53 protein-coding genes and 2 tRNA genes (1 of these 55 running past the window's edge) are annotated in these 57,671 nt (G+C 30.0%); 25 read left to right on the forward strand and 30 right to left on the reverse strand.

The features are described from left to right. Both HKP59_RS02815 and truA read right to left on the reverse strand, forming a co-directional pair. Positions 1-1,622: ABC transporter ATP-binding protein (locus HKP59_RS02815; RefSeq protein ID WP_291803250.1), on the reverse strand; the 1,622-nt coding region annotated here is incomplete at its 3' end. Further along, entirely contained in the window at positions 1,615-2,367 is a 753-nt protein-coding gene (gene truA, locus HKP59_RS02820; protein ID WP_291803341.1) for a tRNA pseudouridine(38-40) synthase TruA, read from the reverse strand. The genes truA and HKP59_RS02815, both read right to left, overlap by 8 nt. Positions 2,368-2,433: 66 nt before the next feature. On the opposite strand from truA, the gene HKP59_RS02825 reads away from it, so the two are divergent. Further along, positions 2,434-2,931, forward strand: a complete 498-nt coding sequence (locus HKP59_RS02825; RefSeq protein ID WP_291803251.1) for a metallophosphoesterase family protein — start codon at positions 2,434-2,436, stop codon at positions 2,929-2,931. A 36-nt stretch (positions 2,932-2,967) separates the two neighbouring features. On the opposite strand, the gene HKP59_RS02830 is transcribed toward HKP59_RS02825, so the two are convergent. The 5 genes from HKP59_RS02830 to HKP59_RS02850 form a co-directional block, all read right to left on the reverse strand. Next, a complete protein-coding gene (locus tag HKP59_RS02830; protein ID WP_291803252.1) occupies positions 2,968-4,968 on the reverse strand; it encodes a DUF349 domain-containing protein in 2,001 nt (666 codons plus the stop codon). A 130-nt stretch (positions 4,969-5,098) separates the two neighbouring features. Further along, positions 5,099-5,845, reverse strand: coding sequence for a shikimate dehydrogenase (locus HKP59_RS02835; protein ID WP_291803254.1), 747 nt, complete (start codon positions 5,843-5,845; stop codon positions 5,099-5,101). After that, entirely contained in the window at positions 5,838-6,863 is a 1,026-nt protein-coding gene (locus HKP59_RS02840; protein WP_291803255.1) for a DUF368 domain-containing protein, read from the reverse strand. Before HKP59_RS02840 ends, HKP59_RS02835 begins: the two co-directional genes overlap by 8 nt. A 2-nt stretch (positions 6,864-6,865) precedes the next feature. After that, positions 6,866-7,798 (reverse strand): DUF368 domain-containing protein, encoded by a 933-nt coding sequence (locus tag HKP59_RS02845; RefSeq protein WP_291803257.1) that lies wholly within the window; start codon positions 7,796-7,798, stop codon positions 6,866-6,868. A 39-nt stretch (positions 7,799-7,837) separates the two neighbouring features. Then, on the reverse strand, positions 7,838-9,232 hold the full coding sequence (locus HKP59_RS02850; protein WP_291803259.1) for a tetratricopeptide repeat protein: 1,395 nt from the start codon (positions 9,230-9,232) through the stop codon (positions 7,838-7,840). A gap of 136 nt (positions 9,233-9,368) precedes the next feature. Between HKP59_RS02850 and pyrR the strand changes: the two genes are divergently transcribed. The 10 genes from pyrR (at position 9,369) to HKP59_RS02900 (ending at position 16,695) form a co-directional block, all read left to right on the forward strand. After that, positions 9,369-9,908 (forward strand): bifunctional pyr operon transcriptional regulator/uracil phosphoribosyltransferase PyrR, encoded by a 540-nt coding sequence (gene pyrR / locus HKP59_RS02855; protein ID WP_291803260.1) that lies wholly within the window; start codon positions 9,369-9,371, stop codon positions 9,906-9,908. Positions 9,909-9,912: 4 nt separating this feature from the next. Further along, on the forward strand, positions 9,913-10,842 hold the full coding sequence (locus HKP59_RS02860; RefSeq protein ID WP_291803261.1) for an aspartate carbamoyltransferase catalytic subunit: 930 nt from the start codon (positions 9,913-9,915) through the stop codon (positions 10,840-10,842). A 5-nt stretch (positions 10,843-10,847) separates the two neighbouring features. Next, positions 10,848-11,180, forward strand: coding sequence for a hypothetical protein (locus HKP59_RS02865; RefSeq protein ID WP_291803262.1), 333 nt, complete (start codon positions 10,848-10,850; stop codon positions 11,178-11,180). Between the two features lie 17 nt (positions 11,181-11,197). Next, complete coding sequence (locus HKP59_RS02870; RefSeq protein WP_291803264.1) at positions 11,198-11,557, forward strand: T9SS type A sorting domain-containing protein; 360 nt, start codon at positions 11,198-11,200, stop codon at positions 11,555-11,557. After that, positions 11,554-12,471 (forward strand): ribonuclease Z, encoded by a 918-nt coding sequence (locus tag HKP59_RS02875; protein ID WP_291803266.1) that lies wholly within the window; start codon positions 11,554-11,556, stop codon positions 12,469-12,471. The genes HKP59_RS02870 and HKP59_RS02875 overlap by 4 nt, the downstream gene beginning before the upstream one ends. Before the next feature lie 164 nt (positions 12,472-12,635). Then, on the forward strand, positions 12,636-13,550 hold the full coding sequence (locus HKP59_RS02880) for a hypothetical protein (protein WP_291803267.1): 915 nt from the start codon (positions 12,636-12,638) through the stop codon (positions 13,548-13,550). Further along, positions 13,537-14,157, forward strand: a complete 621-nt coding sequence (locus HKP59_RS02885; protein ID WP_291803268.1) for a class I SAM-dependent methyltransferase — start codon at positions 13,537-13,539, stop codon at positions 14,155-14,157. Before HKP59_RS02880 ends, HKP59_RS02885 begins: the two co-directional genes overlap by 14 nt. Before the next feature lie 13 nt (positions 14,158-14,170). Then, a complete protein-coding gene (locus tag HKP59_RS02890; RefSeq protein ID WP_291803269.1) occupies positions 14,171-15,127 on the forward strand; it encodes a tRNA-dihydrouridine synthase family protein in 957 nt (318 codons plus the stop codon). Positions 15,128-15,155: 28 nt separating this feature from the next. Continuing rightward, positions 15,156-15,746 carry a GNAT family acetyltransferase gene (locus tag HKP59_RS02895; RefSeq protein WP_291803271.1) on the forward strand — a complete coding sequence of 197 codons (591 nt, stop codon included), beginning with the start codon at positions 15,156-15,158 and terminating at the stop codon, positions 15,744-15,746. Positions 15,747-15,765: 19 nt separating this feature from the next. Continuing rightward, positions 15,766-16,695 carry a glyoxylate/hydroxypyruvate reductase A gene (locus HKP59_RS02900; RefSeq protein WP_291803272.1) on the forward strand — a complete coding sequence of 310 codons (930 nt, stop codon included), beginning with the start codon at positions 15,766-15,768 and terminating at the stop codon, positions 16,693-16,695. Between the two features lie 8 nt (positions 16,696-16,703). On the opposite strand, the gene HKP59_RS02905 is transcribed toward HKP59_RS02900, so the two are convergent. After that, entirely contained in the window at positions 16,704-18,440 is a 1,737-nt protein-coding gene (locus tag HKP59_RS02905) for an ABC transporter ATP-binding protein (protein ID WP_291803273.1), read from the reverse strand. 202 nt (positions 18,441-18,642) lie between these two features. Between HKP59_RS02905 and HKP59_RS02910 the strand changes: the two genes are divergently transcribed. Together HKP59_RS02910 and HKP59_RS02915 are read left to right on the forward strand one after the other, a co-directional pair. After that, positions 18,643-19,533, forward strand: coding sequence for a J domain-containing protein (locus tag HKP59_RS02910; protein ID WP_291803274.1), 891 nt, complete (start codon positions 18,643-18,645; stop codon positions 19,531-19,533). Further along, on the forward strand, positions 19,533-19,817 hold the full coding sequence (locus HKP59_RS02915) for a chaperone modulator CbpM (protein WP_291803275.1): 285 nt from the start codon (positions 19,533-19,535) through the stop codon (positions 19,815-19,817). The genes HKP59_RS02910 and HKP59_RS02915 overlap by 1 nt, the downstream gene beginning before the upstream one ends. Positions 19,818-19,841: 24 nt before the next feature. Here HKP59_RS02915 and HKP59_RS02920 read toward each other — a convergent pair whose 3' ends face one another. The 3 genes from HKP59_RS02920 to HKP59_RS02930 form a co-directional block, all read right to left on the reverse strand. After that, positions 19,842-20,207, reverse strand: coding sequence for a CoA-binding protein (locus tag HKP59_RS02920; RefSeq protein WP_291803276.1), 366 nt, complete (start codon positions 20,205-20,207; stop codon positions 19,842-19,844). Positions 20,208-20,629: 422 nt separating this feature from the next. After that, positions 20,630-21,439 (reverse strand): class I SAM-dependent methyltransferase, encoded by an 810-nt coding sequence (locus tag HKP59_RS02925; protein ID WP_291803277.1) that lies wholly within the window; start codon positions 21,437-21,439, stop codon positions 20,630-20,632. 5 nt (positions 21,440-21,444) lie between these two features. Continuing rightward, positions 21,445-22,059 (reverse strand): hypothetical protein, encoded by a 615-nt coding sequence (locus HKP59_RS02930; RefSeq protein ID WP_291803280.1) that lies wholly within the window; start codon positions 22,057-22,059, stop codon positions 21,445-21,447. A gap of 370 nt (positions 22,060-22,429) precedes the next feature. Between HKP59_RS02930 and gcvP the strand changes: the two genes are divergently transcribed. The 4 genes from gcvP to HKP59_RS02950 all read left to right on the forward strand — a co-directional run bounded on the left by gcvP (position 22,430) and on the right by HKP59_RS02950 (position 28,433). After that, positions 22,430-25,279: an aminomethyl-transferring glycine dehydrogenase gene (gene gcvP / locus HKP59_RS02935; protein ID WP_291803282.1), complete on the forward strand. Its 2,850-nt coding sequence runs from the start codon at positions 22,430-22,432 to the stop codon at positions 25,277-25,279. A gap of 487 nt (positions 25,280-25,766) precedes the next feature. Next, a complete protein-coding gene (gene pdhA / locus HKP59_RS02940; protein ID WP_291803284.1) occupies positions 25,767-26,759 on the forward strand; it encodes a pyruvate dehydrogenase (acetyl-transferring) E1 component subunit alpha in 993 nt (330 codons plus the stop codon). Further along, positions 26,760-28,019: a pyruvate dehydrogenase complex dihydrolipoamide acetyltransferase gene (locus HKP59_RS02945; protein ID WP_291803286.1), complete on the forward strand. Its 1,260-nt coding sequence runs from the start codon at positions 26,760-26,762 to the stop codon at positions 28,017-28,019. It begins immediately after the preceding gene. Between the two features lie 180 nt (positions 28,020-28,199). Beyond that, positions 28,200-28,433, forward strand: coding sequence for a hypothetical protein (locus tag HKP59_RS02950; RefSeq protein ID WP_291803287.1), 234 nt, complete (start codon positions 28,200-28,202; stop codon positions 28,431-28,433). A gap of 49 nt (positions 28,434-28,482) precedes the next feature. On the opposite strand, the gene HKP59_RS02955 is transcribed toward HKP59_RS02950, so the two are convergent. After that, positions 28,483-28,734 carry a type B 50S ribosomal protein L31 gene (locus HKP59_RS02955; protein ID WP_068210885.1) on the reverse strand — a complete coding sequence of 84 codons (252 nt, stop codon included), beginning with the start codon at positions 28,732-28,734 and terminating at the stop codon, positions 28,483-28,485. Between the two features lie 119 nt (positions 28,735-28,853). Here HKP59_RS02955 and HKP59_RS02960 point away from each other — a divergent pair, with 119 nt between their 5' ends. Beyond that, positions 28,854-29,888 (forward strand): glutaminyl-peptide cyclotransferase, encoded by a 1,035-nt coding sequence (locus HKP59_RS02960; protein WP_291803288.1) that lies wholly within the window; start codon positions 28,854-28,856, stop codon positions 29,886-29,888. Between the two features lie 40 nt (positions 29,889-29,928). Further along, positions 29,929-31,449 carry a hypothetical protein gene (locus tag HKP59_RS02965; protein WP_291803289.1) on the forward strand — a complete coding sequence of 507 codons (1,521 nt, stop codon included), beginning with the start codon at positions 29,929-29,931 and terminating at the stop codon, positions 31,447-31,449. A 1-nt stretch (position 31,450) separates the two neighbouring features. Here the strand turns inward: HKP59_RS02965 and HKP59_RS02970 are convergent, their stop codons facing one another. Further along, positions 31,451-31,984 (reverse strand): GNAT family N-acetyltransferase, encoded by a 534-nt coding sequence (locus tag HKP59_RS02970; RefSeq protein WP_291803290.1) that lies wholly within the window; start codon positions 31,982-31,984, stop codon positions 31,451-31,453. Positions 31,985-32,100: 116 nt separating this feature from the next. Here HKP59_RS02970 and HKP59_RS02975 point away from each other — a divergent pair, with 116 nt between their 5' ends. The 4 genes from HKP59_RS02975 to HKP59_RS02990 are packed head-to-tail and all read left to right on the forward strand — an operon-like array spanning position 32,101 to position 35,881. Next, complete coding sequence (locus tag HKP59_RS02975; RefSeq protein WP_291803292.1) at positions 32,101-32,781, forward strand: SDR family oxidoreductase; 681 nt, start codon at positions 32,101-32,103, stop codon at positions 32,779-32,781. 3 nt (positions 32,782-32,784) lie between these two features. Beyond that, positions 32,785-33,384 carry a SprT-like domain-containing protein gene (locus HKP59_RS02980; RefSeq protein ID WP_291803294.1) on the forward strand — a complete coding sequence of 200 codons (600 nt, stop codon included), beginning with the start codon at positions 32,785-32,787 and terminating at the stop codon, positions 33,382-33,384. Then, positions 33,377-34,453 (forward strand): mannose-1-phosphate guanylyltransferase, encoded by a 1,077-nt coding sequence (locus tag HKP59_RS02985; protein WP_291803296.1) that lies wholly within the window; start codon positions 33,377-33,379, stop codon positions 34,451-34,453. Before HKP59_RS02980 ends, HKP59_RS02985 begins: the two co-directional genes overlap by 8 nt. A 12-nt stretch (positions 34,454-34,465) precedes the next feature. Then, a complete protein-coding gene (locus HKP59_RS02990) occupies positions 34,466-35,881 on the forward strand; it encodes a DUF389 domain-containing protein (protein WP_291803298.1) in 1,416 nt (471 codons plus the stop codon). A gap of 53 nt (positions 35,882-35,934) precedes the next feature. On the opposite strand, the gene HKP59_RS02995 is transcribed toward HKP59_RS02990, so the two are convergent. The 10 genes from HKP59_RS02995 to porU all read right to left on the reverse strand — a co-directional run bounded on the left by HKP59_RS02995 (position 35,935) and on the right by porU (position 45,610). Continuing rightward, positions 35,935-36,015 (reverse strand) — tRNA-Tyr (locus HKP59_RS02995). A 43-nt stretch (positions 36,016-36,058) separates the two neighbouring features. Then, positions 36,059-36,131: transfer RNA gene (locus tag HKP59_RS03000), tRNA-Lys, on the reverse strand. A 62-nt stretch (positions 36,132-36,193) separates the two neighbouring features. Next, complete coding sequence (locus tag HKP59_RS03005; RefSeq protein ID WP_291803299.1) at positions 36,194-36,961, reverse strand: ATP-binding cassette domain-containing protein; 768 nt, start codon at positions 36,959-36,961, stop codon at positions 36,194-36,196. Beyond that, positions 36,962-37,702 carry an ABC transporter permease gene (locus HKP59_RS03010; RefSeq protein WP_291803301.1) on the reverse strand — a complete coding sequence of 247 codons (741 nt, stop codon included), beginning with the start codon at positions 37,700-37,702 and terminating at the stop codon, positions 36,962-36,964. Positions 37,703-37,851: 149 nt separating this feature from the next. Next, positions 37,852-38,463 (reverse strand): hypothetical protein, encoded by a 612-nt coding sequence (locus HKP59_RS03015; protein ID WP_291803302.1) that lies wholly within the window; start codon positions 38,461-38,463, stop codon positions 37,852-37,854. Between the two features lie 145 nt (positions 38,464-38,608). Then, entirely contained in the window at positions 38,609-39,679 is a 1,071-nt protein-coding gene (locus HKP59_RS03020; RefSeq protein WP_291803303.1) for a 3-oxoacyl-ACP synthase III family protein, read from the reverse strand. Between the two features lie 33 nt (positions 39,680-39,712). Further along, positions 39,713-40,096, reverse strand: coding sequence for a group III truncated hemoglobin (locus HKP59_RS03025; protein ID WP_291803304.1), 384 nt, complete (start codon positions 40,094-40,096; stop codon positions 39,713-39,715). Between the two features lie 8 nt (positions 40,097-40,104). Then, positions 40,105-40,587, reverse strand: a complete 483-nt coding sequence (cdd, locus tag HKP59_RS03030; RefSeq protein WP_291803305.1) for a cytidine deaminase — start codon at positions 40,585-40,587, stop codon at positions 40,105-40,107. A 57-nt stretch (positions 40,588-40,644) separates the two neighbouring features. Next, positions 40,645-41,787: a type IX secretion system outer membrane channel protein PorV gene (gene porV, locus HKP59_RS03035; protein ID WP_291803307.1), complete on the reverse strand. Its 1,143-nt coding sequence runs from the start codon at positions 41,785-41,787 to the stop codon at positions 40,645-40,647. A gap of 37 nt (positions 41,788-41,824) precedes the next feature. Further along, entirely contained in the window at positions 41,825-45,610 is a 3,786-nt protein-coding gene (gene porU / locus HKP59_RS03040) for a type IX secretion system sortase PorU (RefSeq protein ID WP_291803309.1), read from the reverse strand. A 194-nt stretch (positions 45,611-45,804) separates the two neighbouring features. Between porU and gldJ the strand changes: the two genes are divergently transcribed. Beyond that, positions 45,805-47,511: a gliding motility lipoprotein GldJ gene (gldJ, locus tag HKP59_RS03045; RefSeq protein ID WP_363288713.1), complete on the forward strand. Its 1,707-nt coding sequence runs from the start codon at positions 45,805-45,807 to the stop codon at positions 47,509-47,511. 64 nt (positions 47,512-47,575) lie between these two features. Continuing rightward, complete coding sequence (gene murF, locus HKP59_RS03050) at positions 47,576-48,838, forward strand: UDP-N-acetylmuramoyl-tripeptide--D-alanyl-D-alanine ligase (protein ID WP_291803311.1); 1,263 nt, start codon at positions 47,576-47,578, stop codon at positions 48,836-48,838. Here murF and HKP59_RS03055 read toward each other — a convergent pair. The 7 genes from HKP59_RS03055 to HKP59_RS03085 all read right to left on the reverse strand — a co-directional run. Further along, entirely contained in the window at positions 48,824-49,684 is an 861-nt protein-coding gene (locus HKP59_RS03055; RefSeq protein ID WP_291803313.1) for an N-acetylglucosamine kinase, read from the reverse strand. The two genes, murF and HKP59_RS03055, sit on opposite strands and share 15 nt — an antisense overlap. A gap of 20 nt (positions 49,685-49,704) precedes the next feature. After that, on the reverse strand, positions 49,705-50,709 hold the full coding sequence (gene gap / locus HKP59_RS03060; RefSeq protein WP_291803315.1) for a type I glyceraldehyde-3-phosphate dehydrogenase: 1,005 nt from the start codon (positions 50,707-50,709) through the stop codon (positions 49,705-49,707). A 39-nt stretch (positions 50,710-50,748) separates the two neighbouring features. Next, positions 50,749-51,735 carry a 6-phosphofructokinase gene (pfkA, locus tag HKP59_RS03065; RefSeq protein ID WP_291803316.1) on the reverse strand — a complete coding sequence of 329 codons (987 nt, stop codon included), beginning with the start codon at positions 51,733-51,735 and terminating at the stop codon, positions 50,749-50,751. Positions 51,736-51,884: 149 nt separating this feature from the next. Further along, the gene (locus HKP59_RS03070; RefSeq protein WP_291803317.1) at positions 51,885-53,762 is read right to left on the reverse strand and encodes an alpha-amylase family glycosyl hydrolase; all 1,878 of its coding nucleotides are present in this window, start codon (positions 53,760-53,762) and stop codon (positions 51,885-51,887) included. A 4-nt stretch (positions 53,763-53,766) separates the two neighbouring features. Beyond that, complete coding sequence (locus HKP59_RS03075) at positions 53,767-55,842, reverse strand: glycoside hydrolase family 97 protein (RefSeq protein WP_291803319.1); 2,076 nt, start codon at positions 55,840-55,842, stop codon at positions 53,767-53,769. 1 nt (position 55,843) lies between these two features. Continuing rightward, positions 55,844-57,514, reverse strand: a complete 1,671-nt coding sequence (locus HKP59_RS03080; RefSeq protein WP_291803321.1) for an alpha-amylase family glycosyl hydrolase — start codon at positions 57,512-57,514, stop codon at positions 55,844-55,846. Between the two features lie 5 nt (positions 57,515-57,519). Next, on the reverse strand, positions 57,520-57,671 hold the final stretch of the coding sequence (locus tag HKP59_RS03085; RefSeq protein WP_291803323.1) for a TIM-barrel domain-containing protein. The gene runs 2,221 nt beyond the window's last position; only the last 152 of its 2,373 coding nucleotides appear in the window; its start codon lies beyond the right edge, outside the window; its stop codon occupies positions 57,520-57,522.

The following is a 57,671-nucleotide window of genomic DNA, read 5'->3' on the forward strand; positions in this document are numbered from 1 at the left end:
AGTCTGTGTGCAATAATTATGGATGTTTGATGCTTTGTAATTTTATCTGTAGCTTTTTGAATTAATTTCTCTGAATAAGAATCTATTGAAGATGTTGCTTCATCTAAAATTAACACACTTGGTTTACTCACATAAGCACGCAAAAAGGCAATTAACTGTCGCTGTCCTGAAGATAACATGGCTCCTCTTTCCTTTACATTGTAATTGTAATCATCGGGCAAACTCATTATAAACTTATGAATTCCTATTTCTTTTGCAGCTTTTTTAACTTCATCTAAAGTAATAGAAGTATCGCTTAAAATTATATTTTTAAAAATCGTATCAGAAAATAAAAATACATCTTGTAAAACAACAGCAATTTCATTCCGCAACGACCTTAGAGTATATTGATTAATATTATGATTATCGATACAAATTTCACCTTTATCAATTTCATAAAACCGATTTACCAAATTAATAATAGTCGATTTTCCAGCACCAGTAGCACCAACAATTGCGACAGTTTCTCCTGCTTTTACTTGAAATGAAATTCCTTTTAAAACCTCTTCTCCTTTAACATAACTAAAGTGTACTTTTTTAAATGAAATATCTCCATTAAAGTGAGTTGCTTCAACCTTACCTGTTTTATCAATTTGACTTTGAGTATCTAGCACTTCAAATACACGATCTCCTGCAACCATGCCCATTTGAAGTGTATTAAATTTATCCGCTATTTGTCTCAATGGTCTAAACAACATTTGCGACATCATAATAAATGCAATAATTTGCCCTGCATTAGTTGCTCCATTATTTACTATATCCAGACCTCCATACCAAACTAGTAAACCAACTGCAATTGAAGATAAAATTTCAGCTATTGGAAAGAAAATAGAATAATACCAAACGGTTTTAATATGCGCTTTTTTATGCTTTTCATTAATCTTAACAAAATTCTGATATTCAATTTTTTCTCTATTAAATAACTGAACAATATTCATACCTGTTACACGCTCTTGCACAAATCCATTTAAATTTGCTACTTGAGCCCTCACCTCTTGAAAGGCAGATTTAATAGCAATTTGAAATAATTTAGTTGCATAAATTAAGATTGGAAGTACAATAAATGCAATTAAGGCTAATTTCCAATTCATCCATAGCATTACCAAAGCAACCACAAACATTTTTAACAAATCACTAACAATCATAAATAAACCTTGGCCAAAAAATTGTGCTATTGTCTCCGTATCTGAAACTAACCTAGTTACTAATTTCCCTACCGAAGAATTATCAAAGTATGCCATTTTAAAATGTAACATGTGCTTTTGTAATTGTACTCTAATGTCTTTTATAATATGTTGGCCTAACCAATTTACTTTGTATATAAATATAAACTGCATTAGAACTTCCAATAATAGAAAAACAATCATTAACAACGAGAAATATAAGAGGCCTTCTTTATCTTTATTTGCAAAATAATTATTTACAATTTCTTGCAATAAAATTGGTTTTACTACTGATACTCCAGATAATAAAATGGCAGAAATGGTACCAATAAGAAATTCACTTCTATAGTCCGAAGCAAAACTCATTAATCGTTTAAATATTTTAGCGTCAAATGCTTTCCCTGTGACCTTTTTACTCATGAATAAATATTGTTTTCGGATAAGTTACCTGAGTTAAAAATAACCCTTTTGCAGGTGCAGAAGTACCAGCATTACATCTTTCTCTGCTTTCAATTATTTCTCTAAATTTTTCTAAAGTAATTTTTTCTAAACCTACATCAAGTAAAGTCCCAACAATGGCCCTAACCATATTTCTTAAAAACCTATCTGCAGTTATATAAAAAGTAAGCAAACCACCTGATTGAACCCACACGGCTTTCCTCACATCACAATTATAGGTTTTTACATCTGTTTTAGTTTTTGAAAAAGATTTAAAATCAGTGTAAGTTAGTAAAATTTGTGCAGCCTCATTCATTTTATCAACATTTAACTTTTTATTAATAAGCTGCCAAGTGGTATCAATTAAAAATGGATTTCTACCCAAAAAAATACGATACTCGTAGCTTCTACTGGTAGCATCAAAACGAGCATGTGCCTTATCTGATGTTGCAAAAATGTTTTGAATCACAATATCGCTAGGTAATAATGAGTTTAGCTTATAAACAAGATCATTTTTATCAAAATCTTCACTTACATCTACATGAGCAAATAATTGCTCGGCATGTACTCCAGCATCTGTTCTTCCAGCCCCAACTACATCAATTGTTTTTCTAAAAATAGTTGTCAATGCTTTATTTAATGACTCTTGAATACTAATAGCTTTTGGCTGAGCTTGCCAACCATGATAAAATGTTCCTTTATATGATAATTCAATAAAATATCTCAATTGAAATGCTATTTTTGTACGACTGCAAATATACATCATATTTGTTATTTTTGAATTCCAAAACAAATGAAAAAAATATTATTACTTTCTGATACGCATAGCTTTATTGATAAGCAAATTCTAAAGTTTGTTAAGCAAGCTGATGAAGTGTGGCACGCCGGAGATATTGGATCAATCGAAGTTATAGACATCATTAAAAAATTAAAACCTATACGTGCTGTCTTTGGGAATATTGACAACGCATCAATACGGTCTGAATTTCCATTAGATAATAAGTTTACTATTGAAAATGTATCTGTTTGGATGACCCATATTGGTGGATACCCAAATAAATATGATAAAAGAATTAAGGATGAAATTTCTACGAATCCTCCACAATTGTTTATTAGTGGCCATTCGCATATTTTAAAAGTAATGTTTGATAAAAAGCTACACCTATTGCATATGAATCCAGGCGCTGCAGGAAAACATGGGTTTCATAAAATACGAACGATGCTTCGATTTGAAATTAATGGAGAAAAAGTAACAAACCTTGAGGTTATTGAACTTGAACAAAGAAAATAAAAAAGGTCTGCAATTGCAGACCTTTTTATTTAAGTATTAATAATCTAATTTTGATAAATAAGACAACTTCATTTTCCACACTTCTAATTTTTCCTTGTAGACATTTATATTATCCATAACGTTTTTAAGGAGCGGACTATCAGCAGAAGCATTTGAAATAAATCCTATATTATTTTCTAACTGCTGAATTTCTCTAACTGTTTCATCAATCTTTTTCCTTACAAAAAGTTGTTCATTATTTAATTTATGATAATTTTTTTGATCTAAATAACTATTAATTAAATTTTCAAATTTAATCATTTGAACTTCTTTAGCATCAATGGAATTTGATTCAACAATTTTATCAATCAACTTGTTAAATTTAGCCTCAATATGTTTCTTTTCAAATGGTACTCTACCTAAATCTCTCCAACTATTCACAAAAACTTTAAGTTTTTCTAAAGTTATTTCCTCTTTTTCGTCAAGAACCTTTTTAATATCTTCATATAATTCTTTCTTTTTATTAAACACCTCTAACTCTTCTTTATTTCCTTCATCTTGTTGAGCATGAAGTCTATCGAAATAATGGTTACAAGCATCCTTAAATTCCTTCCATAATTTATCAGAATATTTGCGAGGTACGTGACCAATTTGTTTCCAATCAGATTGAATTTTCTTCATTATATCTGTAGCTACATCCCAATCTTCACTATCCTTAAGTTCTTCAGCACGTTTAATTAGTAATTTCTTAGCATTTAAATTATCTAATTGTTCTGTTTTTAAGTTTTTAAAATAATTGTTTTTTTCAACATTAAATTTTCTTGTAGATTCTTTAAATTTTGTCCAAATTTCATTGCTTTTTGCTCTAGGAACTTGCCCAATACTAAAAAATTTATTCCTAAGAGCTTCAAGTTCTTTTATACTTTTTTGCCAATCAGATCTATTCTTGTTTTTTGAGGTATCTATTGAATCTATACTAGAAATAACTGCTAACTTTTCATCAACATTATCATCAAATTTAGACTTTAAATCTTTGAAAAATTCGTGACGCTTATCGTGTACTTTTTTTGTAGCCGCACTAAAACGCTCCCAAACTTCTTCTCTATGCTCTCTACCAACTGGACCTACCTCTTCTTTCCAAAGCTTATGTAAATTTTGTAGTTCATTAAACGCGAGATTTATATCTTCTAATTCAGCTAATTCTTCAGCTTTAACAACTAGGGCTAATTTCTCTTCATAATTATGTTTAAAATCAAGATCTCTTAAATCGTTACTTAAATGCAACAAGTCGTAAAAACGCTCCACATGATGTTCATACGTTCTCCAAGTATCATTATATTTAGCTCTAGGAATTGGCCCAATTTCTCTCCACTTCTCTTGAATAGCCTTAAAGTTTTTATACATAGTAGCTCCTTCTGCATGGTCAATTAAGTGTTTTAAATCTTCAATTAAAGCTAACTTGTTCTTAAGATTTTCATTTAATTGGTTATCCTGATTTGCGTAAAACTCATTCTTTTTTACCTTATAATCATAAAGTATACTATTATATTTTGATTTTACTGGATTACTATATTGAAAATTTACAACTTCTCCTCCATCTTTTATAAATAGCTCTTTTTCTTTTTTTAGTAATTCTCCAAACTTAACATTAAATATGTTTTTAATAGTATTTACATTATTATGAATACTTTGAATAGGATGATTATTCACTAAATCGCTTAATTCTTTTACCAGATCTTCTAAACTAAGCTTTTCATAATCAACCATTTCAATAGCTACAGAATCTGTTTTTTCAGAACTTTCAGCAATTTTACTTTCAATTTCATCAATAGCTTTTTCAGCTGAAGGGGCTTTGGTTTTTTTTGTAGTTACAGACTCTTCACCCTCTAAATTTTCTACGACAACTTTTGGTGTTGAAACAGTATCTTCATTTTTTATTGATGAAGAAATTTCTTCTTTATTTACTTCAGCTAATTTGTTTTCTTCTGAGGTTTCAGAATTTTGGGAAGTTACATTACTTTCGTTTTCATTTGGCACTATATTACTTTGGTCTAACATATAAAAATGTTTAAGGTTCAATTAATTATTTTCATTAATAATCTAAAAGTAGGTATTTAAAATAAAATTCCTATTTCAATATAAGATGTAAAATCTTATTAAAAGTTGCGTAAATTTAAGGATTTCTTTTTTAGGAATTCCATATTTCCCAAGACTTTTCAGCTTGAAATTCTAGCATTTCGAGTCCATTTTTTATGGTCGCTCCTATTTTTTCTCCTTCCTGTAAAAATTTAGTCTTATTAGGGTTATAAATCAAATCAAAAAGTATATGCTTATTGGTAATAAATTGATACGGAATATTTGGTGAATTGTCAATGTTGGGGAATGTCCCAATTGGTGAACAATTTATAATAATTGTGTGCTCTTCAATTATCTCCTTTGTTAAAGCCGTATACAAAAATCCTTTGTCTATAATATTTCTTGAAACAAATCTATATGCTATACCAAATTTAGATAAAGCATGGGCAATTGCTTTTGAAGCACCGCCAGTACCTAAAATAAGCGCTTTGGTATGATGTTTTTGTAAAAGTGGCTCTATGGACCTTTGAAACCCATATACATCTGTATTATAGCCAACTAAAGTATTATCTTTAGTTACTTTTATGGTGTTAACGGCTCCAATATCTTTAGCGTCACCTTGAACATCATCTAAATATTTTATTATTGATTGTTTATAAGGGATAGTTACATTGAAACCTTTAAAATCTTCTTCCTTATGATATAAAATGAATGGAAATTCTTCTATTTCGGGAAGATCATAATTTTTATATTCATTATGCTGTAAACCTAACTCTTGAAATTTTTCTGTGAAATACTTTTTTGAGAAGGAATATGAAATATTTTTTCCAACTAAACCAAATTTTAAACGATTACTCATCAATATATTCTTTACGTTCTGTTCCGTATTTATCAATTAATAAAATTATACCTAAACCAACTATGATGTAAAATATTGCCATCCAGGTTTCTTGCATTGAAAAGTCAGGAAAATATCGCTGAAAATTTTCAATAACTTTATTTCCATTCACATCAATAAGTGCTTTTCCATTTTCAAATTTGTAGACCTCTTTTTTCCAAGGCCAAACAATACCTAAAGACCCTGTTATAAAACCAATAATTAATGCTGTGACAATTTGGTGCCAACGCTTTAAAACATATCCTAAAATATGTGAGGTAATTACGAGTCCGAAAGCCGAACCTCCCGTAAAAGATGCAATAATCTTAAGATATCTTAAACGCTCTTCATTGTCAACAAAGCTAAAGTCTCCAACAAATATTTCAGTAAATGTTTTAAATAACATAGTTACAGAATCTACCAACAGCAACACATAGTTACCCAATAAAATTAATATAAATGAACCTGAAAGACCTGGTAAGGTCATCCCTGAAACACCTATGATTCCACAAATAAATACAAACCATAAATTATCATTTTCTTTCGCTGGGTTCATAAAACTTATAGCAATCCCTAACCCAATTCCAATAACCATAGAAATTATGTTGCTTGTCCGCCAATCGTTAAAATCTTTTGAAATATAATAGATCGAGCCTAAAATCATTCCAAAAAAAGAACTCCAAACGTACAATTCGTAATGTTGTAACAAATAATCTAATGCCAATGAAACACTAAAATAGCTAAACATACTTCCTCCAAAAACAAGTAATAAAAACGTTGCGTTTGTATAGTTGTAAAAACTTTTAAACCGTCCGTTTATAAGTAATAAAAATGCTTTATAATTTATTTTTCGAAAGGAATAAATCATTTCTTCATAAAAACCAAGAACAAAAGAAACTGTGCCACCAGAAACACCTGGAACCTTATTCGCAGCACCCATTGATAGTCCTTTTATAAAAAGGAAAAACTTATCTAAAAGAGTACGATCTTTTCTTGCCATTGTTATAAGGTGTCTAATTTATTTGCTAATTTTTCTAATACAATAATAAGTGCAAACCCAAGAATAGATAATGCAATAGCTAATGTTAATTGAGCATCTCCTTCATAAGAGAAAGGAGAAATGCTTAATTCATTTAAAGGAACATTTATACCTTTAGAGTTCAATCTCCAGGTGATTGTTTCTTTCCAAGGCCAAATTTTATTTAACGAACCTAAAATAAATCCAGTTAACACAGCTAGTGTATAATTCTTATAGTTACTAAAAAGCCATTTTAACACTTTAGAAAATGTTAATAGACCCACTATTGCTCCTAAACCTAAAATTGCAATTAATTTAAAATCTCTATTATGTATAGCCTCTAAAACGGGTTTATAAGCTCCAAGTAAAACCAAAATAAATGCTCCCGAGATTCCTGGTAAAATCATAGCGCAAATTGCTAAAGCTCCTGCTAAAAATAAAAATAGCGGTGACGAATTTTCCGATATTAGTGGCTGCAGTGTAGTAACATAATAGGCAATAGCAGCACCTACCAACAAGCCAAATACAATAAAAGTATTCCACTGCGTTATTTGTTTGCCTATATATAAAATACTAGCTAAAACCAAACCAAAAAAGAACGACCAAACCAAAATTGGATGATTCTCTAATAACCAAGAAATAAGTTTTGCTAAAGACAGAACACTAATAAAAATACCTGTAACTAATGAAAGTAAAAAATTACCATTTAGAGCTTTCCAGGTGGCCTTAAAACCAGTAGTTTTAAAAAGCTTTAATGTTTTAAAATTAATTGCACTAATAGAAGATAGTAATTCTTCATAAATTCCTGATATAAAAGCTATTGTACCTCCTGAAACACCTGGCACAACATCCGCAGCTCCCATAGCGATACCTTTTAATAAAATTACAAAATAATGTATGAAATTTCGTTGTTGCATTTGTCTTAAAATATTAGATTGACAAATGTAGTATTTTTATTATGAAGTTTTTTTGAAACTAGATATTATGTCCTGAACCTCTTTCATTTTAAAAACATTAGGAAATATTTCTTTCAAAACAAACTGATATTCGAAATCAATATTCAATGCGCTGTTCAAATGAGTTGCTCCTTTTTTATAGTTTTTAAATAAAAAGCATAGGCCGCTTAATCGATATTCAATTTCTGCAAAATTTCTAAAATAAGACGACGCCTTTAATAAATTTTTCAATGCTTCCTCATACTCTCCTAAATAACATAAAGTATCACTTAGGCCAATCCATATTGTAATATCAAAATCATTTAATTTAAGACATTGATAAAAGGCATGGACAGCCTCTTCAAATAAGTCTAAATTTAAATTAATTTCAGCGTATTTACGCCAATAAATAGAATTTTGTTCGTCAATTTCTATCGCTTTATCAATATAAAATAAGGCTTTTCTAAACTTTTTCCCTTTAACATATATGTTTGTTATTGCAATCCATCCTTTATCTAATAATGGATCTTCATGAACTGCTTTCTTGTAGTAATGAATGGCTTGCTTTGAATTATTTAGTTTTTCATAGCATTCCCCTATTCTTAAAAACACAAATGAAGTGGCATCATCTAATTCAAGGGTTATTTTATAGTTTTCTATAGCATCTTCGAAATTGTTTAACTCTTCTAACGTTTTTGCTTTTTCAAGATAGGCGCCCACAAAATATTCATCAATTAGAACTGCATAATCAAATGCTCGCAAGGCTTCAACATAATTCTCTATTATAAAATATTGCCTTCCTAATTGATGCCAAGCTACTTCACAGTAAGGATCTTTATCAATATATTCGTTTAAATAAGTTATAGCTTCAGTATTTTTACTTTCCATATCAAAGCAATAAATTATATTATAAAGTGAAGAATAATCTTCAAAATCAACTTCTAAACATTTTGCAAAATTAAGTCTTGCTTCATCAAAATTATCTAAAAACAAATATTCCATTCCAATCATAGATAAAATATCTGCTTCATCATCAGTATAAGCAAGAGCAATTTTCAATAAATTAATAGCACCCAAATGATCATTCCTTTTTGAACATAAATTTGCTTGTTGCACATAAACTTCCTCGTTAGTTGGTTCAATTGCTTGGAGTTCTTTTAATAAGCTCGAAGCCTTCTCAACATCACCATCAAAAATTAATAATTCCGCTTGAAGCAGTTTTAGTAAAATGGACTTTGGATGCTGTGCTAATCCTAACTTAATTGCTTTTTTTGCTAATGAGTTTTTACCTGAATCTAAATAATAATGGATAATTTGCTCAAATTCAATTGAATCAAAAAAATAAACGCTATTGGTTTTAAGCATTGATTCAAATTTAGATAATGCAATATTATTCTCTTTTGGAGTAAAAGGCATACAGTAGATTTATTTTTTCTATAGAAATAAATGTACAAGAACTTTTTTAAGCATTTAAAATTAACTTCTAATGTTTTTAACAAATTAATTAACAAAATGCTGTATATTTGTTTTCCAAACAATGTTTGGTATTCCTATGAGTAAAAAAACACTACTTAGCTCTAAAGAAATTCATATAATTTTACATCGATTGGCTTGTCAGTTAATTGAAAATCATCATAACTTTGAAAATACAGTACTTATTGGAATTCAGCCTAGAGGAGTTTTTTTGGCTGAGCGTTTAGTTACTATTTTACAAAATGAATATGCAATTCCGAATGTAAAATTAGGACTTTTAGATATTACTTTTTACAGAGACGACTTTAGACGAAGAGAAGCTCCTCTGGAAGCAAATAAAACACATATTGATTTTATTGTGGAAAATAAAAATGTAGTTTTTATTGATGATGTCCTTTTCTCAGGCAGAAGTATTAGAGCTGCTTTAACTGCAATTCAATCTTTTGGAAGACCTTCAGATATTGAGCTTTTAGTACTGATAGATAGAAGGTTTAGCCGTCATTTACCAATTCAACCGGATTACACTGGTAGACAAGTTGACGTTATAAATGAAGAAAAAGTGGCAGTGCATTGGAAAGAAAAAGACAAAATTGATGCCGTATATATAATAAATAATTAATTCTATGAGTCAGTTAAGCGTACAACATCTACTAGGCATAAAACATATTAATAAAGCTGATATTGATTTAATTTTTAAAACAGCCGATCACTTTAAAGAAGTTATAAATAGGTCCATTAAAAAAGTTCCATCGCTTAGAGATATAACTATTGCTAATTTATTTTTTGAAAATAGTACTAGAACCAAACTTTCATTTGAATTAGCCGAAAAACGTTTGTCTGCAGATATTATAAACTTTTCAGCAAGTCAATCTTCTGTAAAAAAAGGAGAAACACTTATTGATACAGCTAATAATATTTTATCTATGAAAGTTGATATAATTGTAATGAGACATCCAAATGTTGGAGCTTGTGACTTTTTATCAAAACATGTAAATGCTAAAATTGTAAATGCTGGAGACGGAACTCATGAACATCCAACCCAAGCACTTTTGGATTCCTACTCTATAAGAGAAAAACTAGGAAGTGTTGAAGGAAAAAATATTGTAATTATTGGTGATATTTTGCATTCGCGCGTGGCACTTTCAAATATCTACGCATTAAAATTACAAGGTGCTCACATTAAAGTGTGCGGACCAAAAACGTTAATTCCAAAATATATAGAAAGTTTGGGAGTAGGTATTGAATATGATATTAAAAAAGCACTTGAATGGTGCGATGTTGCAAATGTTTTAAGAGTTCAAAATGAGCGTATGGAAGTAAATTATTTTCCTTCTACCAGAGAATATGCACAGCTATTTGGAATAAATAAAAAGTTACTTGATTCCATTGGAAAAAAAATTACCATTATGCATCCGGGACCTATAAATAGAGGCGTAGAAATATCCAGTGATGTTGCGGATTCTGATCAATCTATTATTTTAAATCAGGTTGAAAATGGAGTTGCGGTTCGTATGGCAGTTATTTATTTATTAGCACAACAAATTCAACAATAACGTAGATGATCATTTCAAAAACTAAAAATTATACACTCATAAAGCCAAATCAAAAATTATTTTCACTTTTTTATATTGAATTTGAAAAACACTATTCAGATTTTAAGGATGAACATTTAATTATTGATTTTTCAGAAACTTTTAACATTAAAATTGAAGAATTAATCCTATTTTTGAAGTTAAGTGAAGAACGGAAGAATAATGGCACAAGTTTTGTGCTTGTTTCTGAGGGAATTGATATAGATTTAATCCCTGATGAAATTAACGTAGTTCCAACATTAACAGAGGCGATAGATATTCTCGAAATGGACGCCATAGAAAGAGATTTAGGATTTTAAACACAGTTTGCGTATTGATGAAAAAATTACTTTTAATAACTTTTATATTATTTTACTCTTTTTCGTTTGCCCAACAAAATGAAAATGATGAATCTGCTATAAACAAAAGTGATTCAAGAACCACTATTTCTTCTGTATCTGCCTACCCAAATCCGTTTAATTCAAATACAAAAATCAATTTCCAATCAACTAAAATTCAAAAAGTAGAGTTTGCAGTAAAAAACTTACTAGGAAAAATAGTGTATAGCGAATTTGTTACTACAAAAATTGGGTATAATACAATACCTTTTTATAGATATGACTTAATTAAGGGAATGTATATTTACTCGTTACAAACTGAAAACGAGATTATTTCAAAAAGACTAATCATTAGATGAGTTTAAAACTCACCATTTTAGGCTGCCACTCAGCAACACCAAGAGTAAACGCACACCCAACTTCTCAGTTTTTAGAAATTAAAAATCATAATTTTTTGATTGACTGCGGTGAAGGGACACAAGTTCAATTAAGAAAGTACGGAATTAAATTTTCGAAAATAAAACATATTTTTATATCTCATTTACACGGAGACCATATGTATGGTTTAATTGGATTAATTTCAACTTTTACTCTATTAAATAGAGAAACTGAACTACATATTTATGCGCCTAAAGGATTAAAAGAAATTATTACATTACAATTAAAACTCTCTAACTCGTGGACACATTATCCTCTTTTATTTCATGAACTAACTTCCAAAAAAAGTGAAGTTATTTTTGAAGATGAAAAAGTTGAAGTGCACACCATCCCTTTAAATCATAGAGTTTATACAAATGGTTTTTTATTTAAGGAAAAATTAGGAGAACGTAAATTAAATATTGATGAAATAAGTAATTTCAAAGAAATTGATGTTTGTGACTATCAAAATTTAAAAAACGGTAGAGATTATAAATTACAAAATGGAACCATCTTAAAAAATGAGATGTTAACTTTTGAACCTTCAAAACCGAAAAGCTACGCATTTTGTAGCGATTCCTCCTATTTTCCAGAAATTATACCAGTCATAAAAAATGTGAACTGCCTATATCACGAATCTACATTTTTGAGTGATCGAGAAGAGTTGGCATCTAAAACAAAACACTCAACCGCAGCTCAAGCCGCAAGTATTGCAAAACAGGCAGAGGTAAAACAATTAATAATTGGACATTTCAGCAGTCGTTATAAAAATATAGATGACTTTAAAACTGAAGCTCAAGAAATTTATAAAAATACATTGTTAGCAGAAGCTGGTAAGGTGTTTGAAATAAATTAAATAATTGTGCACCTTCTTTTCATAGGTCTTGTAAACATTAACTACTTTTAATATATCAATTTGCAAATTATTATAAAATAGTTACATTTATAAAAAATCGACAGTAAAGATTTTCAATTTAAATATTATTATTTATCAATAATCTTAAACCTAATCGATAAGCTATGAGTAGAGCAGATATACTATTTCGTTTTTTTAACACACTTCTTCTTTCGAAAAGAACAAAACTATTGAGTGAAAAAATTATTGTTTACATAGCAATTATTAGTTTTATTGTCCATCTTTTATTTATAGCTGTAGGAGAATTAAATTTAATAAAACTACCTGTATCTAATTTATTGAATAGTCCAATAGCGGCTATTTACACACCTTTTACATTTATTCTAATTTATGAGGTTTATTTGTTAATTTATTATTTACCAAAATCTATAACTACCTACATAGGTAAACAATACGAAATTATTACGTTAATTTTAGTGCGAAGGTTGTTTAAAGACTTGTCTCATTTAGAGTTAACATCAAACTGGTTTCAAATTAAAGGAGATCTTCAATTTACCTATGACTTATTAGCTACAATAATCTTGTTTTTTCTAATTTATGTTTTTTATAAACTCAGAGATGAGGCAAAAACAACTAGTAAAAAACCTACTAATGAAATTGCCAAATTTATTAAAATGAAGAAAGTTATTGCAATGCTCTTAATTGTTCTTTTTATAGGATTAGCTGCTTTTCACTTAATTTCTTGGGTTTATGAAAGTTATTTTTCAATAAATCAACTCGTGGATTTTAGAAAAGATATCAATAAAATATTTTTTGATGAATTTTTCACTGTACTAATTCTTACAGATGTATTGTTACTTTTACTTAGCTTTGCACATACAGACAAATTTAATAAGGTAGTAAGGAATTCTGGGTTTATTATTTCAACAATTCTCATACGCCTTTCATTCGGTGTAGATGGTTTGTTAAACACTATTTTGATTACCGTGGCTGTTCTATTTGGAGTCTTAATTTTAATTATTCATAACAAATACGCAAAACTTTCTATACCCTACAAAAAAAAATATGAAACACTTTGATAAACAGGCTAAAGATTGGGATAAAAACCCAATGAAAGTTGAAAGAGCTAAAATTTTTGCAAATGAAATTATTGACTTTATTAAACCTAAACCAACTAATAATGCTTTAGAATTTGGTTGTGGCACAGGTTTATTAAGCTATCAATTAAAAGATAATTTTGAAACAATTACGCTAGCTGATAATTCAGAGGGTATGATTGAAGTATTAAAAGATAAAGTCAAAAACTTATCAATAAAAAACTTTAAACCTCTATTGGTTGACTTACTTAAAGAGAACTTGGATATTGGGAAATTTAATGTGATTTATTCATTAATGACAGTGCATCACATAATTGATTTAAAAAAAGTTGCTCAAATATTTCATTCTTTATTAGAACATAATGGGTATTTATGTATTGCCGATTTAGTGAAAGAAGATGGCTCATTTCATATAAATCATCCTGATTTTGATGGTCATAATGGATTTGATAAAAAAGAGTTAAGTGAAATTTTAATAAGTAATGGGTTTAAAATTGAATATTATAATATAAGCTATGTGATAGAAAAAGAATTAGAGAATAAGATTAGAAAATATCCTCTGTTTTTAATGATTTGTAAAAAAGTGTAATACTTCAAATAATATGAGTTTTACATTACTTTCTTCACCTCTTCAAGGTTTTACAGATTTTAGATTTAGAAATGCCTTCAACACCTATTTTGGTGGTATTGATACGTTCTACTCACCTTATATTCGGTTAAATGGAAAACGTATTATTAAACCGGCTTATGAACGCGATATTCTTCCGGAAAACAATAGCGATTTAAATGTGATTCCTCAAATTATCACTAATGATGCCGATGAATTTTTATTTGTTGCTAACTATGTTCAGCAATTTGGATATAAAGAATTAAACTGGAATCTAGGTTGTCCATACCCTATGGTTACAAAATGCGGAATGGGTTCTGGGCTTATTAGTCAACCTGAAAAAATAAATAGTATTTTAAATAAAATTCATTCTGAATCTGATATCATTGTTTCAATGAAAATGCGATTGGGATACGAAAGTAGCGAAGAAATTTTAAATGCTTTACCTATACTAAACTCATACCCAATAAAAAATATTGCAATACATGCACGACTAGGCAAACAACTTTATAAAGGAGGCGTTGATTTAGATGCTTTTCAAAAATGTATAGATAACTCAAAGCTCAAACTTTACTATAACGGTGATATTACATCTGTAACTAAATTTAATGAAATGCAAGAACGTTTTCCTACTATTGATCATTGGATGATTGGAAGAGGACTTATTTCTGATCCTTTTTTACCAAGTATGATCAAAAATCATACTTTAGATTACCCAAAAAACAAAATAGAACTATTTAGTAAATTTCACGATACACTTTATCAAGGGTATAGCGAATCACTATCGGGAGCAACTCATTTATTATTAAAAATGTATCATTTATGGGAATACTTTTCGACACAATTTTCAAATTCACGTAAAGTTTTAAAGAAAATTAAAAAAGCAAAGAATATTCGTAATTATGAATTAGCAGTGAAAGAAATTTTAGAAACTGAACTTACTATTTATTAAGAAAATAAATTTATAATTATTAAAAATTATGATTTTAAAATCAAGTATTAAAACCAGGTTAGGAAATACATCCGATATACAAGGTATTCTATCTCTTCAAGAAGAAAATTTATATAGTAATTTAACAACCAAAGAGCGTGAAAAAGGTTTTGTTACTACGCCATTCACAGAAAATCAAATTGAAGAAATCATAAAACAAAATGGAATTTTTATTGCTACAAACAATGAAAATAAAATTATAGCCTATGCATTTGCTGGAAGTTGGAAATATTTTGAGCAATGGGATATATTTAACTTTATGGTAGCGCGTTTTCCGTCACTATCAATTAACAATATTAAAATTTCTACAGAAAACAGCTTTCAATATGGACCAGTTTGTATTGACAAAAATTATCGAGGTAAAGGCGTTCTAAATTTAATTTTTGAAGAGATGAGAATTGAATTTGTAAAAAAATATCCAATTAGCATTACGTTCATAAATAAAGTAAATATAATTTCTGAAAAAGCACACACCAAAAAGCTAGGTTGGAAAATAATTGATGAATTTAATTTCAATAACAATACGTATCTTGGACTTGCTTTTGAAATGAAACAAACGGTATTATATAAAACTAAATAATATAAGATAACACTTAATAATGAGTATTTTAATAATTTTCGAAAATAAAGATTCTGGTCCCTGGGAAAAAATATTAAAAGAAAAACTACCAAATACATTAATAGAAGTCTATCCAAACGTAAAAGATTCTAGTACTGTTAATTTTGTAATATGTTGGAAACCGAAAAATAATGTTTTATCAAAATTCCCAAACGTAAAAGTTATACAATCAGTTGGTGCTTCAATTGATCATATAACAAACTCGCAAAAGATTAGTAATAGCACTATTATTACACGAATTATTGATAAACAATTATCTATTGATATGTGGGAGTTTTTAGTTGCTGTTGTATTATCAGAAATTAAAAATTTGCCAGATTACGCAAATCAACAAAAGTTAAAAATTTGGAAACAACATCAATATCAATCAATAAAAAATACAACAATTGCTGTAATGGGTTTAGGTAAAATTGGAGGTTTAGTTGCTGAAAATTTTGCGAATTTAGGATTTAAAGTAAAAGGGTGGAGCTCTTCAAAAAAGGAAATTTCAAAGGTACACAGCTTTTCTGGGGCACACGAATTTGATGATTTCTTAGAAAATTCAAACTTTTTAATCAACCTTTTACCATTAACAAAACAAACCGAAGGTATTTTAAATGAAAAAATACTACAAAAATTAACAACAGGAACCTTCTTAATTAATGTTGGAAGAGGAGAGCATTTAATTGATAAAGACCTCATCAAATTATTAGACAGTTCACATCTTTCAGGAGCTTTATTAGATGTGTTCCACGAAGAGCCCTTACCTGAAAATCATCCATTTTGGACGCATCCAAAAATTAAAATCACACCTCACATCGCTAGCCTGACAAACATCGAAAGTGTTATTAATCAGGTTATAGAAAACTATAGACGTTTTATTAATACCCAAGAATTATTACATACTATTTCTATTCAAAAAGGTTATTAATACTAATTTTATATTCTACTTTGATAGGTATATAAATCAAAATATCTGCCTTTTTTTGAAATCAATTCATCGTGTTTTCCAAGTTCTACAATATTTCCTTCCTCTATAACTAATATTTGATCGGCTTTAATAATTGTGCTTAATCTATGTGCAATAACAAAAGTTGTTCTGTCTTGCATAAGCCCTTGTAAACTCTTTTGAATATAAGATTCACTTTCAGTATCTAAATTTGAAGTAGCTTCATCTAAAATAATAATTTTAGGGTTTGCTAACAACGCTCTTGCAATAGATATTCGCTGACGCTGACCACCTGACAATTTAACGCCACGCTCTCCAATTACAGTATCTAAACCTTCCTCAAATCGATCCGTAAATTCATTTACATAAGCACCATTTACGGCTTTCAATAATTCTTCTTCTGAAGAATTTGGTCTTGGAAATAATATATTTTCACGGATGGTACCCTCATACAAAAAATCATCTTGGAGTACCACTCCTAACTGACTTCTAAAACTGCTAAGATTAACTTCAGAAATATCAATACCGTCTATGGTAACTTTACCTTTTGTAGGGTTTAAAAAAGTTGCCGCCAATCCGGCAATGGTAGATTTTCCAGAACCTGATGAACCGACTAATGCAGTAACACTTCCAGAAGGTGCTTCAAAAGAAATATCATGCAATACTTCTTTGTTTTCCTCATAACTAAAAGATACATTTTTAAAAAGCATATCTCCTTTTATACTGTCTAATTTTTTTGTTCTAAGTTCTGAATTATCCTCTTCCGGCATATTCATTAGTTCCTGAGTTCTGTCTAATCCTGCCATCGCTTCAGTTAATTGACTTCCAATATTACTCATTTGAACAATTGGTGCAATCATAAAACCCAAAAACAAAGTGAAGGAAATAAACTCTCCATACGTCATACTGTTATTCATAATAAAATAACCACCAATTCCCATAATTCCTGCAGAAGCTAATCCCAATAAAAAAGTGGAGGAACTCGTAATTAAAGCTGTAGCAGTTAAACTCTTTTTCACATTTAAAAATAAACGTTCTACACCTTTTTCAAAAGTTTCATTTTCTTGTTCTTCCGCATTAAAACCTTTAATAACTCTAACGCCATTTAAAGTTTCAGTTAATCTTCCGGTTACTTCAGCATTAATTTTTCCGCGCGCTCTAAAAATAGGACGAATATATCCAAAAGCCTTTAGTGCAATAATTGCAAATATTGAAACTGGCACCAATACAAAAAATGTCATTAAAGCATTAATTTTTATCAAAATAACCAAAGATATAACCGCAGTAAAAGATCCACCTACTAGCTGCACTAAACCTGTTCCGACTAAATTTCTTACTCCTTCAACATCAGTCATTACTCTTGAAACCAATGCGCCAGATTTATTATTATCAAAAAAACTAATTGGTAATGTGAGCAACTTTTTTTGAACCTTAGCTCTTAACAATGATATTAGATGTTGCGCTTCCACACTTAATAAGCGTGTTAAAGAAAAAGAGCTAACAGCTTGAATTAATATGGCAACACATACTATTATTAATAAGGTTGTTAAAGCGTTAACATCTTGCGCCGGTATAACATCATCAATCAAATTTTTACTTGCATAAGGTAAAACCAAACCTGCTAAACTTCTTAAAACAATTAAAATAATTCCTAAAAAGACAATTTTCTTTCTTGGCCAAATAAATTCTTTAAATGCCCAATAAAATGATACTTTATTTTTTTTCATAATGTAAGTTAGTCGAATATCAAACCAAAATAATACAATTGACAATTAGGCAGTAATTAATTTCTTGAAAATTAACTAAAACTTTAATATTCAATATTTATTCAAACTTAACATTATTAAAATAATTATGAATATAAAGACCTTAATTAATAAAAATTAATCCGTAACTTTAAGTCAGGTTCTACATTCAACAATTAATAAAATGAATTTTATAGACTATTATAAAATATTAGGTGTTGCAAAAAATGCTTCGGAAGCTGATATAAAAAAGGCCTACCGAAAATTAGCAAGAAAGTACCATCCAGACTTAAATCCAAATAGCCAAGAGGCAGAAAAAAAATTCAAAGAAATTAATGAAGCTAATGAAGTATTAAGCCATAAAGAAAATCGTAAAAAATACGATAAATATGGAAAAGATTGGGAACATGCGGAGCACTTTGAAAAGGCAGAAAGGCAACAACAATACCAACAAAGTCAACAACAAGGAAGCAGTCGTGGTTTTAATGAAAATGATTACTCTGATTTCTTTGAATCTATGTTTGGAGGACGTTCATCTAGAAGAAGTACAAATTCAGTTAAATTTAGAGGACAAGATTACCATGCGGAATTACAACTTAACCTTACAGATGTTTATAAAACACACAAGCGTACATTAACTATAAATGGAAAAAATATAAGACTCACGATTCCTGCAGGAATAAAAAATGGTCAAATTATAAAAATTAAGGGCCACGGTGGAGAAGGAATAAATGGCGGACCAAAAGGCGATTTACATATAAAATTCACTATTACGAATAATACAAAATTTAAACTTGAAAATGATAATTTGCATACAACTGTAAATATAGATTTGTACAAAGCAGTATTAGGTGATGATATTACAATACCAACTTTTGATGGAAAAGTGAAACTAAAAATACCTCCTGAAACCCAAAATGAAACAACCGTAAAACTTAAGGGAAAAGGTTTTCCAATTTATAAAAAAGAAGGTTCTTTTGGTGATTTATATATCACATATAAAATAAATATACCAACAAAACTAACCGCAAAAGAAAAGGAACTTTTTACACAACTTTCTAAATTAAGAATGTAATGAGCACAAAAAAAATTATACATATTAGCACCTTATGCAAACATTACAATATTGAAATTTCTTTTATACATAGCTTGAATGACTTTGGCTTAATTGAAATTATTTCAGAAGAAGAATCTCAATATATCCATGAAGATAAAATTACCGATGTTGAAAAAATGATTCGAATTCATCAAGAATTAAATGTTAATATAGAAGGTATTGATGTTGTTTTTAATTTATTAAATAAAATAGAAGAATTACAAAATGAGTTAATCGTCATTAAAAATAAACTATCTAACTAATGCTATTTAGAGTCTTTATTTTAATTAGTATTCACCTATTCCTAATAACACTAATGTGCAAGATCGTTCAAACGGAATCATATTTTTTGAAAGTAATTTCTCCAATTCAACATTTTCAGTTCCTGGATTAAAAATAACCCGTTTTGGATTTATTTCTAAAATATAATTATAAAATTCAACTTGATTTTTTTTATTAAGATACACGGTAATTGTGTGGATATCTTTAAAAAATTTCTTAAAAGTGTTAATTTTAACATTAAAAATCTCACCTTTTTTTCTTCCCAACGCCCTAACTTCAATGGCATTCGCTATTAATTTTTGAATCGCCAAATATGAATATCTATTAGGATTTAATGATGCTCCAATCACTAAGGTTTTCTTATTCTTCATCGTTAATAATTCATTATAGTAGGTTAGTAAAAGTAACATAAAAGTTTTCAAATAGTCTATTTTACATCCAACAAATTAAATAAATTAGAATATATAATACGCTATTCAAACAATATAAAATTAATTTCAATTCAACTGGAAAAGTAGAATAGCGCAAGCTAGATATATGTATCAATTTAGAAACCTTGAAAACATAAATATATAGATAATAATGAAACCCAAGAAAACGGTGGGTTTCTATAAAATTTATAGAATAATTCACATTTAATTAACTAATAATTAACAAGTAAAATAGAATTAAACTATTAATTTAGCCATGTTAAAAAACGACAAAATAGAAAATAAAAATATTAAAGGACTACAATTATTTGAATTAGTTTTAACCCTTTAAAAAAGCTTCAAAACTTGCATTTTTGAGGCTTTTATTTTTTTATAGCACGAATAGAATAAAGTAAAGGAATCATTCGTTGACCCTCTGTTAATACAAACATACCGTCAGATGTCTTTTCCATTTTTGGAAAACTATTATAAGGTGATTTCTCAAATTCATGTAAAAATTCAATTTCTAATCCAGCATTTATTAATGAACTTACCACCTCTCCTAAACCATGATTCCAACCATATTCTTTACTAATTATTTCGGCATCATTATTCGTATATGTTCCTTTATATTCTTCATATATCGCTCCTCCATTTAAATAAGGATAAGTGAGTTTTGGAGGAGTTTCTAAAAAATCAAACATCCAAACTATTGGATGAAATTCAATTAAATAGAACACACCTCCTGGCTTTAATTTATCTGCAATAATTTGAGCCCACTTTTCCAGATCTGGTAGCCAACCAACAACTCCATATGAGGTGAAAACTATGTCAAATTTACCTTTAACATTTTTGGGTACATCATATAAATTACTTTCAATAAACTTAGCGTCTAAGCCTAATTCTTTATTTAAGGTTTTGGCTTGCTTTATGCCTTCACTTGAAAAATCAATTCCAGTACAAGTTGCTCCTAACCTGCTTAAACTTAGAGTATCTTGTCCAAAATGACATTGTAAATGTAAGAGTGACTTACCTTTAACATCTCCTAATTCATTTAACTCATAACTGTTTAATGAAGATTTCCCTTTTTTAAATCCCTCAATATCATAAAACTCAGACTTCGCATGAATGCTTACTTTTTTATCCCAAGTTTCTTTATTTACTTGGAAAAACTTCTCATAATTCTCATCCATAATAGTTACATTTTTATAAATAAAATAATTAAACCAAACCATATTATTGGTATTGCCTCCACCCAAAAACTTGTATAATAGCGTGTTCTTTTCGTAGAAGAGAACATTAAAAATAAAGCGGTAATTAGAGAAACAACTATCAAAATATAGGTAAAATAAATGCTGTTTTCAGTCTTGAAAAATTCTAAAAAAATTAAGCCAACTAACATTATATACCCAACCAGCTTTGACTTATCTACCCCTAATAGTTGCGGTAATGTTTTTAGTGATTTTGGATCGATCATAACATCTCTAATATCAAAAGGAATTAGAATAGCTACCAAAAATAAAAAACGTTGAAAAAATTCAATATATACAGTTGAAGTAAACTTAATACCTATTTCATAAACAGGAAAAAGAACAGTTATTCCTGCCCAAGAAATTGCAATACTAATTATTTTTACAAATGGAAAATTTCGAAAGGAAACCTCCATCTTTTTAGTTTTAAATAATGGAACAACATAAAACAAGGTCATAAATGCAAATGGAAAAAGAATTTTAAATGATTGTAAATTAAAACTACTTTTAACTAGAATATAACCCAATAAAAAAATTGATGATATAACTACTAATAATAACATTTTTCGATGATTAAAAAACCACTTTTTGTACCACTGAAGTCTTTTGTACTTCAGTTCAAAAAAACGAATAAAATTATACGAAATGATAATAGAAAGTGCCACAAAAAAAGGAGTTAAATAACTTTCTATTCCAAATTGTACTAACGTGATTTTTGTTAGACAAAAACCTGATAATGCGACGTGAATATTACTAAAAATATAAAAATCAAGTATCTTTTTTAAAACATGCATTTTCCAAATGTAAGTATTTGTTGATATACTAACATTTTTTGGTTAACAAAATATTAGAATTCAGTAAATAAAATAGTAATTTAATTGTACAAATTTCAGTATTTTTGACCACGTTAATTTTTTATATAAAAATACATAAATGAAAACAGACTCATTCGTTTTAAGACACATAGGACCAAGTGAAAATGAAGTTAATGAAATGGTGAAAACTATTGGAGTATCTTCAGTAGATGAACTAATAGATAAAACCATTCCATCTGACATTCGATTGACAAATAATCTTAACCTACCAAAAGCGCTAAGTGAATTTGAATACTTATCTCATATCCAAGAATTAGCAAATAAAAATAAATTATTTAAAAATTACATAGGCTTAGGCTATCATCCAACTGTACTTCCTGCCGTAATTCAACGTAACATCCTAGAAAACCCAGGATGGTATAGTGCTTATACACCTTATCAGGCTGAAATTGCTCAAGGTCGCTTAGAAGCTTTATTAAATTACCAAACTATGGTAACTGAGCTTACAGGAATGGAATTAGCAAATGCATCTTTACTAGATGAAGGAACTGCTGCCGCTGAAGCGATGATTATGCTTTATAATACAAGATCTCGAGCGCAAAAAAAAGAAAATGCATTACAGTTTTTTGTTTCAGAAGACGTTTTACCGCAGACAATTGACATATTAAAAACTCGCGCAATTCCATTAGAAATTGAATTAATATTTGGAAATCACGAAACTTTCGAATTTTCAAATACTGTTTATGGCGGCTTGGTTCAATACCCAGCAAAAAGCGGTCAAATACATAATTATGTGACCTTTACTGAAAAAGCTAAATTGTTTAATGCAAGAATAGCTGTAGCAGCTGATTTAATGAGCTTAGCCGTTTTAACACCTCCAGGTGAATGGGGCGCGGAAGTTGTAGTTGGAACTACACAACGCTTTGGAATACCCATGGGATATGGAGGGCCACATGCGGCATATTTCGCAACAAAAGAAGAATACAAACGCTCAATTCCAGGAAGAATAATTGGTGTTACGCAAGATACGGATGGAAACCGTGCATTGCGCATGGCATTACAAACTCGAGAGCAACACATTAAACGTGAAAAAGCAACATCAAATATTTGTACGGCCCAAGTTCTTTTAGCAGTAATGGCTGGAATGTATGGAGTTTATCATGGTCCAAAAGGACTGATTTATATTGCGAATAAAATTCAAAATTTTGCAGCTACTCTGAACAATGGATTACAAAAATTAAACATCAAGCAATTAAATAGTTCGTTTTTTGATACACTTTTAATTGAAGTTTCAAGTGCTTTAAAAGTGAAGGAAATTGCCGAACAACATTGTGTTAATTTCTTTTATCAGAGTGAATCATTAATAAGTATCTCTTTAAATGAAACAACTTCTTTAGAAGATATCAATCAAATTTTATCAATTCTAGCTCAAGCTGAAAATAAAAATTCTATTATTTTAAACTCTATTGAAGAAAACATTATACCTAAAAGTTTAACTCGTACATCCAACTTTATGATCAATGAAGTTTTTGAAAATTATCATTCAGAAACTGAAATGATGCGATATATCAAAAAATTAGAAAGAAAGGATCTATCCTTAAATCATTCTATGATTTCTCTAGGTTCTTGTACTATGAAATTAAATGCAGCCTCAGAAATGTTACCTTTAAGCTGGCCAAATTGGGGAAATATGCATCCTTTTGTGCCTATTGAACAAGCGCAAGGGTATCAAGAAGTTTTTAAAGAAACAGAGGCAGCATTAAATGAAATTACTGGTTTTGCAGCAACTTCACTGCAACCTAATTCTGGTGCTCAAGGAGAGTATTCTGGTTTATTGGTAATAAAAGCTTATCATGAATCTAGAGGTAATAGCCATAGAAATATTTGCTTAATTCCTTCTTCTGCTCACGGAACAAATCCGGCATCAGCAGTAATGGCAGGTATGAAGGTAATCGTTACAAAATCAACAGAAAAAGGAAATATTGACCTTGATGATTTGAGAGAAAAAGCTGAATTTCATAAAAATAATTTAGCTGCATTAATGGTAACATACCCTTCAACTCACGGTGTTTTTGAAAGTACTATTAAAGAAATTACAAAAATTATTCACGACTTTGGAGGGCAAGTTTATATGGATGGCGCAAACATGAATGCACAAGTTGGTTTAACCAATCCTGCAATAATTGGAGCAGATGTTTGTCATTTAAATTTACATAAAACATTTGCAATTCCACATGGAGGTGGCGGACCTGGTGTTGGCCCAATTTGCGTTGCAAAACATTTAGCACCATTTTTACCGTCCAATCCAATAATTCCAACAGGAGGAGAATCTGCTATAAATGCAGTTTCATCAGCCCCGTGGGGATCTGCTTTAGTTGTATTAATATCTTATGGATATATTAAAATGTTGGGTACATATGGATTAAAAAAAGCCACTATTGATTCTATTGTAAATGCAAATTATATAAAAACTCGCTTAGAAAAGCATTACAAAATTTTATATGCTGGAGAAAATGGGTTTGCCGCGCACGAAATGATTGTTGACTTTAGAGAATTTAAAGCAAAAGGAATTGAAGTTACTGATGTTGCGAAAAGATTAATGGATTATGGATATCATGCGCCAACTGTTTCATTCCCTGTAGCCGGAACTTTAATGATCGAACCGACTGAAAGTGAGGATAAGATTGAACTAGATCGTTTTTGTGACGCTTTAATTAGCATCAAAGGCGAAATAGATGCTACAGAAATTGGAAGCCTAAATTCTGCATTAAAAAATTCTCCTCATACACAAGAAATGTTAACGGCAGATGAATGGAACTATCCATATACCCGCCAGCAAGCTGCTTTTCCATTACCTTATATTAAAGAAAATAAATTTTGGCCTTCAGTAAGACGAGTTGATGACGCCTATGGAGATAGAAATTTAATATGCTCATGTAATCCAATTGAAGATTATATCGAAAATTAGTTTTTAGCTAGCTAAATAACATAATAATAAATTAAAAAGTCTCGAGTTTCCTCGAGACTTTTCTTTTCCAATTAAGCAATAACATAAAAGTAATAATATTGTCGTCCCCACAACGGTAGTATATTATTTTTATCTTTTACAAATACTCTAATTAGAAAACTTATAGTTACAAAAAATTAAAGAAATCGTCGTCCCCACAACAGAAGTATTATCCTTAATTATATCAATCATAACTAAAAGATTTTCAAAAATTACTTTATTTGCTTAATAAATACTGTTATAAAATTACAAAAATAAATACTAAAAATTAGCAGCATTCAACAATTTTACGTCAACTAAAGTTTAAATTTAAAGGTTTTTAACTAATAATTAACGGTTTTTATCAATTTTACGAAAACATTATAGTAAAAAAAAATGGTGTTTACTAAAATAGTAAATTGCAAAATAGTATTTTTGCAAACCGACATAACTAAAATAGTTTTATCAAATGAAAAAAATTACAAAACAAACCTACATTAATTGGTATAAAGACATGCTTTTTTGGCGAAAATTTGAAGACAAGCTCGCTGCGCTATATATTCAACAAAAAGTGAGAGGTTTTCTACATTTATATAATGGACAAGAAGCTGTATTAGCAGGGGCTTTACATGCAATGAAAGAAAATGATAAAATGATAACTGCCTATAGAAATCATGTTCAACCTATTGGATTGGGAGTTGACCCAAAAAGAATAATGGCTGAATTATTAGGGAAAGATACCGGTACCTCTCGAGGAATGGGAGGATCTATGCACATATTTTCCCCTGAACATAACTTTTATGGTGGTCATGGTATTGTTGGTGGTCAAATACCTTTAGGTGCTGGTTTAGCATTTGCCGATAAATATTTCAATAGAGATGGAGTTACACTTACCTATTTTGGTGACGGTGCTGCACGTCAAGGTTCATTACACGAAACTTTTAACATGGCAATTAACTGGAAATTACCAGTTGTATTTATTTGTGAAAATAATGGATATGCTATGGGAACTTCAGTTGGGCGAACTGCAAATCACGAAGATATTTGGAAACTTGGACTTGGATATGAAATGCCTTGTGGACCTGTTGATGGTATGAATCCGGTAAAAGTTGCAGAAGCTATGGAAGAAGCCATTGAAAGAGCAAGAAGAGGTGAAGGACCAACACTATTAGATATTAAAACATATCGTTATAGAGGACATTCAATGAGTGATGCACAAAAGTACAGAACAAAAGATGAAGTGGATGAATATCGTAAAATTGACCCTATTACTCAAGTATTAGATATCATTAAAGCAAAAAAATACGCTACTGAAAAACAAATAAAAGAATGGGATAGTGAAGTAAAAGAAAAAGTAGCTGAATGTCAAAAATTTGCAGAAGAATCACCATTTCCAGATAAGCAACTGTTATACGATATTGTATACGAACAAGAAGATTATCCATTTTTAAAACATAAATAAATGGCAGAAATAATTACAATGCCCCGTTTGAGTGATACAATGACTGAAGGAGTTGTTTCACAATGGCTAAAAAAAGTAGGTGAAAAAGTTTCAGAAGGTGATATTCTAGCTGAAATTGAAACTGATAAAGCAACTATGGAGTTTGAATCTTTCAATGAAGGTACTCTTCTATACATTGGTTTGAATGATGGTGAAGGTGCTCCAGTAGATTCGTTATTAGCAATAATTGGTGAAGAAGGAGAAAATATTGATGATATCATAAAAAACTTTAAAGTTCAAAGTGGAAATGAAGAGAGCTCTTCGACTAAAGAAGAATCTAAAAAAGTTGAAGCTGAACCTGTTCAGAAAATTGAAGAAAAAACTGAAGAACCAAAAGCAACTGTAGTTAACACAAACACTTCAGGAAGAATTATAGCTTCTCCGTTAGCTAAAAAAATAGCAAATGAAAAAGGAATAAATTTAGCATCAATTAACGGTAGTGGCGAAAATGGAAGAATCATAAAGTCTGATGTTGAAAATTTCGTTCCTACTGTATCTGCACCAACTGCTATTAGTTCTCCATCTGTGAGTTTAGGTGAAGTAAGTTATGAAGAAACAGCAAACTCTCAAATGCGTAAGACTATTGCACGCAGATTGGCTGAATCCAAATTTACAGCTCCTCATTATTATTTAATGATAGAGATTGATATGGATAATGCTATTGATTCTCGTAAGGCTATTAATGAATTACCTGATATTAAGGTGTCATTTAACGATATGGTTGTAAAAGCAAGTGCCATGGCATTAAAAAAACATCCAAAAGTGAACTCGCAATGGTTTGATGATAAAACACGAATTAATCATCACGTTAATATTGGTGTAGCTGTTGCTGTTGAAGATGGCTTAGTTGTGCCTGTAATTCCTTTTACAGATCAAAAAAGTATGACTCAAATTGGTGCTGAAGTAAAAGATATGGCGATAAGAGCGAAATCAAAGAAATTAACTCCAGCTGAAATGGATGGAAGCACTTTTACAGTCTCTAACCTTGGTATGTTTGGAATTTCTGAATTTACATCTATTATAAACCAACCAAATTCTGCAATTTTATCAGTAGGTGCAATTATTCAAAAACCCGTAGTTAAAAATGGAGAAATTGTTGTTGGAAATACTATGAAAGTAACATTAGCTTGTGACCATAGAACTGTTGATGGCGCAACTGGATCGGCTTTTTTACAAACTTTAAAACAGTTTATTGAAAACCCAGTAACTATGTTAGCATAAATAGCTACAACTTATATGTTTTAAATATCCCTTTATATGAAAATTATAAAGGGATATTTATTTTATATAAATAATTCATTATCTAGATAAAAGAAACTATTAATAGCTAAACTAATAATAGCTAGGAATTTTCAAAAAAAATCTTTAACTTTAGAGGTAATTCCTTAAAAAAGTAGAACTATGAGTTCTAATCGATTTGCTTCTCATCAATTTTTATTTGGATGCGCATTTCTAAATGAAAATAAAAATTGTCCATTTACTGAACTTCGTAAATTAGCAATTGAAGAAAGAGTTGAGTATCTTAAAAAAATGACATTCCAACAAATTTTTAATTTGGAATACACACATAAACATTGCCAAAATAAAGCATTTCAACTAAAAAAAAATATTTTCAAAAAAAGAAATTTGGCATAAAAAAATCCTCAATTTTCATTGAGGATTTTTTTATATTTTTAACTAAAAATTACTTTTTAAATTTAGCATATTTTGTTTTGAACTTGTCAATACGTCCTGCAGTATCAATTAACTTAGTTTTACCAGTGTAAAAAGGGTGTGAAGTTCTTGAAATCTCTAATTTTACTAAAGGATATTCAACACCATCTACCTCTAGAGTTTCTTTAGTGTTTACTGTTGAACGAGTTAAAAACACATCTTCATTTGACATATCTTTAAATGCTACCATTCTATAATTTTCTGGGTGTATACCTTTTCTCATCGTAAACTCGTTTTAATTCTATTTTTATTTTTCAGACTGCAAATTTAACTATATTTTTGAAACTTCAAACAAAATATTTATTTTATTTACATAAAAAATCATAAAACGCTATTTAAACCATGTCATACAAGTATTTTTTAAGTTTTTTTCTACTAGTAATACTATTTTCCTGTAAAAGTGAATATACATTTATTTTAAACAGTCCAAATAAAATTCAAACTAATCAAGAATTAACAATTTCTATTTCTGAAAAAGGAGACCAACCTATAGACTCCGTTCAATTTTCAATAGATTTAAAAAAAATAGAAAGTACTGGTAATTCTGCAAAACTCAACGTTAGTGATTTTACCTTAGGTAAACATACTATTACAGCTATTGTTTTTTATGAAAACAAAACAAAAAAAGTAAATAAGCCTATATATTTTATGGCCGATTCTGCTCCAGACATTTACACATATAAAATAATAAATACGTACCCTCATGACAAAGGAGCATACACGCAAGGATTAGAATTTTATAACGGCTTTTTATATGAAGGAACTGGAAGAAAAGGATCTTCTTCAATACGAAAAGTTGAGTTAACAACTGGTAAAATAATTCAACAACAAGATTTATCTGAAACATACTTTGGTGAAGGAATTACAATTTTTAAGAACAAAATTTATCAATTAACTTGGCAAAGTGGTATTGGCTTTGTGTATGATGTAGAAACCTTTGAAAAAGAAAAAGAGTTTAAATACACCAAAAGTCAAGAGGGTTGGGGACTAACACATAATGGTGAAAAATTAATTAAAACAGATGGTACGGAACGTATTTGGTTTTTAAATCCCGAAACACTCAAAGAAGAAAGTTATATTGAAGCTTATACTAATACACAAAAAGTTGAAAAATTGAATGAGCTCGAATATATAAACGGAAAAATTTATGCCAATATTTGGCAAAAGAATTCAATTCTTATTGTAAACCCAATATCAGGGAAAGTTGAAGGTGTTGCTAATTTAAACAGTTTGAAAGCTGAAATTTTAAAAGAACAAACTTTGGATGACAGTGATGAAGTACTAAACGGAATTGCTTTTGATAAAGAAAACAATCGAATTTTCGTAACTGGCAAACATTGGAGTAAATTATACGAAATTGAGTTGATTAAAAAATAATCTTCTTTATATTATTTTTACATTTACAAAAACAACCTGAATGCGTTATTATTTAACTTTTTTAATTGCTCTTGCATTGCTTATTTTCTCTTCTTGTAGAAAAGATTTTACAGCTCAATTAAATTCAGGTAATCTTACTTTCTCAAAAGACACCGTCTATTTAGATACTGTTTTTACCAACATTGGTTCAAGCACTTACAACTTAAAAGTTTATAATAAAAGTAGTGATGCCATTTCAATACCTTCTATTCAATTAGGAAAAGGTGAAAATTCATTTTACAGATTAAATGTTGATGGAGTCCCTGGCAAACTATTTGAAGATGTAGAAATTTTAGCTAAAGACAGTATCTATATTTTTATTGAAACTACCATAGATTATAGCCAAATTACAAATCCAATTTATTCAGATGAAATTCTTTTTGACAATGGAGAAAATCTGCAAGATGTTAAACTAATAACCTTGGTAAAAGATGCACATTTTCTGTTCCCATCTAAAGATTTAACTGGCTTAGTTGAAACAATCAATATTGGTATTGATGCTGAAGGAAATCAATTAAATGTTAGAGGTTTTTATTTAGAAGACAATACTATTTTTAAGGCTGAAAAGCCGTACGTTATCTATGGTTATTGCGCAGTTCCGTCAACTAAAACACTTACTGTTGAAGCTGGAGCTCGTATTCATTTTCACTCAAATTCAGGTTTAATTGTTGATAAAAATGCCACACTCACTATTGAAGGAGAACTTAATAACAACGTTTTAATTGAAGGAGATCGACTAGAGCCTGAGTTTAATGATGTTTCAGGACAATGGGGAGCAATTTGGTTAAGAGCTGGAAGTACAAATCATTCTATTAATCATACAGTTATTAAAAATGCTTCCGCTGGAATTATTATTGATTCTATTGGAAGTACCATTACCCCTACTTTAACAATTAAAAACACTCAAATATATAACAGTTTAAACTATGGAATTTTAGGAAGAGAAACTAATATTATAGGTGAAAATTTAGTCATAAACAATAGTGGTCAAGCTTCTCTAGCTTGCACAATTGGTGGTACTTATAATTTTACGCATTCAACTTTTACAAATTTTTGGAATAGTAGTTTGCGCCAATATCCGAGTGTTTTAGTAAATAACTTCTTTTCATATTCTGATGGAAATAACCAAATTATTGAAACACGAGATTTACTTCAAGCGAATTTCACGAATTGTATAATCGACGGAAATAACAATATAGAATTGGCTATTGATAAGGTTGAAGGTTCTCAGTTTAATTATTTCTTTCAGAACAACTTGATTAAATTTAATGATTTCAATAATTCCTATGTAAATATACCTACATACAATTTTGAAGATGAAAATCATTTTTCAGAAAATATCTTTAATGGAAAGTCCGATTTTAAAGATCCGTTTACAAACCAATTCATTATTGGAGAAAATTCTGATGGAATAGAGCAAGCCAATTCCAATGGAACAATTTTAGTTCCTGAAGATATTCTAGGAACTTTAAGATCTTTACCTGCTGATATTGGAGCTTATCAGCATATAATTTTTAATTAAACTACTTATTAAAATAGTTTTCTTTAGTAATTTGGTGCCAATTGTACTTTATATTTTCGTCTTCCCCTTTATATACATCAAATTTATAGAAATTCATTCCAATTTTCTCAAGTACTTTATATGAAGCTATATTTTTAGGCATTGTAATACCAATAATTCTATCTAATTTCAATATTTCAAATCCATATTTAATAATTTCCTTTGAAACTTCAGTAGCTATTCCCTTTCCCCAATATTCAGGTAAAAAACGATAACCAATATCAGTTTCATTTAATTCGGGTAAGTATTTAAGTCCTGCAAAACCAATAACCTTATTTTCAGGCTTATACACTACAGCCCATCTACCATAACCATATTTTTTATAATCTGAAAACCAAACATTTTTAATAATACTTTTTGCCTCTTCAACGGTTTCTAAAGTAACGTCTCCTGTATATTTTTGGACTTCTTTATTCATTGAAAATTCAAAAACAGCTTCACAATCTTCTAATGTAAATTCACGTAATATAATTCTTTCTGTTTCGATTTCAATCATTCGTAGAGGTTTAGTAATAAAATGCCCTAATTTTTATATATAGCAAGGGAAAATATTATATTTTAGCCAAATATATCAAATTATTAATAAGTTTGAATCGCAATAAATTTAAAGAAATGAGAAATGTAATAATTTCAGGAACTAGCAGAGGAATAGGCTTTGAACTGGCACAACTATTTGCCAAAAGCGGATATAAAGTTTTGGCTTTATCAAGAAACGCTGAACCTTTAAAAAATCTAAACATCAAAAATATTACAACACTTTCCATTGATTTATCAAAAGATTCAGAAGTAAAGAAAGTAACTAATTTTGTTACATCTAATTGGAAATCTGTAGATGTTTTAATTAACAATGCTGGCAAATTAATTAATAAACCGTTTGAAGAACTTACATCGGCCGATTATTTATCTGTTTTCCAAATAAATGTATTTAGTGTAGCAGAATTAACACGTCAATTAATTCCATACCTCAAAAAAGGAAGTCACGTTGTTAATATTAGCAGTATTGGTGGAGTTCAAGGAAGTTCAAAATTCCCAGGTTTAGCAGCTTATAGTTCATCAAAAGGGGCTTTAATAACACTTACTGAATTATTAGCTGAAGAATATAAAGAGCGACAAATATCATTCAACGTTTTGGCTTTAGGTGCTGTTCAAACCGAAATGCTAGAAGAAGCTTTTCCAGGATATAAAGCTCCAGTCTCAGCTTTCGAAATGGCTGAATACATATACAATTTTGCAATAAACGGACACAAATTTCAAAATGGAAAGATTGTAGAAGTATCTTCTTCCACTCCTTAATGTATGACTGAAACACTTTTAAAATATATTCCTGAAAATGCTGTTTGTTTGGTTGAAGACATTCTTTCAAACCATCCAATTCATATAAAAATTGTGAAAAATCGAACTACAAAACATGGAGACTTTAAAAAAAATACAAATGGCTCTCTTCAAATTACAGTTAACAATAGCCTTAATGAATACCAATTTTTATTAACGCTTATTCATGAAATAGCACATTTTTTTACGTACAAACAACATGGAAGAGTTAAACCACACGGTATTGAATGGAAACAAAATTTTCAACATTTAATGTTACCTTTTCTGCAGCCTAATATCTTCCCTCAAAATTTATTACCCTATTTAGCAAATTATCTAAAAAACCCAAAAGCAAGTACCGGTTCAGATGTACATTTAAACTATGCTCTAAAACAGTATGATGCAATGTCAGGAAAGAGTTTTATATTTGAACTAGAACACGGAAGTATTTTTACATTCAAAAATAAATCCTTTAAAAGAGGAAACAAAAGAAGAACCAGATTTGAGTGCGTGGAACTAAGTAGTAGTAAAATCTATTTATTCAATCGAAATGCGCAAGTAACTTTAACAGAAGAAAATGAATAAAAATTATTATGCCGTAATTATGGCTGGTGGTGTTGGATCTCGATTTTGGCCTTTAAGTACGCAACAATTTCCAAAACAGTTTCATGACATGCTAGGAACTGGAAGTACACTCATTCAGCAAACATTTAATCGCTTCGAAAATTTAATAAAATCAGAAAATATTCTAATAGCAACTAATAAAAAATACGAAGATTTAGTTCAAGAGCAACTTCCAAAAGTATTATCAAACCAATTACTATTGGAACCTACTATGCGAAACACCGCTCCTTGTATATTATATAGCGCTTTAAAAATTTACAATGAAAACCCTGATGGAATTATGATTGTGGCACCCTCAGATCATTTGATTGACGACGAAACAACATTTTTAAAAAACGTACAAACCTCATTTAATTTTTGTGAAGAACACGATGCTCTAATGACACTTGGAATTCAACCATCAAGTCCAAATACAGGTTATGGATATATTCAATTTGAACATGCTGAGGATACCATTAAAAAAGTAGCAAACTTCACTGAAAAACCGGATTTAGAAACTGCTATTACGTTTATTCAAAATGGAAATTATCTTTGGAATGCTGGTATTTTTGTTTGGAGTGTAAAAAGTATTTTAAAATCTTTTGAAACTAATTTACCCGAGATGTTTTCTTTATTTAATAAAGGTGCTATTTGTTACAACACAACTTCTGAATTGAGTTTTATTGAAGAAAATTATGCATCTTCACAAAATATTTCAATTGACTTTGGAATATTAGAAAAAGCAACTAATGTGTTTGTTTTACCTGTAAACTTTGGATGGAATGATTTGGGAACTTGGGGATCTCTTTATTCTAAATTAAATAAAGACATCAATAATAATGCAACTGTTAACGGAAAAGTTATTTATAGAAATTCAAGAAATAATATTGTACGAACACAAACTGGTAAACGAGTTGTTATTCAAGGATTAGAAGATTATATTGTAGTAGAGAAAGAAGATGTAATATTAATTTGCCCTAAAAATAAAGAACAAGAAATAAAAGAAATTACTTTGGATGTAAAATCTCAATTTGGAGATAAGTTTGTTTAAACTATTTGAATTATGGAAAACACGAATGATAATCAATCTAACGAAACTAAACCTATAAAAGATCAAGATTTTAAAGGGTTATGGGCAGGAATTCAACAATTTCTATTTGACTTATTAGATATATCGCAGGATACCGATAGAAAGGGAACTATTGAAGATATAAAGGGCAATATTTCAATGAAGGGACACACTGCTTGGGTACTTGTGTTTTCAATATTAATTGCTTCGATTGGTCTAAACGTAAGTTCAACTGCAGTAGTAATTGGAGCGATGCTTATTTCTCCATTAATGGGTCCAATTTTAGGTGTTGGCTTGTCTATTGGAATAAATGATATTGATACCTTAAAACGCTCTCTAATTAACTTAGGTGTTATGATTGGGTTGAGTTTGGCTACTTCTTTCGCTTTTTTTCTAATTCCTATTTTCAGAGATGAAACTCCCGAGCTTTTAGCAAGAACTGCGCCAGATGTTCGAGATGTTTTTATTGCAATAGCTGGTGGATTGGCCTTGATTATAGCGTTGAGTAGGCGAAATCAACAAACCAACACTATTGCTGGTGTAGCGATTGCAACCGCATTAATGCCACCGCTTTGTACTGCCGGTTTTGGGCTAGCCACAGGTAATTTAAGTTATTTTGGAGGTGCTATGTTTCTTTTTACAATAAATACCATTTTTATTGCTCTAGCTACATTTGTTATTGTAAAGTTTTTACGATTTCCAATGCTTAAATATATTAATTCTGCAAAAAGGAAACGTATCGCAAGATTGGCTTCATTTGTAGCTCTTATTGTTTTTTCAGGAAGTATATTTATGTTCTTTAATTTATTTCAAGAAAATCAATTCAAACAAGCTGCTAAACATTTAATTAGTGACGTAAAAGAGAGTGGTATTAGTATTATTGATGAAGTTGATGAAAATATAGACTACAAAAATAATAGTGTTAAAATTGTTATTTATGGAAATAAGCTTTCTAAAGAAAAAAAAGAAAACTGGATTGCCAAACTACCAGAATATGGCTTAACAGGAACGCAATTAATTATACAAGAAGGTATTGATGACTCTGACTTACGTAATGAAGTAAAAAACCTAACCGATTTGTATGTTCAAAATCAAAAAATAATTTCATCACGAGATGAATCCATTAAAGAGAAAGAGGATAAAATTAAATTACTAGAATCTGAATTGTCAAAATATTACGATAGTCAAATTCCATTCATACAAATTAGTAAAGAAGCTCAAATAAATTATAATGGACTATCACAGCTTAGCTATGCGAAATTAATAAATACAAACTTTAATGCTGTTGATACCTTAACTGTTTTTAATACAAAATGGTACGACTCAATACCTAATACGATTGAGCAAAAAGTTCTTTTAAAAAAATGGCTTAAAACAAGATTGAACTTAGATACACTAATGGTGAATTAAAAGAAAAGTAAAACTCACAAAAAAACCTCAAACAAATGTTTGAGGTTTTTTTGTGGTGAGAGAAGGATTCGAACCTTCGAAGCTTGCGCAGCAGATTTACAGTCTGCCCTCGTTGGCCACTTGAGTATCTCACCGAAAATTTATACTTAAAAACTTCTCAAATTTGAGAAGTTTTTGTGACCTGGCTGGGGCTCGAACCCAGGACCACCTCCTTAAAAGGGAGGTGCTCTACCAACTGAGCTACCAGGTCTAATTATTCCTTTTTAGCGGGTGCAAATATAAAAGTATATTTTAATAAAACAAACTTCTTTTTTATTTTGTTTTATTGAGATAAGCTTCTCTAACTTGCTTAAATAAATTTGAAGAATAGACAAAATCTACAACAGCCTCATTTTCAGTTTTAAATATTTCCTCATTAGAGCCTTCCCATGCATTTTTACCATCTTTTAAAAAGATGATTTTTTCTCCAATTTCCATTACAGAGTTCATATCATGTGAATTAATAATGGTAATCATTTGATATTCTTTCGTAATTTCTTGAATCAAATTATCAATAACAGTTGCAGTTCTTGGATCTAAACCTGAATTTGGCTCATCACAAAATAAATATTTAGGATTCATTACAATTGCTCGTGCAATTGCAACACGTTTTTGCATTCCACCAGATAATTGTGCTGGAAATTTTTTATTTACATTTTCCAAATTAACCCTATTTAAAACAACATTTACTCTATCGAGCATTTCAGAGTTTGGTTTATTGGCAAACATTTTTAACGGGAACATAATATTTTCTTCAATAGTTAGAGAATCAAACAGAGCACCTCCTTGAAAAACCATTCCCATTTCCTGCCTCAATTGTCTGCGTTGTTTAATTCCTAGCTCTGTATGAATCCTTCCGTCGAAACATATTTTCCCTTTTTCAGGAATGTGTAAACCTAACAAACACTTTAAAAAAACTGTTTTACCAGAACCACTTTGGCCAATTATTAAATTAGTTTTTCCTTTTTCAAAAGTAGTTGAAATACCCTTTAATACTGGTACTCCGTTAAACTCTTTATATAAATTTTTAACTTCAATCATTTATCCTAGTAGCATTTGAGTTAAAAAATAGTTTAATAAAATTATAACAATACTTGTCCAAACAACAGCTCTTGTACTTGCCCTTCCGACTTCTAATGACCCTCCTTTAACATAAAAACCATGATATGCAGGAATCGTGGTTATGATAAAAGCAAAAACAACTGTTTTTGTTAATGCATATTTAATAAAATAAGGATCAAAATCAAGTTGAATACCATAAATAAAATCTTCACTAAAAAATAAATCTGTTAATAAACCTGCAAAATATCCACCTACTATTCCCAAAAACATAGAGAGTAATATAAGTAAAGGATAGAAAAATAATGCTGCCAGTATTTTTGGTAAAACTAGATAGTTTAATGAATTAATTCCCATCACTTCTAGGGCATCTATTTGCTCTGTCACTCGCATAGTCCCCATACTAGAAGTTATATAAGAACCTACTTTTCCTGCTAAAATAATCGACATAAATGTTGGTGCAAATTCTAAAATAATACCTCTTTTTGTGGCAAAACCTATTAAATATTTTGGGATAAAAGGGCTATCAACATTTAACGCTGTTTGTATAGCAACCACACCTCCAACAAAAAAAGAAATAAACATTATGATTCCTAATGATTTTAATCCTAAATCATCGATTTCCCTAAACAACATTTCTCTAAAAACCGACCATTTTTGTGGTTTTCTAAAAACTTGCCTTAGCATGATAAAGTACTTTCCTATATGCTTTAAATAATACATTAAAATTATTTTTTGCTAAAGTATTAAATTATATACTTAAATATATGTTTTCAAATTATAAAATTAATTATTGAATTTGAGATTTTCAATTTTATAAAAATAAAAAAGGGCTTCATCTGAAGCCCTTTTGGTTGTAATATTTGCTCTAATTATCTAATGTCGGTTAGTTCATCTCCGCATAAATTTTTGCAAAATTCAAAATACATTGCCCAACTATCTCCTTCAAATCCTTCTCCTTGTCCCCATCCTGTTTCACGTTGGATAACAACTCCTTTATCATCTATTCTCTCAACTTCTGAATGTGCCGCTATATAAAAACATTCTTCAAATGCTTCTGCAGGTATTTTATATTCAACTTCAAACTTTGAAATAATATTTGCTTCGTAATCCATTCGTTTTTCGAAAACTCCTGGTTTTGGATTTCCTTTTTTAGTTTCGGGAATTCCTTCTCTATCACCGGCATATAAATGAGTAAGTTTAATAATCCATTCATCATTGGTGATATAACTTATATAAACATAATTGGTACCATCTTCATTTACTATCTCCACATCAATTCTACCAGCTGTATAATTTTGTCCAGCAATTAATGGCGTTGTGAAACATGCAGTCTCTGAATTTCTAAAATTTAAATCTGTAAAATCATTTGTGCTGACACTGAATTCAAACGAGTTCGCTTCTAAAATTTCAAATTCATCATTTGTTTGACAGCTATAAGATATACTCAATAAAAATATAGCTAAAAGGATAATTTTTTTCATAATTTAATAGTTTTAAGAGGTTTTTACTATTTTTAACGTTATAAATATACAATTAAATAACCAATTATAACCAAAAACAAACCTTTTATTTAAAAAATAACACCTTTTATATAAATTTTAAGCTTTACTAATGACTCAAGATAAATTAATATTTGTATACAATAGCATTAATATTCATTCCTGCTCCAACTGAAGCCAATATTACAACATCTCCTTTCTTAATTTCTTGATTTTCAACTTTACCACGTTTAACTAAATCAAATAAGGTTGGTACAGTAGCAACTGAACTATTTCCTAGTTTATGAATACTCATAGGCATTATACCTTCTGGAAGTTTTGTTTTGTACAATCTATAAAAACGTTTTATAATGGCCTCATCCATTTTTTCATTAGCCTGATGAATAAATATCTTTTTTACTTCAGCGATATCTATACCTGTTTTGTCCAATGCTTTTTTCATGGCTAAAGGAACATTATTTAAGGCATATTCATAAATTTTTCGACCATACATTTTTATGTACCTAATGTTTTCGTCTGCAGCTTGATCAAATGATTTTCCAAAATACAAATAATAGCACTCATCTAAAGCATCTGTTTGTGCTATATGACTTAAAATTCCCGAAGAAGAATCATTTTTAACAGCCTCAATAACGCAAGCACCTGCTCCATCAGAATATATCATTGAATCTCTATCATAAGGATCAACAACTCTAGATAATGTTTCTGTTCCAATAACTAAACATTTTTTTGCAATTCCAGCCTTTATAAAGGCTTCTGCTTGAATTACTCCTTGAATCCACCCAGGACATCCAAAAAGAATATCGTAAGCCACACAACTAGGATTTTTAATTCCTAATTTGTGCTTTACTCTTGAAGCTAAACTTGGCAAAATATCACTTTGAATTGCCGTGCTTTTTACATCTCCAAAATTATGTGCCAAAATTATATAATCCAATTCTTCTTGATTTACTTGAGCATCATCAATTGCTTTTTGCGCAGCAAAAAATGCTAAATCCGATGATGTTAAATCATCTGTTGCATATCTCCTTTCTTCAATACCGGTTATCGCTTTAAATTTTTCTATTACAACTTCATTTTCATACTCCATTGAAGTTCCATCATCATTTAAAAATTGATTTGATAAAAAATCGGAATTCTTTTTAATTTGTGAAGGAATAAAACTCCCTGTTCCTGTAATTACTGATTGTATATTCATGCTAAAAAATTGATGTTCAAATGTAAAAATGTATTAAGAATTTAGTGCTGAAATTTTAATTTCCATTACGGTGGCTATAGACAACGCTTTTTCCTTCGCAGTTTGTGCAGTTCGCCCAAAGAACAAGTCATCAATAGAACCATTAAATATTGATAACCAGCGCTTAAAGTGCTTAGCTTCAAAAGGTTTTGTTTGATGCAATTGCATATGTGGTTTCATTGCATTTTTACGATACCCACCTGAGTAAAATAACACATTGTCCCAAAAACTTACTAATACTTGTAAATGCTCTTCTAATAATTTCGGATTCCTAAAATTAATAAAAAAATGATGCATTTCTGCATCACTCATTAATTTTATATAAAAGTACTTTACTAGTTTATAAATGTCTTCTTTATTTTTAATATCATCTTTCATAATGCCTGCTATAAAAACGACTTATCAAAGGCAATTGGAAGTAAATCTAATAAGGAATCTGTTTTTATTACTTTCCCTACTTCACCCATAAAATAGACCTCAATTTCATCTTTTTGCTTTAATTCATATTCAGATAAAGTTTGTCTACAAGCGCCACAAGGTGCTACGGGTTCTCTCGTAATTTGTGCAGATGAACTCGCCGTAATGGCTAATTTTAAAATTTTAAGATGTGGATATTCTGAAGACACTTTCCAGATTGCTACCCGCTCTGCACACATCCCTGATGGATATGCTGCATTTTCTTGATTGTTTCCTGTGACAATTGTACCATCTTCCAGAAGAAACGCAGCTCCAACTTTAAATTTAGAGTAGGGTGCATAGGCACTTTTCTTTGCTTCAATAGCTTTATTCATTAAATTTTTTGCTGAGCTTGAAAGCTCTTCCAAAGAATCAAAAACGGTAATTTTAGTTTTTATTTCAACTTTTTTCATCAAGTTATCTTCTATCTCTTATTAGATTATTTCAACAGGTTGTTAGCGATTTAAATACTAATGTATTTCAAATAATTCTCCAAAATCAAAGGCTAACGAAAATCTTAATGTATTTTCTAAAGGATTGTTAATATTTGAAGCATTAAATAAATAAGATATATCTAATCTCGTACTTTTAAATTTAAATCCTGAACCTAGTGTAAAATATTTACGAGCTCCCTTTAAATCACTTTCATTAAAGTAACCAGCTCTAATAGCAAACGAATGATCATACATATATTCAGCACCTAGAGCCCAAGTAAACTCTTTCAATTCCTCGCTAAATCCACCTGGAGCATCTCCAAAAGAACTAAACATACCACTAACAAAACCGACGTCGTCTTGCACATATGGAGCCTCACCATCATCATTTACGGAAATACTCGGCGTTGGTACTAACAATTTATTGAATTCTAAATTTACACTTACCTTATTAAAGGTGTCCAAAATAAAATCAAAACCTCCTCCTATTTTCAAATTTGTAGGAATAAAATTTTCAAGTCCATCATCTGTATAAGAAACTTTTGGACCAATATTAGATATATTATATCCTCCTCTCCACATCCCATTAAAGTTACCATAGTTTTTTTCATCAGATTGAAAATAACCAGAGATATCAACGGCAAATGTATTTACTGGTTGTATGGTTGAATTAGCAGATTCAATACCTAAATCAGAACGAATATAACGCATTGTTACACCCATTGCATAAGTTTCACTTAACTTTAGTGAATACGAGGCATCCAAAGAAAATTCATTTAACTTTTCAGTTCCTTCAGGCGCTCCATTTATATCGGTTAAATCTATTTGACCTAGATTAAAATATTTTAAACTTGTTGCCCATGCACTCCTATCATCAATTCTATTGGCAAAAGAAAATCCTCCTAAAAAAACATCATTTGTAAGTTCTCTTAACCAAGGTGTATAAACAATACCAACGGAAAATTGAGAAGGCATAAATGCAAATTTTGACGCATTCCAATGCTGAGAATTCGCATCTGGAGAAGTTGCAACACCAATATCTCCCATACCTCCTGCTCTAGCATCAGGAGCAATAAGTAAAAAAGGTGCGGCTGTTGTTATAGTGTTTTGAGCTTCTTGTGAATAAAATTTTGTGAATATTAATGAAATTGCAAGAGCTAATATGATTCCTTTTCTCATTTATTTGGTAATTTAATTTTACAAATATCTTAATATATTATTGAAGTATTACTAGTTTTTCAATTTTTTCTGCTTTAGCATTGGAAATAAGTGATTTAACTTTTAACTTATAAATATAGACTCCTTTTCCTATTTTTGTACCAAAATCATCTAAACCATTCCAAGCTATCGATCGTGATAAATTCCCTTCTGACTGCACGGTTTCATTAATAGTTTTAACTAATTTACCGGAAACAGTAAAAATTTGTATTTGAACATTTAATAACTCATTATCCTTGTTATGATTAAACCAAAACTCGGTATAATTAACAAATGGATTTGGATAATTTAACACATTACTTAGTATCAAATCGCTACTGTCAACTACAAAAAAAGAAAACGTTGTTTCAGATAAATTATTGTAAGTATCCCAAACTTTTAAAATTAAAGTGTGTAACCCTGCTGATAGGTCTTTAAATGGGTAATTCACTTTTCCTTTTTTATAATCATTTAATTCAGTTTCATAAAAATCATTTAATATGATAGGATTTGATTGGTCTCCATCTAGTATTGCAACTATATCGTGGTCTACAGCGGTGATTGATGTATTAATACCACTTTCATCTTCAATAACCGCAATAAATAAGGGTGAGTTACTTGTGTTACCACCTTCTACAAAATTTAAATCGTTCATGAATAATTGCACAATAGGACCTGTTGTATCTTCTGGCGCATTTGTATTCACACCTCCAATAGTTATATCTAGATCATAACCCGCTTTATCAATTAATTCATCAGTTGCATAAAAGCTTAATTTACCTTTTCCGTAAGCAACTTTAATATCTTTAGGAGCTATAAAATCAAAAATAAATTTTCCGTTTTTGACTGTTGACCTCCCTTTGAAAATCTTGCTTTCTAACGCATCAAATTGCATTGTAATATTTCTATTATCATTATCTAACGTGGTTTTATTAATAGATTTATCAAATACCGTAACTGCTAATTCACCATTAAAATCGTTTAAAATTTCACCATTAGAATCTGCTACTTCTCCCTCAAACTTCATGTAAGAAAGTGCTTTAATAGTATCTAAAGATTGCGAAATATCAACATCATTAATTTTTTTCAATTGAATAGACGGACTTGGTATACTGAGTTTCATTGCAGGATCTCCAAGCATAAATATGAAGTATCGTTGTGTTGTTGAAAATTGATTTTTCATACTCATTAATGACTCTGCAATTGTGTAGTTTTCATTATTGAAATTTAGTAAAGGTTTTATTAACCTTTCATTTAAAGCTTGCCCTACACTAATGAATATTTCTCTTGTAGTTGAAATTAGTGAGCCAGCACCTCCATTTGCATTCCAAAATAAAAATTCTCCTGCTGTTTTTCTTAAAGGGTTATCAAACCTTGAAAAATCACAAGTTATGGTAATAAATAAAGGTAAATTAAATTCATTGGTCCAACTTTGAATATCAGAAACTTCTAAAATCCTCTCTGCTGCCCAACCATCTTCTCCTCCATGACCAAAATAATCAACCAGTAAAGTTCCCTTTTCTACTTGATTTGTAAGTTCTATATTTACTGTAGGGTATCTATTTCCTCCCGAGGATGTCTGCTGCGTATATGCATCCATATACACTTTTTTTAGATTAAAAATTGGATTATTTACTGCTATTGTATCTGCTATTTTTTCCAATTCAGCTTGTATTATTTGCTCACCTGCGGCGTCTATATCATCTGCAACTAACGTAATTTGTGTTCTCCAATCACCAAAAGAATTTATATTGTAGTAGTTTAGTAGTTTCTTAACAACTTGCTCAGCTTGCAATGGGTCTGAAACAGGTATTCTTCCTGTGACAACATCTTGTCGTTCGAACGAATTCATTTCACCTTCATTCCCATCCATCATTCCATAAAAATCATCTGTAACAAATGAATTAGCTAAATTAAAACTGTCATAAGCTTCAAAAACTGGAACAATATTATTATTACCTCCTATTCTATCTTTATAATCGTAAGAAGCATCGCCAAACAAGCAAACATATTTTATTTGATGTGTGTTTGAATTATCATACAAATGCTTTACAAAATCCCTTATTGCTGAAATATCAGGTGAACCGGAAGAAAATTCATTATAAATTTCATGTAAAGGAACAACCTTAGTAAGCAAATTAGAATTTTCGTTATGATAGTTCGCTAAAAGCTGAGCTTGTTCAACTAAAAAATCTTGAGTAATAATTACGTAATCAATATTTGTTAAACTATGTAAATTTTGATTCGAAACTATAACATTTTCAATTGCTTTAGGTGTAAAGTAGTCATTTTCATTGAGTACAATAAACTCTTTAAATGACCCTCCTTGAATTTTAAAGTTATAGTTTGAAGTACTTGATTCATTAATAATATTCGTTGGATTTAATCTATCTGTTACCTCCCAAATCTTGGTTATTTGATTGCTATTTTCTATTGAATATTCAAAAATTCCAGAATTATTATGAACATCAAAATTTCTAAATAAAAACTGATTCCCAGTCGCTATTAATCTTTTTTTACCTAAAACCTCTATATAATCTAAGTAAGCTTTTGCTGAAGGGTTGCCGCTATTATTATATGATATATCTAGGTTCACTGAATTTCCCGTTAATGAAATTGCACCACTATTCTCTCTCGCAACAGCTTTGGTTAAACCTCCATTAGCCGGTAAATTTAATGAGAACAAACTTTGACTATTAACTTTTACCTGCATCTGAGTTGCAATAGATGATTCTGCAACACCTCTCACTTTTACAATGATATCTGAAGAAGCGTCGATATTTTCAAAAGGAATTAAATAACTACGATTATTCTCAATATTAAAACTATCCCCAAACCACTGTTGACCAACTGCAAATAAGTTTACCTCATCTTTTTCATAAAAAACATAATCATGATAACTATTTATTTGCAAACTTGGCGAACCCGAAATAGGATTATTATTAGCAATTCTTTTTCCTCCAGTTTCTCCTACTGTAATAAAATAATACGCTGCATCAGAAAAAATATTAAATTGATGTTCAAGTTCATTCAAATCATTACTAGCTAAATTTCTCCAAGTATGAGGACCTTTAGCATAAAACAAAATATAATCATCTCTATCAAAACTATTATCATTTTCCCCTTCTACAAAAATTGCATTTTCTTGCAATCCATTATACCTGAAATCACTATTTTTAAATGACAACATTTCTCCTCCATTTCCATAAATTTGAATATTTTTAGGATTTATTGAATTTATATTAATTCCTAAATTAGTTAGAAAATCACTATCGATTTTATACACACCTGTCGCATCAACTGAAAATTTATACCAATTGCCAGTTGCTAAAACTGAATTTTTTACAGTTGAACTTTTACCAATTTTATTTTCGGATGATTTACGCGTTGAATACTCTAAATTAAACGAAATTATTTTTTTAATTACATTTCCCTCCTTTAAAAGTGGAGTTAAATTTAAAATTGCATAAGTGCGTTCTCTAGAATTAACAATTTTAAATTCTGCATTAACATTTGTTGGGATTTTGTTCATATTTAAGCCTGAAGTTGGACTAGAAAATGCTTCAAAACTTATATCTGAAATAGTGTAGTCAACCAATTCAAGCCCATTAGGTATTTCCCATTTCTTTGTATAAGTTGGGTTTAAAAATTCATCTACAAAATTACCTTTAACTAAACTAGTTCTTATTCTGCTGTTGCTATTAATTACAAAATCAGTTCCATCATCCCAGTCTAACTTTACACTTTTAACTTCAGTTTGTTGAGCAAGTATTAAATTCCCAAAACTAAAAAAGAAAATAAACAAAATTTTGTTTAACTTGTACATAGTATAAATAACGTTAGTTTTTGTTTGTTATTTTTAACATATTACAACAATACACATAATAAAGAACAAAAACAATCGTTAAAAAAACATAATCTAATATTTTATTAAAATAATTTCTTGTGAAAAAATTTATTTAATGTAAATTGCGAGTTATTAAACCCTAATAAGTGAACATGAGCATGAAAAATTTATTTAACGTAACGCGAGTTTTAGTAATAGTTTTAGCCACACTGTTATTCGTTAGTTGCCATAATAGAACTTCCAGAAATAAATCTGCATTAACCGGTTGGGATGCGAAAGATAAAGCAGCTGCAGGATTTTCTTCAAATACTAATTTTAGAGGTCAAATTTCACCACCAGGTATGGTGCTAATTGAAGGTGGAGCATTTACGATGGGACATGTTCAGGATGATGTTTTATTTGATTGGAATACAACTCCCATAAAACAACAAGTAAGATCATTTTACCTTGATGAGTCTGAAGTTACAAATTCTGAATATTTATTTTACTTAGAATGGATGGAAAAAGTTTTCCCTCCTAGTGATTTAAACTATAAAGATATTTATCTTTCTGCAGTTCCAGATACGCTGGTTTGGAGAGATGTATTAGGATCTAATGAATTGCTTACTGAAAATTATTTAAGACACCCTGCATATGCAGACTATCCGGTAGTTGGTGTTAGCTGGATTCAAGCAACACAATATTGCAAATGGAGAAGTGATCGTGTAAATGAAAAAATATTGATGGATATTAATGTTTTGAATCCATTATTTGAAAGTGATTCTCTTGAAGTAAAAGGTCAAAACAATTTTACTACAGATAGCTACTTAGAAAATCCATATTTATTGTTTAATGGAGACTCAACAATATATAACAAAGGACTACCCTCTAATACTAAAAGAAAAAAAGGGCAATCAAGACCTTCTAGAGGAGCTTTTACTGGAAGACATGTAAAAGTAGCTGATGGTGTTTTAGCACCTAAATTTAGATTACCAACAGAGTCAGAATGGGAATATGCAGCAAAAGCTATTATTGAAAAAAGAGAATATAATAATATAAGAGGACGGAAAAAATATGCGTGGGACGGTAAATATACTCGTAACAAAAATAAAAGAGTTAAAGGTGATCAACTCGCTAACTTTAAACAAGGGAAAGGAGATTACAGTGGAATACCTGGATGGAGTAATGATGGTGCAGATATAACAAACAGAGTGAAACAATACGATCCAAACGCATTTGGGCTATACGATATGTCTGGAAATGTGGCTGAATGGGTTGCTGACGTTTATAGACCAATTGTAGATAATGACGCGAATGATTTTAATTATTTTAGAGGTAATATTTTTACTAAAAAAATGATTGGTGAAGACGGAAAAGTTGTGATGGTTGATGATGCTTCCATAGAATATGACACATTAGATAATGGAAAAATAATACCTAAAAATTTACCAGGTAGTATTAAATATGTACCAATTTCTGACCGTGATGCATATATGAGAAATAATTATGAAAAAGCTTATAACGTTGATTCTAGAGATGGGGATTTAGCCTCTACAAAATTATACAATAAAGATGAAGATGAGTTAGAAACAAAACCTAGAATGTATAACTCTCCAATTAAACCAAGAGTTATTGGTGAAAGTGGTTTATTAATGCAACAATATGATGAAGAAAAAAGAACAACTCTAATAAGTGATAAATCACGAGTTTATAAAGGTGGTTCTTGGAAAGATAGAGAATACTGGTTAGATCCTTCTCAAAGAAGATATTTACCAGAATATATGGCTACAAATTATATTGGTTTTAGATGTGCAACCGATCGATTAGGTACAATGACTCCGAAAAGGAGAAAACCAACAACAACTAAAATTAGATATTAACAGATTATTTGAAATAATAAAAGCCTCATTGAATATTCAGTGAGGTTTTTTTTATATTTAAACTATGAAAATTGAAGAATTATATAAGCTATACTGTACATCTCATTTGGTTGATACAGATTCACGTAAAATAAGAAATGGAAGTATTTATTTTGCGCTAAAAGGCGAAAACTTTAATGGAAATATATTTGCAATTGATGCGCTAAAAAATGGAGCTAGCTATGCTGTTATTGATGATGCCAAATATAACATAAATTCAAAAACAATTCTAGTAGAAAATGCCCTTGAAGAACTTCAAAATTTGGCTAATTTCCATAGAAAACAGCTCGATATTCCTATTATTTCACTTACAGGAAGTAATGGGAAAACAACCACAAAGGAACTAATAAATGCTGTTCTACGTCAAAAATACAATACTGTAGCAACTAGTGGTAATTTAAATAATCATATTGGAGTACCACTCACTATTTTATCAATGACACCCACAACTGAAATTGGTATTGTTGAAATGGGTGCAAATCATGTAAAAGAGATAGAATTTTTATGTCATATTGCCAAACCAAATTTCGGTTATATAACAAACTTTGGAAAAGCTCATTTAGAAGGATTTGGAGGGGTAAAAGGAATTATTAAAGGGAAGTCTGAATTGTATGATTCCTTAAGAAACTCAGGTGGAATAGCTTTTTTAAATAAAGATGATAAATTGCAGCTGAAGCAGGCAAAAGGTATTAAGTCTATATACTTTAATCAAGAAAAAATTGAATTTAAAGAGGCTAGTCCATTTGTTATAATTCAATTTAAAAACATACAAATTAAGAGCAGATTAATTGGAAAATATAATTATACGAATATTGCTGCAGCAATAGCCATAGGAGACTATTTTAAAGTATCAACACAAAATATTAAAAATGCTATTGAAAATTATACTCCAACAAATAATCGCTCTCAAATCATAGAAAAGGGTTCTACGCGTATTATTTTAGATGCTTATAATGCAAACCCAACTAGTATGCAAGCCGCTCTAGAAAATTTTCATCAATTAAAAGATAGTCGTAAAATAGTATTTTTGGGAGATATGTTTGAATTAGGAGAAGACAGCAAAAAAGAACATCAGAAAATTGCTGATTTAGCTATTCACTATAATTTTGATAAGATTTACCTAATAGGAAAAGCCTTTTCTAATACTAAAGCAAAAGATGCGTTTATCTATGATAGCTTTGAAAATTTCAAAACTTCTTTTAATGGTCATTTACAAATTAATAATGCTACGGTTCTTATCAAAGGGTCTAGAGGAATGGCTTTAGAACGTGTTTTAGACTTGTTCTAACTTTAATTTTTCTCTATGATGTTCTATTAAACCATCTATTGGTCTTCTAACAATATTGCCAACATTAATCATATGATATCTCGCAACATCGGTAATAATATCTTGTGCAAAAAATGCAATAGATCCGACGAAATGAACTGGAACTTTACTAGACTCTGAATATGGTAAAATTCTATTTTTAAAGAAATCTTTCATTCCCTTATGTAAGATTTTATTAAAATAGCAATTACGCTTATTTTTTAAAATAAATTCAGCAAAATGGGCTAAATATGCATTTGGATTTTCTTCTTTGTAAATATTTCTTTTAATAGTATCCGCATCTAAATCGAATTCCTCTTCGAATTGTTTCGCAATTTCTTTTGGCATCTTATGGTAATAATAATCTCTAATTAACTTTTTTCCAAAATAATTACCACTTGCTTCATCCATTAATATATAACCTAATGAAGGTACTCTAGCGTCAACATTCTCACCATCAAAATAACAACTATTAGATCCTGTACCCAGAATACATACAATTCCTGGTTTTGAAGTCACCGCATAAACTGCGGCATATGTATCCTCTTTAACAACAATTTTAGCATTCACAAAAAATGATTTAAAAGTAGAAGCTAAAAGACTAGTAAGTCTTTCCGTACCACAACCCGCACCATAGAAATAAACATTTGTTATACTTTCTTTGCAACTCATTAAATCTTGATTTTCTTGAATTCTACTAAATATCAACTCAGTATTTAATATTTCAGGATTTAAACCTTCGGTTCTCGTCTTAAATATTTGTTTTCCTGAATTATCTAAAAGAATCCAATCAGCTTTGGTTGAACCACCATCTGCTAGTAAAATCATTTTTTGTGAATTAAATTTATTTATTTAATTGAGTGAATATACTCAGCTAAATCTACTAATTTAGTTGAATAACCAAACTCATTATCATACCAAGATACTAATTTAACAAAATTGTCATTTAGCCCAATACTTGCATTTGCATCAAAAACAGATGTTCTTGGTTCAGATACAAAATCTTGAGATACAACACCCTCTTCTGTATATCCTAAAATTCCTTTTAATTCATTTTCAGAAGCATCTTTAATAGCTGCTTTTACCTCTTCAAAAGACGCACCTTTTTCTAATCTTACAGTTAAATCAACTACAGATACATCAACAGTTGGAACTCTAAATGCCATACCTGTTAATTTTCCATTTAATTCAGGAATTACTTTCCCTACTGCTTTTGCAGCTCCTGTTGATGCTGGTACAATGTTGTTTAATGATGCACGACCTAATCTAAAATCTTTTTTAGAAGGACCATCAACTGTAAATTGAGTTGCTGTTGCAGCATGAACAGTTGTCATTAAACCTTCAACTATTCCAAATTTATCATTAATAACTTTAGCTATTGGAGCTAAACAGTTGGTTGTACAAGATGCATTTGATACTATGGTATCTGCAGCTGTAATATTTTTATGATTTACACCCATAACAAACATTGGTGCATCTGCCGATGGGGCAGAAATTGCCACTTTTTTAGCTCCAGCAGTAATGTGTTTTTGAGCTCCTTCAAGATTTGTAAAAATTCCTGTACAGTCTAGTACCACCTCAGCTCCTACGGCATCCCACTTCAAATCTTCTGGGTTACGTTCTGCAGAAACTCTAATTTCATTTCCGTTTACTACTAGATTTCCATTTTTCACTTCAATGGTTCCATCAAATTGTCCATGAACTGAATCATATTTTAATAAATATGCTAAATGATCTACTGCTAATAAATCATTAATTCCTACTACTTCTACATTTGGTCTACTTGCTGCTACTCTAAAAGCAATTCTTCCAATTCTACCAAATCCGTTAATTCCTATTTTAACTGTTGACATTTTAATTTATTTTTATTGATTTCTATTATTATTCTCTATTTATACTGAAGTTATTTCAGCAACTTTTAATAATTCTTTGTTAATATCATTATTCATTTTAATTGCTTTTTCAAGCTCTACCTTTGATATTTTATTTTCTGTAATTCCAATCATTACACCTGTTGATTTATCTAATAACGCTTCAACCGCCGCAACTCCCAACCTGCTTGCTAGTACTCTATCAAAACAACTTGGAGAACCTCCACGCTGCATATGACCTAAAACAGAAACTCTTATATCATATTCAGGAAAACTTTCCGTGATATGATCTGCTAATTCAAAAACATTCTTTCCAATTTTGTCTCCTTCAGAAACAACAACAATACTCGATGTTTTTCCACTATCTTTACCTTTGTTAAGAGACTCCACAAACTTTTCTAATCCTATATTTTTTTCAGGAATTAAAATTTCTTCTGCCCCCGCTCCAATACCTGCATTTAGTGCTATAAAACCAGCATCTCTTCCCATTACTTCAATAAAAAACAATCTATTGTGAGAACTTGCTGTGTCCCTAATTTTATCAATAACCTCAACAACTGTATTTAATGCTGTGTCATAGCCAATTGTATTGTCAGTTCCATAAATATCATTATCAATCGTTCCTGGGATACCTACTAACGGAAAATTAAATTCTTGCATAAATTTCAATCCACCTGTAAAAGTACCATCACCTCCAATTAGAATTAAACCTCCAACTCCATGTTCTTTAAGGTTCTTATACGCCTTTGCTCTTCCCTCTTTAGTCTTAAATTCTAAAGAACGAGCAGATTTTAAAATTGTACCACCTTTGTTGATAATATTACTAACGTTTCGTGATGAAATAATTTCAAAATCACCCTCAATTAAACCTTGATATCCTCTATAAACTCCAACACATTCAATACTATAATAACTACATGCTCTGACTACCGCTCTTATAGCTGCGTTCATACCTGGAGCATCTCCACCTGAGGTTAGAACTGCAATCTTTTTTATAGGTTCATTCATTAATTAAAAATATGTCACAAAATTACTTTTTAAAGGATTTTCTTCCTACAAATATAGCCTTTATTCACTAAAACGATTTCGCTTCAAAATTAAAGAAAAAATCCTATCTAAAACATATTCTTTTAACTATTTAAACTCTATTAATTTTTCTAATTTTTTACTTTTAGAATGAAAGATTCTAAAGTGTTTATTTTTATTTTTATAAATCCTTTACCGTGCTCAACTTTCAATTCGGAAGAAGGCGAATCGTATAACTGATCTACTAAACCATAGGTTCCATCTTTCAAATTCCAAGCTGCAATAATATTTTCTGGAATTTGTAATTCAAAATCATAACTCTCTTCAGCATCAAAATTTGATACAATTATTAATTTTTCCTTTGCAGACCATCGTACAAATGAAAATACACGGTGATTGTAGTTTTGAGTTTGTTCTCGATTGAAGAAATGAATCTCCTTATAATCACCCATTAAAGCACTACTACTAATTGAAAAATTCAATAATTTCTTGTAAAAACCTCTTAAACTTCGTTCTTTTTTTGATAATTGTGCACCATCAAATTCCCCATTATTCATCCACCTTTGATGATGAGGAACTCCTATATAATCGAAAATAGATGTTCTGGTTGGACTTCCAAAACCAGCATTTTCAGCCCCTGGCTCCCCCACTTCTTGACCAAAATAAATCATTGTTGGAGATGTGCTAATTGTTGTTGAAACAACCATTGCTGGCTTACCTTTTTCCGCTAAACCTGCAAAATCAGAACTAGCAATTCGTTGTTCATCATGGTTTTCTAAAAAATGGAGCATATGATGTTCAATATCTACTAAATCTGTTTGAATTCCAGGCAAATGATCTGTCCAGCCATGCCCTTGCATTATATGCTTTATGCTGTCGTATAATGCCACTTTATCATACAAATAATCCATTTTACCCTTAAATATGTAATCTCTATATAAGGATGGGTTATAGACTTCAGCTAACAAAAAAGCCTCAGAATTTTTCATTTTTATTGCAGAATTCATATAACTCCAAAATTCAACAGGAACCATTTCTGCCATATCATATCTAAAGCCATCAACACCTTTATCTATCCAATATAGTGCTATATCTTTAAATTTATTCCAAGAATCTGGAACTTCTTTTCCTTCCCAAAAGTCAAAATGTTCTTTATAATCCTTACTTCCAAATTCGTATGGAAGTTCTACAAAATCCTTGCTCCCATCAGGTTTTATACCGTAATTAATTTTTACTGTTTCATACCAATCATAAAAACTTGGTTGTGCCAAACGTGATCCATTTCCAGTCCATTTTGCAGGTTTTTCTTCAAATTTTCGATCTGAAAGCTCATTTGCTTCACCTCCTAATGGTTGATAATTATTTTGCCAGATTGGAACTTTAAAATCTTCGCCAGGGATATAATAAAAGTTATTATTTTTCTCGTACTCAACATTTTTATTATCATTAGCACCAAAATCACTTATCCCTTTTGGATTTGTTTTTCCTTCATACCCACGAGCAATATGATTTGGAACAATATCAATAAGAACTTTCATTCCTGTGCTATGTGTGCGCTCAATCAATTCCTCAAATTCTTCCAATCGTTTTGCTGGGTCTACAGCTAAATCCGGATTTACATTGTAATAATCCTTTACAGCATAAGGTGACCCTGCACGACCTTTAACAATATCTGGATCGTCATTTGAAATTCCAAAAGCAGTGTAATCTGTAATTGTAGCATGGTGTAAAACACCCGTGTACCAAATATGTGTTACACCCAAATTTTTAATTTCAAGAAGTGCTTTCTCAGTAAAATCGTTAAACTTACCTACACCATTTTCTTCTAAGGTACCCCAAGGCTTATTCAATTTATTGGTATTACCAAATAACCGAGTAAAAACCTGATAAACAACTTCTTTATGATTTTTTTTAGACTGCATAGTTTTTTCGATCTCTTTTTTTTCTTGATTACAAGCCACAAAAATAACAAATAGACTTATAAAACTTATGATGAGTATTTTTTTCATGGTATTATTTTTTTAATAAGCTAATTGCAAATCCACCACCTTCGGCAAGTTTGACAATTTCTTTGGATGTATTAGATATTTCTATTGTTCTAATAGTTAAACTTGTTGGATTCTTATCCCAGTGAGCATCCTTTCCATCTTCATAAATTGTTGCTTCGTAGGTAACTCCTTTCTCCAAAAAGCTGAAATCAATTACAAGTGTTCTAGAGTTTTCATCGGTAATACCACCAACAAACCAATTATTAGAGTTTCTTTCTTGTCGAGCTATGGTTACAAAATCACCTATTTCACCATTCAAAACTTTAGTTTGCTGCCAATCTACTCCTACATCTCGAATAAATTGCAATGCCGGATTTCCTTCATAGTTTTCAATCAAATCTGCTGCCATTTGCACAGGACTATATATTACAACATACAATGCTAATTGTTGTGCTATGGTTGTATTTACTTGATTTGCAGTTTTATATTTATCAAATTTTATATCAAAAATTCCTGGTGTAAAATCAATTGGACCAGCTAACATTCTTGTAAAAGCCACAATTGACAAATGCTCAGGTGGATTTCCGCCATCTTGAGCCCAGGCGTTAAATTCTTGTCCTCTCAAGCCTTCTCTTGAAATTGTGTTTGGATATGTTCTTCGTAAACCTGTAGCTTTTATAGGTTCATGAGCATTTATTGCCACTTGGTATTTTGCCGCTTTAATAACTGCATTGTTATACTGGTTTACCATATATTGCCCGTGATGATATTCTCCTTTAGGTAATATTTTACCAACATAACCCGTTTTTACGGAGTGTATTCCTAAACTTTGCATTAATGCATACGCCGTATCTTGTTGCTTTTCATACGTTTCTGTTGCCGCCGAAGTTTCGTGATGCATAATAATCTCAACTCCTTTTTCTTTTCCGTAACGCACCACTTCTTTTAAATCATAATCTGAATATGGTGTTACAAAATCAAAAACACCTTCTCTATCCTCAAAGCCAATCCAGTGTTCCCATCCAGTATTCCAACCTTCAACCAATACTGCACCGATATTGTTTTTTGCTGAAAAATCTATAAATGCTTTTGCATTTTCAGTAGTTGCACCGTGTTTTCCAGAAGCTAAATCCCACGACGATTTTCCTAAATGCATTTCCCACCAAATACCAGTGTATTTTGTTGGCTTAAACCAAGAAATATCATCCAATTTACTTGGTTCATTCAGGTTTACTATTAAATTAGATTCAATTAAATCACTCGCTTTTTCAGCAATTTGAATGGTACGCCAAGGTGTATGGAAAGGTACTGTTCTTTTCACTTTATAATCCAAATTATCAGAACCCACCAAATTACTTTTCATTACAAAATTTAGAGTATCAACTTGTAAAGTCATACCTGAATAATCAATCAAACTTGCTTCATGAAAACTTAAGTGTAATCCGCTTTTAGTTTTCATTGTAACTGGAGTGTTCACAGCGTTTTCCGGTATAGAAGTTTGTGCTAAATTTACATGAGCTGCTTTTTCTATTGCATCAATTTCTGAAAATTGAGTTGTATTATACAAATGCTCATAAATATCCCAATCACCAGGAATCCACCATACTTTATGGTCTGCTGTTAATTTAAACTCGGTATTTTCTTCAGTAATAAAAACTTCAGAAAGGTTTTTTTGCTCTGGAAATTCATATCTAAATCCTAAGCCATCGTCATAAACTCGAAAAGTTATATTCAATTTTCGCTTTAATTCTGATGTTTCTTGAAGTTCTATTTTAAGTTCATTGTAATTATTTACAACTTCTAATTGTTCTCCCCAAGGCATTTTCCAAGTTTCATTAAAACTGCTTGAAATTACATTTATGATTTTAAAATTATCTTTTAAGGATGCTGCTTCTCTTAAATCGAAACCTAAGGTTGAAGTCTTAATTACCTCACCCTTTTTATAACTTATAGTATAATTAGGCTGACCGTCCTTTGTCAAATTGAAAATTACTTCTATCGCGCTATTTGGTGAAATAATTTTCGTTTCAATTTTAGTCTCTTTTGAACAGGAAAATAAAATAGTACTAATGACTACGATACTTATTTTAAAAATTCTCATCTTATTTTTTTAATTCTAATAAAACAATATTAAATGCCGTATCTAATTTTGCAATTCCATTTTTAACAATAACTTCAGTACCTGAATACGCATCAACAACCAAATCTCCATTTTTAAAAATTGAATTTACATTTAATTCCTTTGAACCATTGGATAAATCTAAACCAACAACAACAGCATCTGTATAATTAGTTGTTGAATAAATTCTTTGGAAAACATATGGTTGTTCACTTATCATTTTATGAACTCCTGCTCCAATTGATGGATGATTCTTTCTGAATTTCCCTAATTTTTGATAATGTAACAATATCGATTTGGTTTCCTCATTCGTTTCAATATCATTCCAATTCATATTTGAACGCAATGTAGCATCTCCAACTGTTCCTTCAATAATTAAATTTCTTGCAGATTCATCACCATAATAGACTTGTGAGCTTCCAGGACTTAATAATAATTTAGTTCCTGCTTCAAAAGTTTTGGTTCGGTCTTTATCAAAAGGCTGGCCATCATCATGAGATGTTAGATAATTTAAAATACCAAATTCTTTTAATTCATTGTTTAAAATTGAATCGTATTTAGAAAATAATTCCTCATATGTTGGCATTTGAGAAGCGTTCCATTTAAACTCAAAATTTATTAAACTGTTAAACCCATTTTCAAAATAATTCACTTTTTTATCTCCAAAATCAAAAAATTGACCTCCGCTAATTCCGTAATTATATACTTCTCCAACTAAATAAAAATTATTAGTATCTAAAACTTTCTCGGGATTCTTTTCTTTCCATTGTTTAAATGCATACTCACATTCTGTTATAAATTCGCCCCAAATAAATTCTTCTGTATGCTTTACTGTATCTGCTCTATACCCATCAATTCCATATTCAGAGATATAATCTGTCAACCATTTTATGATATAAAAACGAGGTGCTTTTGGGTAACCTGTTCTCATAAAAAAGGCATCCAACTCTTTCATTTCTTGCTCATACCTACCCTCTGATTTCCATTTTTCAACTAAATGTTTTGGGAGTTCAACAAATTGATTATCTCCCGTTTTAATATCCGGTAAATTCTTAACTAAGGTACAAGAAACCGTAGATTCATAATCTTGGTATGAACATTGAGGACCTGTTCTCACCCAATCATTTGGCCATACTGGGTCTTTAATTGTTGCTGGGCCCGTATGATTTATAACCCCATCTAATACAATTCGAATACCCTTTTTATGAGCGACCTCTACCAAATTTTTTAAATCTTCTGTAGTTCCAAAATTTGGATCTAGTGCCGTCCAGTCTTTTGCCCAATATCCGTGATACCCATAACTTACCCCTGTGCCTTCGTCAACTTCTCCATGAACTTGTTCAACAATTGGAGTAAACCAAATTGCATTAATACCTAAATTAGAAAAATAACCATCTTGAATTTTTTGAGTGATTCCAATAATATCACCACCTTCAAAACCACGTAAAGTTCCCGTTACTTTTGTTCTACTGAAGTTTACATCATTTGACGTATCACCATTGTTAAATCTATCTGTAAGTAAAAAATAAATATTAGCTGCTTCCCAAACAAATGGCGTTTCTACATTTGTTGAAATTAATAACCCTTCCTCTTTTTTCTCAGAGGAACATGCTGCTACAACCATCAGTAGGCCGATTAATATATATTTTTTCATAAGTATTAAAATTTAATTTTTATCGTCTTTTCTTTTGTGTTCGTAACTAAAACTGGGATTTCAAGAACTTTATTTTCTCTATGATACGTAAATTCATATCCTCGTACTTTTCTTGGTATTTTTGAAATATTATGAACTATTAATTTGATTAGTTTAC

Source organism: Lutibacter sp. (assembly GCF_013041805.1).
GTDB lineage: Bacteria > Bacteroidota > Bacteroidia > Flavobacteriales > Flavobacteriaceae > Lutibacter.

Bases quoted from the DNA above. Each gene is read 5' to 3' on its own strand.
- HKP59_RS02955 (WP_068210885.1), bottom strand. From the start codon at position 28,734: ATGAGAAAAGGTATACACCCAGAAAATTATAGAATGGTAGCATTTAAA.
- HKP59_RS02870 (WP_291803264.1), top strand. From the start codon at position 11,198: ATGAAAAAATTACTTTTAATAACTTTTATATTATTTTACTCTTTTTCG.
- HKP59_RS02885 (WP_291803268.1), top strand. From the start codon at position 13,537: ATGAAACACTTTGATAAACAGGCTAAAGATTGGGATAAAAACCCAATG.
- HKP59_RS02960 (WP_291803288.1), top strand. From the start codon at position 28,854: ATGTCATACAAGTATTTTTTAAGTTTTTTTCTACTAGTAATACTATTT.
- HKP59_RS03010 (WP_291803301.1), bottom strand. From the start codon at position 37,702: ATGTATTATTTAAAGCATATAGGAAAGTACTTTATCATGCTAAGGCAA.
- HKP59_RS02890 (WP_291803269.1), top strand. From the start codon at position 14,171: ATGAGTTTTACATTACTTTCTTCACCTCTTCAAGGTTTTACAGATTTT.
- HKP59_RS02920 (WP_291803276.1), bottom strand. From the start codon at position 20,207: ATGAAGAATAAGAAAACCTTAGTGATTGGAGCATCATTAAATCCTAAT.
- HKP59_RS02900 (WP_291803272.1), top strand. From the start codon at position 15,766: ATGAGTATTTTAATAATTTTCGAAAATAAAGATTCTGGTCCCTGGGAA.
- cdd (WP_291803305.1), bottom strand. From the start codon at position 40,587: ATGAAAAAAGTTGAAATAAAAACTAAAATTACCGTTTTTGATTCTTTG.
- HKP59_RS02875 (WP_291803266.1), top strand. From the start codon at position 11,554: ATGAGTTTAAAACTCACCATTTTAGGCTGCCACTCAGCAACACCAAGA.
- HKP59_RS02860 (WP_291803261.1), top strand. From the start codon at position 9,913: ATGAGTCAGTTAAGCGTACAACATCTACTAGGCATAAAACATATTAAT.
- porV (WP_291803307.1), bottom strand. From the start codon at position 41,787: ATGAGAAAAGGAATCATATTAGCTCTTGCAATTTCATTAATATTCACA.
- HKP59_RS03020 (WP_291803303.1), bottom strand. From the start codon at position 39,679: ATGAATATACAATCAGTAATTACAGGAACAGGGAGTTTTATTCCTTCA.
- gap (WP_291803315.1), bottom strand. From the start codon at position 50,709: ATGTCAACAGTTAAAATAGGAATTAACGGATTTGGTAGAATTGGAAGA.
- HKP59_RS02910 (WP_291803274.1), top strand. From the start codon at position 18,643: ATGAATTTTATAGACTATTATAAAATATTAGGTGTTGCAAAAAATGCT.
- HKP59_RS03070 (WP_291803317.1), bottom strand. From the start codon at position 53,762: ATGAAAAAAATACTCATCATAAGTTTTATAAGTCTATTTGTTATTTTT.
- HKP59_RS02840 (WP_291803255.1), bottom strand. From the start codon at position 6,863: ATGGCAAGAAAAGATCGTACTCTTTTAGATAAGTTTTTCCTTTTTATA.
- HKP59_RS02880 (WP_291803267.1), top strand. From the start codon at position 12,636: ATGAGTAGAGCAGATATACTATTTCGTTTTTTTAACACACTTCTTCTT.
- HKP59_RS02980 (WP_291803294.1), top strand. From the start codon at position 32,785: ATGACTGAAACACTTTTAAAATATATTCCTGAAAATGCTGTTTGTTTG.
- gldJ (WP_363288713.1), top strand. From the start codon at position 45,805: ATGAGCATGAAAAATTTATTTAACGTAACGCGAGTTTTAGTAATAGTT.
- HKP59_RS02990 (WP_291803298.1), top strand. From the start codon at position 34,466: ATGGAAAACACGAATGATAATCAATCTAACGAAACTAAACCTATAAAA.
- HKP59_RS02950 (WP_291803287.1), top strand. From the start codon at position 28,200: ATGAGTTCTAATCGATTTGCTTCTCATCAATTTTTATTTGGATGCGCA.
- HKP59_RS02970 (WP_291803290.1), bottom strand. From the start codon at position 31,984: ATGATTGAAATCGAAACAGAAAGAATTATATTACGTGAATTTACATTA.
- HKP59_RS02925 (WP_291803277.1), bottom strand. From the start codon at position 21,439: ATGGATGAGAATTATGAGAAGTTTTTCCAAGTAAATAAAGAAACTTGG.
- HKP59_RS02915 (WP_291803275.1), top strand. From the start codon at position 19,533: ATGAGCACAAAAAAAATTATACATATTAGCACCTTATGCAAACATTAC.
- murF (WP_291803311.1), top strand. From the start codon at position 47,576: ATGAAAATTGAAGAATTATATAAGCTATACTGTACATCTCATTTGGTT.
- HKP59_RS02975 (WP_291803292.1), top strand. From the start codon at position 32,101: ATGAGAAATGTAATAATTTCAGGAACTAGCAGAGGAATAGGCTTTGAA.
- HKP59_RS03005 (WP_291803299.1), bottom strand. From the start codon at position 36,961: ATGATTGAAGTTAAAAATTTATATAAAGAGTTTAACGGAGTACCAGTA.
- HKP59_RS03080 (WP_291803321.1), bottom strand. From the start codon at position 57,514: ATGAAAAAATATATATTAATCGGCCTACTGATGGTTGTAGCAGCATGT.
- gcvP (WP_291803282.1), top strand. From the start codon at position 22,430: ATGAAAACAGACTCATTCGTTTTAAGACACATAGGACCAAGTGAAAAT.
- HKP59_RS03025 (WP_291803304.1), bottom strand. From the start codon at position 40,096: ATGAAAGATGATATTAAAAATAAAGAAGACATTTATAAACTAGTAAAG.
- HKP59_RS02985 (WP_291803296.1), top strand. From the start codon at position 33,377: ATGAATAAAAATTATTATGCCGTAATTATGGCTGGTGGTGTTGGATCT.
- HKP59_RS02830 (WP_291803252.1), bottom strand. From the start codon at position 4,968: ATGTTAGACCAAAGTAATATAGTGCCAAATGAAAACGAAAGTAATGTA.
- HKP59_RS02850 (WP_291803259.1), bottom strand. From the start codon at position 9,232: ATGCCTTTTACTCCAAAAGAGAATAATATTGCATTATCTAAATTTGAA.
- pdhA (WP_291803284.1), top strand. From the start codon at position 25,767: ATGAAAAAAATTACAAAACAAACCTACATTAATTGGTATAAAGACATG.
- HKP59_RS02895 (WP_291803271.1), top strand. From the start codon at position 15,156: ATGATTTTAAAATCAAGTATTAAAACCAGGTTAGGAAATACATCCGAT.
- pyrR (WP_291803260.1), top strand. From the start codon at position 9,369: ATGAGTAAAAAAACACTACTTAGCTCTAAAGAAATTCATATAATTTTA.
- HKP59_RS02965 (WP_291803289.1), top strand. From the start codon at position 29,929: ATGCGTTATTATTTAACTTTTTTAATTGCTCTTGCATTGCTTATTTTC.
- HKP59_RS02845 (WP_291803257.1), bottom strand. From the start codon at position 7,798: ATGCAACAACGAAATTTCATACATTATTTTGTAATTTTATTAAAAGGT.
- HKP59_RS03075 (WP_291803319.1), bottom strand. From the start codon at position 55,842: ATGAGAATTTTTAAAATAAGTATCGTAGTCATTAGTACTATTTTATTT.
- HKP59_RS02865 (WP_291803262.1), top strand. From the start codon at position 10,848: ATGATCATTTCAAAAACTAAAAATTATACACTCATAAAGCCAAATCAA.
- HKP59_RS02945 (WP_291803286.1), top strand. From the start codon at position 26,760: ATGGCAGAAATAATTACAATGCCCCGTTTGAGTGATACAATGACTGAA.
- HKP59_RS03055 (WP_291803313.1), bottom strand. From the start codon at position 49,684: ATGATTTTACTAGCAGATGGTGGTTCAACCAAAGCTGATTGGATTCTT.
- HKP59_RS03015 (WP_291803302.1), bottom strand. From the start codon at position 38,463: ATGAAAAAAATTATCCTTTTAGCTATATTTTTATTGAGTATATCTTAT.
- HKP59_RS02905 (WP_291803273.1), bottom strand. From the start codon at position 18,440: ATGAAAAAAAATAAAGTATCATTTTATTGGGCATTTAAAGAATTTATT.
- HKP59_RS02835 (WP_291803254.1), bottom strand. From the start codon at position 5,845: ATGAGTAATCGTTTAAAATTTGGTTTAGTTGGAAAAAATATTTCATAT.
- pfkA (WP_291803316.1), bottom strand. From the start codon at position 51,735: ATGAATGAACCTATAAAAAAGATTGCAGTTCTAACCTCAGGTGGAGAT.
- HKP59_RS02930 (WP_291803280.1), bottom strand. From the start codon at position 22,059: ATGTTATTATTAGTAGTTATATCATCAATTTTTTTATTGGGTTATATT.
- HKP59_RS02825 (WP_291803251.1), top strand. From the start codon at position 2,434: ATGAAAAAAATATTATTACTTTCTGATACGCATAGCTTTATTGATAAG.